General features: G+C 61.2%; 57 protein-coding genes (1 of these 57 only partly in view). 28 read left to right on the forward strand and 29 right to left on the reverse strand.

What is annotated here, in order from left to right; all coding sequences use genetic code 11:
• The 4 genes from ARC39_RS23745 to ARC39_RS23760 all read right to left on the reverse strand — a co-directional run.
• Positions 1-405: ABC transporter ATP-binding protein (locus ARC39_RS23745; protein WP_149866536.1), on the reverse strand; the 405-nt coding region annotated here is incomplete at its 3' end.
• Positions 402-1,190: an ABC transporter permease gene (locus ARC39_RS23750; protein ID WP_068118889.1), complete on the reverse strand. Its 789-nt coding sequence runs from the start codon at positions 1,188-1,190 to the stop codon at positions 402-404. The genes ARC39_RS23750 and ARC39_RS23745, both read right to left, overlap by 4 nt.
• Positions 1,191-1,194: 4 nt before the next feature.
• Entirely contained in the window at positions 1,195-2,022 is an 828-nt protein-coding gene (locus tag ARC39_RS23755) for an ABC transporter permease (protein ID WP_068118893.1), read from the reverse strand.
• Between the two features lie 66 nt (positions 2,023-2,088).
• Entirely contained in the window at positions 2,089-3,105 is a 1,017-nt protein-coding gene (locus ARC39_RS23760; protein WP_068118895.1) for an ABC transporter substrate-binding protein, read from the reverse strand.
• A gap of 203 nt (positions 3,106-3,308) precedes the next feature.
• Here ARC39_RS23760 and ARC39_RS26530 point away from each other — a divergent pair, with 203 nt between their 5' ends.
• The 4 genes from ARC39_RS26530 (at position 3,309) to ARC39_RS23775 (ending at position 6,472) form a co-directional block, all read left to right on the forward strand.
• Positions 3,309-3,548, forward strand: coding sequence for a DUF1403 family protein (locus ARC39_RS26530; protein WP_149866537.1), 240 nt, complete (start codon positions 3,309-3,311; stop codon positions 3,546-3,548).
• A 64-nt stretch (positions 3,549-3,612) separates the two neighbouring features.
• The gene (locus ARC39_RS23765) at positions 3,613-3,855 is read left to right on the forward strand and encodes a type II toxin-antitoxin system Phd/YefM family antitoxin (protein WP_068118898.1); all 243 of its coding nucleotides are present in this window, start codon (positions 3,613-3,615) and stop codon (positions 3,853-3,855) included.
• A complete protein-coding gene (locus tag ARC39_RS23770; protein ID WP_068118901.1) occupies positions 3,852-4,259 on the forward strand; it encodes a type II toxin-antitoxin system VapC family toxin in 408 nt (135 codons plus the stop codon). Before ARC39_RS23765 ends, ARC39_RS23770 begins: the two co-directional genes overlap by 4 nt.
• A 773-nt stretch (positions 4,260-5,032) precedes the next feature.
• Complete coding sequence (locus ARC39_RS23775) at positions 5,033-6,472, forward strand: DUF8728 domain-containing protein (RefSeq protein ID WP_149866538.1); 1,440 nt, start codon at positions 5,033-5,035, stop codon at positions 6,470-6,472.
• Positions 6,473-6,539: 67 nt separating this feature from the next.
• On the opposite strand, the gene ARC39_RS23780 is transcribed toward ARC39_RS23775, so the two are convergent.
• The gene (locus ARC39_RS23780) at positions 6,540-7,574 is read right to left on the reverse strand and encodes an aldo/keto reductase (protein WP_068118906.1); all 1,035 of its coding nucleotides are present in this window, start codon (positions 7,572-7,574) and stop codon (positions 6,540-6,542) included.
• Between the two features lie 169 nt (positions 7,575-7,743).
• On the opposite strand from ARC39_RS23780, the gene ARC39_RS23785 reads away from it, so the two are divergent.
• Positions 7,744-8,649, forward strand: a complete 906-nt coding sequence (locus tag ARC39_RS23785; RefSeq protein WP_068118909.1) for an AraC family transcriptional regulator — start codon at positions 7,744-7,746, stop codon at positions 8,647-8,649.
• A gap of 7 nt (positions 8,650-8,656) precedes the next feature.
• Here ARC39_RS23785 and nadC read toward each other — a convergent pair whose 3' ends face one another.
• From nadC to ARC39_RS23810, 5 genes are all read right to left on the reverse strand, one after another.
• Positions 8,657-9,520, reverse strand: a complete 864-nt coding sequence (nadC, locus tag ARC39_RS23790) for a carboxylating nicotinate-nucleotide diphosphorylase (RefSeq protein ID WP_068118912.1) — start codon at positions 9,518-9,520, stop codon at positions 8,657-8,659.
• A 1-nt stretch (position 9,521) separates the two neighbouring features.
• The gene (locus tag ARC39_RS23795; RefSeq protein ID WP_068118914.1) at positions 9,522-11,066 is read right to left on the reverse strand and encodes an L-aspartate oxidase; all 1,545 of its coding nucleotides are present in this window, start codon (positions 11,064-11,066) and stop codon (positions 9,522-9,524) included.
• A complete protein-coding gene (gene nadA / locus ARC39_RS23800; protein WP_068118916.1) occupies positions 11,066-12,034 on the reverse strand; it encodes a quinolinate synthase NadA in 969 nt (322 codons plus the stop codon). The genes ARC39_RS23795 and nadA overlap by 1 nt, the downstream gene beginning before the upstream one ends.
• 66 nt (positions 12,035-12,100) lie before the next feature.
• Positions 12,101-12,976, reverse strand: a complete 876-nt coding sequence (locus tag ARC39_RS23805; RefSeq protein ID WP_068118921.1) for an NUDIX hydrolase — start codon at positions 12,974-12,976, stop codon at positions 12,101-12,103.
• A gap of 90 nt (positions 12,977-13,066) precedes the next feature.
• A complete protein-coding gene (locus ARC39_RS23810) occupies positions 13,067-13,975 on the reverse strand; it encodes a LysR family transcriptional regulator (protein WP_068118924.1) in 909 nt (302 codons plus the stop codon).
• Between the two features lie 116 nt (positions 13,976-14,091).
• On the opposite strand from ARC39_RS23810, the gene ARC39_RS23815 reads away from it, so the two are divergent.
• From ARC39_RS23815 to hemP, 3 genes are all read left to right on the forward strand, one after another.
• Positions 14,092-15,291, forward strand: a complete 1,200-nt coding sequence (locus ARC39_RS23815) for an acyl-CoA dehydrogenase (protein ID WP_236545375.1) — start codon at positions 14,092-14,094, stop codon at positions 15,289-15,291.
• A 9-nt stretch (positions 15,292-15,300) separates the two neighbouring features.
• Complete coding sequence (locus ARC39_RS23820; protein WP_201455800.1) at positions 15,301-16,470, forward strand: CaiB/BaiF CoA transferase family protein; 1,170 nt, start codon at positions 15,301-15,303, stop codon at positions 16,468-16,470.
• Between the two features lie 480 nt (positions 16,471-16,950).
• Complete coding sequence (gene hemP / locus ARC39_RS23825; RefSeq protein ID WP_068118933.1) at positions 16,951-17,142, forward strand: hemin uptake protein HemP; 192 nt, start codon at positions 16,951-16,953, stop codon at positions 17,140-17,142.
• 47 nt (positions 17,143-17,189) lie between these two features.
• Here the strand turns inward: hemP and ARC39_RS23830 are convergent, their stop codons facing one another.
• From ARC39_RS23830 to ARC39_RS23845, 4 genes are read right to left on the reverse strand one after another with little or no spacing between them, the layout of a single operon-like run.
• On the reverse strand, positions 17,190-17,957 hold the full coding sequence (locus ARC39_RS23830; RefSeq protein ID WP_068118934.1) for an iron ABC transporter ATP-binding protein: 768 nt from the start codon (positions 17,955-17,957) through the stop codon (positions 17,190-17,192).
• Entirely contained in the window at positions 17,954-18,898 is a 945-nt protein-coding gene (locus ARC39_RS23835) for an iron chelate uptake ABC transporter family permease subunit (protein WP_068118936.1), read from the reverse strand. Before ARC39_RS23835 ends, ARC39_RS23830 begins: the two co-directional genes overlap by 4 nt.
• Positions 18,891-19,856 carry an ABC transporter permease gene (locus ARC39_RS23840; protein WP_068118937.1) on the reverse strand — a complete coding sequence of 322 codons (966 nt, stop codon included), beginning with the start codon at positions 19,854-19,856 and terminating at the stop codon, positions 18,891-18,893. The genes ARC39_RS23835 and ARC39_RS23840 overlap by 8 nt, the downstream gene beginning before the upstream one ends.
• A gap of 52 nt (positions 19,857-19,908) precedes the next feature.
• The gene (locus ARC39_RS23845) at positions 19,909-20,817 is read right to left on the reverse strand and encodes a siderophore ABC transporter substrate-binding protein (protein ID WP_068118940.1); all 909 of its coding nucleotides are present in this window, start codon (positions 20,815-20,817) and stop codon (positions 19,909-19,911) included.
• A gap of 135 nt (positions 20,818-20,952) precedes the next feature.
• Here ARC39_RS23845 and ARC39_RS23850 point away from each other — a divergent pair, with 135 nt between their 5' ends.
• The gene (locus ARC39_RS23850; RefSeq protein ID WP_068118941.1) at positions 20,953-21,255 is read left to right on the forward strand and encodes a DUF2218 domain-containing protein; all 303 of its coding nucleotides are present in this window, start codon (positions 20,953-20,955) and stop codon (positions 21,253-21,255) included.
• Positions 21,256-21,798: 543 nt separating this feature from the next.
• Positions 21,799-22,437 carry a cysteine hydrolase family protein gene (locus ARC39_RS23855; RefSeq protein ID WP_068118943.1) on the forward strand — a complete coding sequence of 213 codons (639 nt, stop codon included), beginning with the start codon at positions 21,799-21,801 and terminating at the stop codon, positions 22,435-22,437.
• 234 nt (positions 22,438-22,671) lie between these two features.
• On the opposite strand, the gene ARC39_RS23860 is transcribed toward ARC39_RS23855, so the two are convergent.
• Positions 22,672-24,174, reverse strand: a complete 1,503-nt coding sequence (locus ARC39_RS23860; protein ID WP_068118945.1) for a UxaA family hydrolase — start codon at positions 24,172-24,174, stop codon at positions 22,672-22,674.
• Positions 24,175-24,262: 88 nt separating this feature from the next.
• On the reverse strand, positions 24,263-24,985 hold the full coding sequence (locus ARC39_RS23865; protein WP_068118948.1) for a FadR/GntR family transcriptional regulator: 723 nt from the start codon (positions 24,983-24,985) through the stop codon (positions 24,263-24,265).
• A 178-nt stretch (positions 24,986-25,163) separates the two neighbouring features.
• Here ARC39_RS23865 and argE point away from each other — a divergent pair, with 178 nt between their 5' ends.
• The 4 genes from argE (at position 25,164) to ARC39_RS23885 (ending at position 30,796) form a co-directional block, all read left to right on the forward strand.
• Positions 25,164-26,276 (forward strand): acetylornithine deacetylase, encoded by a 1,113-nt coding sequence (gene argE, locus ARC39_RS23870; RefSeq protein ID WP_068118950.1) that lies wholly within the window; start codon positions 25,164-25,166, stop codon positions 26,274-26,276.
• A gap of 371 nt (positions 26,277-26,647) precedes the next feature.
• A complete protein-coding gene (locus tag ARC39_RS23875; RefSeq protein ID WP_068118951.1) occupies positions 26,648-27,712 on the forward strand; it encodes a calcium-binding protein in 1,065 nt (354 codons plus the stop codon).
• An 11-nt stretch (positions 27,713-27,723) separates the two neighbouring features.
• On the forward strand, positions 27,724-29,736 hold the full coding sequence (locus ARC39_RS23880) for a TonB-dependent receptor domain-containing protein (RefSeq protein ID WP_068118955.1): 2,013 nt from the start codon (positions 27,724-27,726) through the stop codon (positions 29,734-29,736).
• 28 nt (positions 29,737-29,764) lie between these two features.
• Complete coding sequence (locus tag ARC39_RS23885) at positions 29,765-30,796, forward strand: calcium-binding protein (protein WP_068118956.1); 1,032 nt, start codon at positions 29,765-29,767, stop codon at positions 30,794-30,796.
• Here the strand turns inward: ARC39_RS23885 and ARC39_RS23890 are convergent.
• From ARC39_RS23890 to ARC39_RS23905, 4 genes are all read right to left on the reverse strand, one after another.
• Entirely contained in the window at positions 30,793-31,029 is a 237-nt protein-coding gene (locus ARC39_RS23890) for an adenosylcobinamide amidohydrolase (protein WP_078059453.1), read from the reverse strand. The genes ARC39_RS23885 and ARC39_RS23890 overlap by 4 nt on opposite strands.
• A gap of 48 nt (positions 31,030-31,077) precedes the next feature.
• Positions 31,078-31,464: a hypothetical protein gene (locus ARC39_RS23895; RefSeq protein WP_149866539.1), complete on the reverse strand. Its 387-nt coding sequence runs from the start codon at positions 31,462-31,464 to the stop codon at positions 31,078-31,080.
• A gap of 83 nt (positions 31,465-31,547) precedes the next feature.
• Positions 31,548-31,808: a hypothetical protein gene (locus tag ARC39_RS23900; RefSeq protein WP_068118965.1), complete on the reverse strand. Its 261-nt coding sequence runs from the start codon at positions 31,806-31,808 to the stop codon at positions 31,548-31,550.
• A gap of 186 nt (positions 31,809-31,994) precedes the next feature.
• Positions 31,995-32,507, reverse strand: a complete 513-nt coding sequence (locus tag ARC39_RS23905) for a hypothetical protein (RefSeq protein ID WP_068118967.1) — start codon at positions 32,505-32,507, stop codon at positions 31,995-31,997.
• 338 nt (positions 32,508-32,845) lie between these two features.
• Here ARC39_RS23905 and ARC39_RS26050 point away from each other — a divergent pair, with 338 nt between their 5' ends.
• The 5 genes from ARC39_RS26050 to ARC39_RS23925 all read left to right on the forward strand — a co-directional run bounded on the left by ARC39_RS26050 (position 32,846) and on the right by ARC39_RS23925 (position 36,261).
• Entirely contained in the window at positions 32,846-33,016 is a 171-nt protein-coding gene (locus ARC39_RS26050; RefSeq protein ID WP_201455801.1) for a hypothetical protein, read from the forward strand.
• A gap of 517 nt (positions 33,017-33,533) precedes the next feature.
• Entirely contained in the window at positions 33,534-34,598 is a 1,065-nt protein-coding gene (locus tag ARC39_RS23910) for a MotA/TolQ/ExbB proton channel family protein (RefSeq protein ID WP_236545380.1), read from the forward strand.
• A 6-nt stretch (positions 34,599-34,604) separates the two neighbouring features.
• Positions 34,605-34,982 (forward strand): ExbD/TolR family protein, encoded by a 378-nt coding sequence (locus ARC39_RS23915; RefSeq protein WP_068118971.1) that lies wholly within the window; start codon positions 34,605-34,607, stop codon positions 34,980-34,982.
• Entirely contained in the window at positions 34,979-35,359 is a 381-nt protein-coding gene (locus ARC39_RS23920) for an ExbD/TolR family protein (protein WP_068118974.1), read from the forward strand. Before ARC39_RS23915 ends, ARC39_RS23920 begins: the two co-directional genes overlap by 4 nt.
• Positions 35,356-36,261, forward strand: coding sequence for an energy transducer TonB (locus ARC39_RS23925; protein WP_068118980.1), 906 nt, complete (start codon positions 35,356-35,358; stop codon positions 36,259-36,261). Before ARC39_RS23920 ends, ARC39_RS23925 begins: the two co-directional genes overlap by 4 nt.
• Before the next feature lie 214 nt (positions 36,262-36,475).
• Here the strand turns inward: ARC39_RS23925 and ARC39_RS23930 are convergent, their stop codons facing one another.
• On the reverse strand, positions 36,476-38,440 hold the full coding sequence (locus ARC39_RS23930) for a TonB-dependent receptor domain-containing protein (protein ID WP_068118982.1): 1,965 nt from the start codon (positions 38,438-38,440) through the stop codon (positions 36,476-36,478).
• A 174-nt stretch (positions 38,441-38,614) separates the two neighbouring features.
• Between ARC39_RS23930 and ARC39_RS23935 the strand changes: the two genes are divergently transcribed.
• The 6 genes from ARC39_RS23935 (at position 38,615) to ARC39_RS23960 (ending at position 44,332) form a co-directional block, all read left to right on the forward strand.
• The gene (locus ARC39_RS23935) at positions 38,615-39,568 is read left to right on the forward strand and encodes a helix-turn-helix transcriptional regulator (RefSeq protein ID WP_161471008.1); all 954 of its coding nucleotides are present in this window, start codon (positions 38,615-38,617) and stop codon (positions 39,566-39,568) included.
• Positions 39,569-39,766: 198 nt separating this feature from the next.
• Complete coding sequence (locus tag ARC39_RS23940) at positions 39,767-41,254, forward strand: alkaline phosphatase (RefSeq protein ID WP_068118986.1); 1,488 nt, start codon at positions 39,767-39,769, stop codon at positions 41,252-41,254.
• Positions 41,255-41,380: 126 nt separating this feature from the next.
• The gene (locus ARC39_RS23945) at positions 41,381-41,809 is read left to right on the forward strand and encodes a hypothetical protein (protein ID WP_068118989.1); all 429 of its coding nucleotides are present in this window, start codon (positions 41,381-41,383) and stop codon (positions 41,807-41,809) included.
• A gap of 9 nt (positions 41,810-41,818) precedes the next feature.
• Positions 41,819-42,523 (forward strand): ABC transporter ATP-binding protein, encoded by a 705-nt coding sequence (locus ARC39_RS23950; protein WP_236545382.1) that lies wholly within the window; start codon positions 41,819-41,821, stop codon positions 42,521-42,523.
• Positions 42,516-43,829, forward strand: a complete 1,314-nt coding sequence (locus ARC39_RS23955) for an FtsX-like permease family protein (RefSeq protein WP_068118990.1) — start codon at positions 42,516-42,518, stop codon at positions 43,827-43,829. The genes ARC39_RS23950 and ARC39_RS23955 overlap by 8 nt, the downstream gene beginning before the upstream one ends.
• Before the next feature lie 20 nt (positions 43,830-43,849).
• Positions 43,850-44,332 carry a copper chaperone PCu(A)C gene (locus tag ARC39_RS23960; protein ID WP_068118992.1) on the forward strand — a complete coding sequence of 161 codons (483 nt, stop codon included), beginning with the start codon at positions 43,850-43,852 and terminating at the stop codon, positions 44,330-44,332.
• A gap of 51 nt (positions 44,333-44,383) precedes the next feature.
• On the opposite strand, the gene betA is transcribed toward ARC39_RS23960, so the two are convergent.
• Genes betA through betI form a run of 3 tightly spaced genes read right to left on the reverse strand, consistent with a single transcriptional unit; the run spans position 44,384 to position 48,180 of the window.
• The gene (betA, locus tag ARC39_RS23965) at positions 44,384-46,030 is read right to left on the reverse strand and encodes a choline dehydrogenase (RefSeq protein WP_068118995.1); all 1,647 of its coding nucleotides are present in this window, start codon (positions 46,028-46,030) and stop codon (positions 44,384-44,386) included.
• A 9-nt stretch (positions 46,031-46,039) separates the two neighbouring features.
• Complete coding sequence (betB, locus tag ARC39_RS23970; protein WP_068118999.1) at positions 46,040-47,491, reverse strand: betaine-aldehyde dehydrogenase; 1,452 nt, start codon at positions 47,489-47,491, stop codon at positions 46,040-46,042.
• Positions 47,492-47,538: 47 nt separating this feature from the next.
• Positions 47,539-48,180, reverse strand: a complete 642-nt coding sequence (gene betI / locus ARC39_RS23975; RefSeq protein ID WP_078059455.1) for a transcriptional regulator BetI — start codon at positions 48,178-48,180, stop codon at positions 47,539-47,541.
• Between the two features lie 80 nt (positions 48,181-48,260).
• On the opposite strand from betI, the gene choX reads away from it, so the two are divergent.
• The 3 genes from choX (at position 48,261) to choV (ending at position 51,165) form a co-directional block, all read left to right on the forward strand.
• Entirely contained in the window at positions 48,261-49,184 is a 924-nt protein-coding gene (gene choX, locus ARC39_RS23980; protein ID WP_068119002.1) for a choline ABC transporter substrate-binding protein, read from the forward strand.
• A gap of 128 nt (positions 49,185-49,312) precedes the next feature.
• The gene (gene choW / locus ARC39_RS23985; protein WP_068119005.1) at positions 49,313-50,146 is read left to right on the forward strand and encodes a choline ABC transporter permease subunit; all 834 of its coding nucleotides are present in this window, start codon (positions 49,313-49,315) and stop codon (positions 50,144-50,146) included.
• Positions 50,143-51,165 carry a choline ABC transporter ATP-binding protein gene (gene choV / locus ARC39_RS23990; protein ID WP_068119007.1) on the forward strand — a complete coding sequence of 341 codons (1,023 nt, stop codon included), beginning with the start codon at positions 50,143-50,145 and terminating at the stop codon, positions 51,163-51,165. The genes choW and choV overlap by 4 nt, the downstream gene beginning before the upstream one ends.
• Here the strand turns inward: choV and ARC39_RS23995 are convergent.
• From ARC39_RS23995 to ARC39_RS24015, 5 genes are all read right to left on the reverse strand, one after another.
• Positions 51,122-51,787 carry an ABC transporter ATP-binding protein gene (locus ARC39_RS23995; protein WP_068119009.1) on the reverse strand — a complete coding sequence of 222 codons (666 nt, stop codon included), beginning with the start codon at positions 51,785-51,787 and terminating at the stop codon, positions 51,122-51,124. The genes choV and ARC39_RS23995 overlap by 44 nt on opposite strands.
• Positions 51,784-52,539, reverse strand: a complete 756-nt coding sequence (locus ARC39_RS24000; RefSeq protein WP_068119012.1) for an ABC transporter permease — start codon at positions 52,537-52,539, stop codon at positions 51,784-51,786. Before ARC39_RS24000 ends, ARC39_RS23995 begins: the two co-directional genes overlap by 4 nt.
• 4 nt (positions 52,540-52,543) lie before the next feature.
• Positions 52,544-53,551, reverse strand: a complete 1,008-nt coding sequence (locus ARC39_RS24005) for an ABC transporter substrate-binding protein (RefSeq protein ID WP_068119014.1) — start codon at positions 53,549-53,551, stop codon at positions 52,544-52,546.
• Between the two features lie 98 nt (positions 53,552-53,649).
• Positions 53,650-55,506 (reverse strand): [FeFe] hydrogenase, group A, encoded by a 1,857-nt coding sequence (locus ARC39_RS24010; protein WP_068119016.1) that lies wholly within the window; start codon positions 55,504-55,506, stop codon positions 53,650-53,652.
• A gap of 3 nt (positions 55,507-55,509) precedes the next feature.
• Positions 55,510-56,214 carry the 3' end of an FAD-dependent oxidoreductase gene (locus ARC39_RS24015; protein WP_068119019.1) on the reverse strand. Its footprint extends 1,293 nt past the window's final position, so only the last 705 of its 1,998 coding nucleotides appear in the window; its start codon lies beyond the right edge, outside the window — the gene reads right to left on this strand; its stop codon occupies positions 55,510-55,512.

Consider the following 56,214-nt stretch of genomic DNA (forward strand, 5'->3'; position numbering starts at 1 on the left):
GAGGTTTGCCGGATGCCGCTCCGCCAGTTCCGACAGCCCGACGCGGTCGATCACCGCATCCGTACGCGTGCGGCGTTCCTTTGTCGGAAGGCCGCGTTGTTTCAGACCGAATGCCACGTTGTCCCTCACCGTCAGATGCGGGAACAGCGCGTAGGTCTGGAACACCAGCCCGATGTTTCGGGTGTGGGCGGGCAGGCGGGTCAGGTCCCGCTCTCCGAGGTGGATGCTGCCGGCGGTAGGTTCCAGAAACCCGGCCACCAGGCGGAGCGTGGTGGTCTTGCCACAGCCCGATGCGCCCAGCAGCGAGACCAGTTCGCCTTCGTTCACATGCAGCGAGAGATCTTCCAGCACCTTGGTGGTGCCGTAATGGGCGGTGACCCGGTCGAGAGTGAGTGAAACGGTCATTTGGTCAGGAAGGTCAGGCCGAGCGTACGCTCCACCACGGCCATGACGGCAACGGTCACGCCCATGAGCAGGACCGAGACCGAGGCGATGGTCGGGTCGAAGAACTGCTCCATATGGGCCAGAAGCTGGATCGGCAGGGTGGAGACGCCGGGGCCGGTGAGGAAGATCGACACCGAGACGTCGTTGAGCGAGGTGATGAAGGCGAGGATGAAGCCGGCGATGATACCGGCGCGGATGTTCGGCAGAACCACGGTGAAGAAGGCGCGCCAGCGTGGGCAACCGAGCGAGACGGCGGCCTCCTCGATGGAAAAGTCGAAGGAATTGAGCGAAGCGCCGACGACGCGCACGCAATACGGCAGCACCAGCAGCGCGTGGCCGATCAGTAGTGATAGCGTGATCGGCAAGCCAAGACCGGTGGCAAGCGATTTCATCAGGGAGAAGCCGAGCACGATTTCGGGGATCAGGATCGGCAGCACATAGACGTTGCCGAGGAACTTCGGCAGGTCGACCCGATGCCGCGCCAGTGCGTAGGCCGCCGGAATGCCGATCAGCATCGACAGCGCTGTGCCGCCCACCGCAAGCGAGAAGCTGGTGACCATGGTGCGTTTGAAAGCGCTAATATCGAAGATGTTCTGATACCAGTGCAGAGTCAGCCCGCGCGGAGGGAAGGTGAGAAATGAAGAGTCAGATAGCGAAGCACCGATGATGATCACCAGCGGCCCGAGCAGAAAGAAGAAAACCACCGAAGCAAATGCAACAAGCAGCGGGTGCGTGCGTCCGTGCATTGCGTTACCCCGCCACCGGGTTGAGCCGCCGCGCGATGCGCGTCATCACCAGTACGGTCGAGAGCGTCACGACCACCATGACAGCGGCGATGGTCGAGGCGCCGACCCAGTCGAAAGTGACCATGGCGCGCTGGTAGAGGAAGGTGCCCATCATCATCTGACGTTCCCCGCCCAAGAGCTGCGGCGTCGCGTAGGAGGTAAAGGAGCCGGTGAAAACCAGCACAGCGCCGACGATCAGGCCGGGCACTGCCATTGGCAGGATGACCTGCCGGAATGTTGCGGCGGGCGTGGCGCCGAGGCTGGCAGCGGCCTCGGTCAGATCCTGCGGGATGCCTTCCAGCACCCCCACCAGCGTCAGAACCATCAGCGGCACGAAGAGATAGACCATGGCGACGATCACCGCACCCTCGGTGTAGAGCATCGAGAGCGGCTCCGCGATGAGACCGCTCCAGAGCAGGAAATCGTTCAGGATGCCGTTCTTGCCCAGGATCACCAGCCAGGCGAAGCTGCGCACGACAACGCCGGTCAGCAGCGGAAACACCGCTGCGATGATCAGAAGGCTCTTTGCCCGCGCCGGTGCGCGGGCGACCACCCACGCGGTGATGAAACCGAGGAAGACGGAAATCACCGTGGTAATCACCGCGACCTCCATGGTTCGCCAGAGCACGGTCATCCGGAAGCGCGAGTTGAAGAAGGCTGCGTATTGCGAGAACGGACCCTTCGGGTCGCCGAAGGTCGTCGCCAATGTCGAAAGCACCGGCAGACCGAGGAACAGTAGCACCAGCAGAAGTGCCGGGGCAGACAACGCCCAGGCACGCAGGCGGGGAGACATGTGTGGCTCCTTGATGTCGTCAGCGGATCGACGCGGGCGAACAACGTCCGCCCGCCGCCGACGGAATCACATGCCGAAGATTTCGTTCCAGCGGTCGATCCAGTCGGTCTTGGCCGCGTTCAACTTGGCGTAGTCCATCATATTGAGAGCGTCGATTGCTTCCTGTCCATATGTCCAGAGCGCGGCCTGTTCCGGCGTCAGTTCGACCATCATGTTGATCGGCGCGTCGACACCCTGTTCAGCTTCCTTTTGCTGGACCTCCTTCGAGAGCACGAAGTCGATGAACTGATACGCGAGTTCTGGATTCTCTGCTCCGACGGGGATGTTGAGTGTGTTGAGCACAGCGATGTCGCCGTCCTCCAACTCCGCCCAGGTCATCGTAGGAACGGCATCCTTGAGTGACCGTAGGGTGAAATCCTGGGTCATGGTCGCCGAGATCTCCCCGGTGGAAACAAGGTTCACCATTTCCGAGCCGGTGTTGTAGTTCTTCACTACGTTCGGCTCGATGGTTTCGATGGCAGCGAAGGTCGCATCTGCATCCTCGTAGGCGTCCACGCCCGCGTGCTTGCCGGCTTGCACCACGAACATCGGGCCGGCCGTGGTGGTTATGTTGGGCAGCGAGAGCATCCCCTTGAGATCCTCGCGCCAGAGATCATTCCAGGAGGTGATGGGCGCGACCTTCGCGCTGTCGTAGACGATGCCGATCCGGCCTACCGTATAGGCCGGTCCATATCCCCCCTGGGGGTCGCGGGCGACCTCGTAGATCTCGTCGATATTGCTAAGCTTGGAGCGGTCGATCTCCTGAAAGATCCCGCTCTCGATACCGATCTGGCTATAGGCGTCGGTGAGGAAGATAACGTCGACACCTTTTCCGCCGCGTGCTGTCAGCTTGCCGAGACGGTCGGCGTTGTTGCCGGTTTCGAACACGACATCGCAGCCACAGATCTCTTTGAACGGCTCGATGATATTCGCGTTGAGCTTATCGCCGTTGTAGCCCCACCAGGAGACCGTGAGCGTTTCGGCGCCGGCCGCGGCAGCCGAGGCGAGAAGGGCGAGGGTGGAAACCGTCAGGGGTGTTTTCATGTCGCTGACCTTGCTGGTGGGTTGGAGCCGAGCCGGACCTGTCCGCCTCATCACATGGACCCAATAAGCCCGTAGGATGTGGGGGCAAGTCAAGCTGTTCGTCGTTTCCACTTTAGTATTGCTAAAAGCCAGATTGGTCAAAAACTATGCAGGAATAGACATTCTGTGCCGAATGATCGCCGTTTGGATAGCGGGTGGCCTTGATGGAGGGATCTGCTTTTTTGGTGTGGCGGAGCGCTTGGGGCCCCCAAGTTGCGGGCCGCTGGGCAAATGCGGCTTGCGACCGGTTCCTCTGCGTCGATGCGATGCCTCCCTCGGTTGCGCGCAAAGTTCTCATGTCCGATCGCGCGCCCTGGCGGCTGTGCGCCCGCTTGCTGCAACTAGGGGCCATTCGGGAACAGACAGGGAGACGACATTGTGGCTCTGTGGCCAGTGAAGCTTGAATCCTCGAGAATAAAAATCTATCTAGACAGGTAGCTAGACAGGTAGCTAGACAGGAAATTCGACATGATCCCGTTGCAAGATGCCAAGAACAGGTTCAGCGCCGTGGTGGATGCCGCCCTTGCGGGGCGACCACAGGAGGTTTCGCGTCGTGGGAAACCTGCGGTCGTCGTGGTCTCTGCCGAAGAATACTACCGGCTGGTCGCGGAAGCCCGCGCGAACCGAGGGAGTTTTCTTGACCATCTCGCGGCGTTTCCCGGCGGAGTTGTGCCGCGTGCGAAGGCTGCACCGAGGGACGTCGATTTGTGATCTACATACTCGACACCAACGTTATCTCCGCCGTGCGACGGGATGGTCGGGCTCCGAATGTTGTGGCTTGGCTGTCAGATCGTCCGGAATCGGAGCTGTTTCTGAGCGCGATCACCTTGGGAGAGATTGAACGGGGCATACGCCTTCAAGAGCGCAAAAAAAACCCCGGTTTCGCGACAGATCTCGGACGCTGGCTGGAGCGAACGGTGACGGTGTTTCACGACAGGATTCTGGATTTCACGGCGGAGGATGCGTTGGTCTGGGGCGCTCTTTCGGCCCGGATCGGACACGCTGGGGCCGATCTTATGATCGCCGCGCAGGCGCTCGCCCGGGACGCAACCGTGGTCACCGGGAACGGTTCGGATTTCGAACCGACGGGTGCCCGGATCGTCGATCCGTTTTGAGCGGCTTCGACCTGAATCAGGAGGATCTGCCACCAGATTTGCGTTAGCGCGATTGGATGTGACGGATCGAGACGATACTCTTTGCCAGCGCTGCGCCGGTGAAATGCGAAGGCCTCGCCCGAGTTGTTGGTGCGGTCTCAGTCAATCTGCTGATCGCGGATTCGGCGGCGGAGCATGCCGACCGTTCCTTCGAAGTGACCGCAGTCGTCGGGGGGTACATCCTTCGGACCCGACCGAACTTTGGGCGGCGATCCGGGAAGCCAGGGAACTCAGCGGACAAGCATCGACCTTTCGGGAATTCGATCTCGCGGTGCTTGCGGCCGCTGCGCATCACCAACCTGTTATGCGGGACGCGCGGAGGAAAACCTCCGGACAGGAAATCAACCGCGCATTCATCGGACGGTTTCATGCGCGCGCCACCCATGCGGTCAGCCCATCAAGCCTCCGACCAAGCGGGATTGTGATAGATACCGCTTTCACATTGGTCACGCCACAAATGTAGTCACTTCGATCCCGACACGACGCTGCGCAAGAGTGCCGCGCAGACACCAGATCCATCGATGAAGAACTGTATCGCCCTGAGAGACAAACAGCCCTGGGGATCAGAATTTGGCCATGATCGGATCGTATACCCGACATCAAGTGGGTTTAGGTCCAGGCGGATAAGTCGGGTCGCGGGAATTGCCGGAAAGGGGCGCGTGTCATCAATGTTTTCGAACCATGTATCCGGAAACAACCCTTGGATGGGCGGGACGGCCGGTCACAAGCGGCGTATGGCTTTTCTGGAAGCGAGTGTCCTGCTAGGGATTCTCGGCGGTCTTTGTGCGCTCTATCTGCTGGCTCTGGGAGGCCCGAAATTCCGTTTGGACGATGCCTATATCGTTCTCAACAACGCCCAGGCGCTTCGGGCGCCAGATACCAGTTTCCCTGAGACGCCAGCCCTTCATGGCTCTACTAGCCTACTCCATACGTTGGCGGCGGCGCTGGTGGCTCCGGTTTTCGGCATGGAACTCGGGCTGATGGTCCTGGCATGGGGTGCGATTGGCCTTAATGGGCTCGGCATACTTCAATTGACCCGCCAGGCGGAGTTGCCTCGCTATATAGGCGTCGCCGTTGTCGCCTGTGCGCTGACAACCGGTGATCTGGTCCAAGTCTATCTCAATGGTCTTGAAACCGGGCTCGCGATGGCGGTTCTCACCTGGCTCATCGTGTTGCACCGTGGTGGCGGACGCGCCCTGCCGTTTCTGGCGGCGGCTGCGCCGTTCGTGCGTCCAGAACTCGCGCTTCTTTCCGCGTTGGTCCTCGCCGGTTGGTGCTTGAGGGGCGAACGCCACGCCGAAGCCCCGCCACTGCTGCGCGCTGGTCTGGCGTTCTCGAGCGTTTTCATAGGCTTGCTTCTACTTCAATACTGGGCTTCCGGAAGCCTGCTTCCAACGACGGGGGATGCCAAGAAGTACTTCTTCATTACCAAGGAAACAGGTTTTTTCGAGAGTTCCGCCATTGGCGCGACGCAGGTGTTCCTGTTCTTCCTGCTGATGCTGCCCCAGTCACTGTTTCTGCTGGGGTTGGTGCGGCGGAGGTCACGTCTCTACGTTTTATTCGCTGCCGTGTTTCTCGGCTACTACATGGTCTTTCAGCCGCTCACGCTGCATCAGAATTTTTACCGGTACATGTATCTGTTGCTTCCTCTGTGTTTTCTCGGCGCAATCGAGCTGGCGTCGTCGAAGAACAAGGGAATACGCGCATTCTCGACAATGATGATCCTCGTCGTGCTTGTACTGAACGTGAAGGGCGCGGCCGTGAGCGTCCCCGCCGGCATGGAGACCGTCAGGGCCAAGTATGAAACGCTTTCCGACGCCGCGGACTGGATCGATCGGGTTCTCGAACCGTCGGAAACGGTCCTGATTCACGATGTGGGTTATGTTTCATTTGCGACCGACCAGCGCTTTTTCGACATTGTCGGATTGAAGACGCCGGCGGCAATCGAGATCAATCGCCAGTTCAGCTACCACGGCGGCGAGGAGGGACGCGGCCGCGCGCTTGCCGAAATGGCCGAATTGAGCGGGGCGCGAACCATCCTTGTCAGCGAGGGTTGGAACCGCGGGTTCCGGCTTGTGGATCATCTGGCGGCAGAGGGTTGGACACCAACACCCCATCCGGCCGGCAACCCAGCCGGGCTCGAGGCGTACATCCTGGCTCCTCCGGGAGGCTAGCCTATGGGAAGTGCCGCGCCGAAGAACGCGGCGCGGCACTCAATTGGGTGTAAGTCGGGTAATTGACCTAACGTTCCTGCATCAGATGGGCCCGGTACTCGCCCTGCCGCTCGATCATCCAACCCGGGTACTCCTCGGGCAGCTTCGTCACCGCATCGAGCGCGGTAAGATCTTCCTCGCTCAACTGGATCTCGGTTGCGCCGATATTGTCGGTAAGCTGATCCACACGTTTCGCGCCGACGATCACGCTGCTCACGACCCGCTGGTGCAGAAGCCAGGCAAGCGCCACCTGCGGCACTGTGCAGCCCTTTTCGGCGGCGATGTTGCGCATCACCTCGATGGCGTCATAGGCGCGGTCCTTGTCGATAGGCGGGAAGTCGAATGTCACCCGGCGCCCCTCGGCCGTCGTTCCCTCGCGGTCGTACTTGCCTGAAAGGAACCCACCCGCGAGCGGGCTCCAGACCATCAGCCCTACGCCCTCGGAAAGCAATGCCGGCACCACCTCGCGTTCAAGGTCGCGACCTGCCAAGGTGTAGTAGGCCTGCAGCGAAACGATGGGTGCCAGGTGCCGCGCCTGGGTGATCCCCACCGCCTTGACGATCTGCCACGCGGCCCAGTTTGACAGGCCGAGGTAGCGTACAAGACCCTGGCGGACGAGCGTGTCGAGTGCCTCCAGCGTCTCTTCGATCGGCGTCGCAGGATCGAAGCCGTGGATCTGGTACAGGTCGATATGGTCGAGTTGCAGCCGCTTCAAACTGGCCTTGGCCTGGTCGAGAATGTGCCCGCGCGAGCTTCCCCGTGCGTTGGGGCCTTCGCCCATCGGCCCATGGACCTTGGTGGCGATCACCACGTCCTCGCGCGGGACGCCGAGGTTCTTTAACGCGTGGCCGAGGATCTCCTCGCTCTTGCCGGTGGCGTAAATGTTGGCGGTGTCGATAAAGTTGATCCCGGCGTCGAGTGCCGTCTTGAGCAGGCCGTCTGCCTCCTCCTGTTGAAGCTTTCCAATATGGCCCCACATGTCGTCCGACCCGCCGAAGGTCATGGTGCCGAGGCAAAGCTCGGAAACGAAAAGGCCGCTGTGGCCGAGGCGACGATAGTGCATGGATGATATCCCTTGTCACGAATGGGCCGGACCAGTTGGCCGCGGCATGACTGCAATGTGGGCTCACAGGGGTCACCGCGCCACGCCAATCCTCGCGAATTCCTGCACGATTCTCTCAAACGCGGCGGGCGGCGCTATCATGCCGCGCGCATTCGGCTAGAGTGCGGTCATGGACGAAAGCAACCTCGACACGTTGAAGACCCGCGCGCTCAGCCTCTGGCGGGCCCATGGACGCGAAACGCCGCTTCCCGGGGTGTTTCTAGCTGCTGCAGATGCCCCATTCGGGCCAATACACGGGGTCTACGAGCCCTCGCTCTGCGCGGTCCTTCAAGGAGCCAAGATCAGCCGCGTGGGCGACCGCAGCTACTGCTACGACGCCGGAAAGTGCCTGATAACATCGCTCGATGTACCAGTGCGTGCCGAAATCATCGAAGCTTCGTCCGCGCGCCCTTATATCGCGCTCGTCGTCAACGTCGATCCCGCCGATGTCGCCGGACTACTGTTGGACCATGCGCAGACCGAAGTGGATAATGCGACGTCATCGACAGCGCTTGGCGTTCATCCGCTCCCGGCTGACCTGGTCGATCCGCTGGAACGACTGCTGGCGCTCGCCGACCGGCCGGGCGATATCCCCGTGCTGGCCCCGATGATCCGGCGGGAGATCGTCTGGCGCCTGCTCAACAGTCCGCAGGGGGCGATATTGCGTCAGACAGGGCTTGCCGACAGTCGCCTCGCCCGCATCGGTCGGTCGATCGCATGGGTCAGGGAACACTTCACCGATACGCTCAGCGTGCCGCATCTGGCCGCGTTGGCCGGAATGAGCCCGGCAACGTTCCATCGCCATTTCAAGGCGGCAACGGCGATGACGCCAGTCCAGTTTCAGAAAAGCCTGCGCTTGCAGGAGGCGCGGCGGCTTCTGTTGTCGGAAGGGTCTGACGTGGCCCAAATCGGCTTTGCAATCGGGTACGAGAGCCCGTCGCAGTTCAGCCGAGAGTATCGCCGTATGTTCGGCGCGCCGCCAGGCCGCGATGGCGCCGAAATCCGCCGGATGGTTGCCAGCGAAACCCACGCCTGAGCGGCGCTCAGGAAGGGTCGGCCGAAACGAAGTCCAACCCGATATCAAGCGTCGGTGCGCTGTGGGTCATCCAGCCCAGAGAGATCAGGTCGACCCCAGCCTCGGCAACCGTTCTGGCGTTGTCTGGGGTAATGCCGCCCGAGGCTTCCGTGATCGCGCGGCCGTCGACCATCTGCACCGCCGTGCGGAGCGTTGCCGGATCCATGTTGTCGAGCAGCACCGCATCGGCGCCGAGCTTGAGAACCTCGGCTAGCTGATCGAGTGTGTCGACCTCGATCTCGATCTTCACCATGTGCCCGACGTTTTCCCGCGCGCGGGTGAGTGCGGGCGCGATACCGCCGGCGATGGCGATATGGTTGTCCTTGATCAGCACCGCATCTGCCAGCGAGTAGCGATGGTTCATCCCGCCGCCCGCGCGAACAGCGTATTTCTCCAGGGCCCGCAGGCCGGGCGTGGTTTTTCGCGTGCAGACAATGGCCGCCCGCGTTCCTGTCACTGCGCGCACCAGACCGGCCGTCTCCGTGGCGATGCCGGAGAGATGCCCTAGAAAATTCAGTGCCGTACGCTCGGCGATGAGCAGGCTTCGGGAAGGGCCTTCGAAACTGGCTATTCGGGTTCTCGGTTCGACGACCGCGCCGTCGTCGACATGTCGGGTCACCACAATGGCCGGATCGACCAGCGCGCAAGCCAGTTCGGCGCAGTCGAGCCCGGCGATCACTCCGGCGCTGCGTACCTCGGCCGTTACGCAAGAGTGGTGTCCTGCAGGAATGACCGCCGCCGAGGTAATGTCACCGGCGAGGCCGAGGTCCTCCTCGAGCGCGTGACGTAGCACGGGCTCGATTACTGGGCGGGGCAGGGAGGCAATCTGCATATTACGCACTCCGCAACATGGGTTGAGCGAGAAGGGTATGCGCGGAGGCACGTATGTCATCCAGGCAAAGGCGGCGCCGTGTAGATCCCGACATCGCCACGGGAAAGTCGCTTCGGAAATGTGCACCGCGGGATTCCTCGCGCAGGGCCGCGAACACCGCAATGGAAAGCGCAACAATTGCCGGGTCCGCCGAAGGGTCGGAGCCTCTTGCAAGTGGCAACAATGCAGCCATCGCGGCACGGAGCCCCGTTCCATCCCTGGCGACACCGAGTGCCGCCGAGACAATTGGGCGGACGGTTTCCGGATCGGCCGCGGGAAGTGCGACCGGCGGAACCTTCGCAACACCTCCGGGCGAGTGCGTTGGCCGGCCAGAAATGTCCTTTGCTGCGCGGCGCGCCATGACCACCGCCTCGAGCAACGAGTTGCTGGCGAGTCGGTTGGCGCCATGCAAACCCGTGGATGCGCATTCACCCACCGCCCATAGCCCGTCCAGGCTACTGCGCGCCCGACTGTCCGTTGCAATTCCGCCCATGTGATAATGCGCAGCTGGCCGGACTGGTATCGGATGCGCCGCTGGGTCGATGTTTGCGGCGCGGCAAAGCTGGTGAATCTTGGGAAAACGCGACGCGAAACGCGCACCGAGCGCTTGGCTTGCGTCGAGGTAGACCTTGCCACCATCGGATGTGATGGTGTGGATCGCGCGGGCGACCACATCGCGCGGTGCGAGATCGGCGCCCGGCGTTCCTGCCATGACCCGTTGGCGTTTTTGGTCGACCAGAACCGCCCCCTCACCACGCACCGCCTCACTGATGAGCGCCAGCGGGCGGCGGGGGGTATCGAGCGCAGTGGGATGAAACTGCACGAATTCCATATCCGCCAGCGCAGCGCCGGCGCGGGCGGCCATTGCGATGCCCTGACCGAAATTCCCCACCGGGTTCGTCGTGGCATCGTATAGCCCGCCAATTCCGCCGGTCGCGAGAACAACACGCTCGGTGCGCAAAACTTCAACCTGTCGACCGCGTTGCAGTAACACACCCGCGATACGATCATCTTGCATGATCAATCGCCGAACCTCGACGCCGGTCAAAGAGGTAATCGACGGACAGGCGAACGCTGCCGTAACAAGTGCTGCTGTCATTGCCGCGCCAGAACCGTCGCCGTCGGAATGCAGGATGCGGCGGCGCGAATGCGCGGCCTCCCGCCCGAAGGCATATCCGCCGCATGCCGTGCGGTCGAAACGAACGCCGTATTGCTCCAACGCGGCGATTGCATGCGAGGATTCTGACAATATCGCTTCTGCTACGGTCGCATCGCAATGTCCGGCGCCCGCCATGAGCGTGTCCGAAAGGTGCAACGCCGCGCTGTCATCGCTACCGACGCTGGCCGCAATTCCGCCCTGCGCCCAAGCGCTGGAGCTTTCCCGGCCGAGACCATCGCGAGACACCAGCACGACAGGTTGGGGCGCCAATTCCAGCGCCGCCATCAACCCGGCGATCCCGGCACCGACGATGACGACGCGCCCGTGCAGGTCCAGAAGATCGGCCATCAAACCGCCAGCATCCGCTCCACCGCCCGGCGCGCATCCGCGGCGATTTCCGGATCGACCGTGACCTCGTGCCGGCCCTCTTCCAAAGCTGTGCGGATGTTCTTCAGGCTGATCCGCTTCATGTGCGGACACAGGTTGCAGGGGCGAACAAATTCCACCTTCGGGTGGTCGAGGGCCACATTGTCGCTCATCGAGCATTCCGTCAGCAGGCAGACCCGGCCCGGCTGCTCATCCCGCACGAAATCCGACATGACTGCCGTGGAGCCGGAGAAATCGGCCTCCGCCACCACCTCCGGCGGACATTCGGGGTGCGCGAGAACCGTTACCCCTGGCCACGCGCGGCGCATTTCGCGCACGTCCTCGGCGGTGAAAAGCTCGTGGACTTCGCAATGGCCATGCCAAGCGACGATCTCAACCTCCGTCTCCCGAGCCACATTGCGCGCGAGGTATTCGTCGGGAATCATCAGCACCTTCGGTACGCCGAGGGATTCCACCACTTTCACCGCATTGCCAGAGGTGCAGCAGATGTCAGAGGCCGCCTTTACTGCGGCGGAGGTGTTGACGTAGGTGATCACGGGTACGCCGGGGTGCGCTGCGCGCAATAGCGCGATGTCGGCGGGCGTGATTGAGTCGGCAAGCGAACAGCCCGCCCCGGTATGCGGAATCAGGACCGTCTTTTCCGGATTAAGCAGCTTCGCCGTCTCGGCCATGAAATGCACGCCCGCTAGCACAATCACGTCAGCATCGACCTTCACCGCTTCGCGCGCCAGCGCTAGGCTGTCGCCCACAATGTCGGCCACGCCGTGGAAGATCTCCGGCGTCTGGTAATTGTGAGCCAGGATCACCGCGTTCTTCTCGCGCTTGAGCGCAAGAATGGCTTCCACGTCCTCCTCGAACATCATCCAATCGGGTGGCGGGATGATCTGGCTGACCCGGCTATATAGTTCCGGAAGGCGGAAATCCGTCATGGCGACTCCTTTTATACTCCTTATGAGTACATTGAAGTCCGCATTTATTCTCGAATAGAGACTATGTCAATGGCGGGAAACGGGCAGACGCGTGCCCGAAAGCGTCTGCGCTTCGAGGATGGCAGGGCGGTAGCGAAAGAGCTTGGCTGGTCGCCCACTGGTGCCGCTCGACATTTCGCCTGTTTCTTCTATCAGTTCCTGATGGTCGATCTGCCGGCGAAAATTCGGCTTGTGGAGACGCAGGCCGGACAGGGCTTCGACCGTGCGCTGCAACTGAAGAAACGTGAAGCTCTCCGGCATCAGTTCGAACACCACGGGCGAGTACTTGATCTTTGCGCGGAGCCGCGTGATTCCGGTGGCAAGGATGCGCCGGTGATCGCCCGCCATCGGGCGCCCGAGTTCTGCGCCATCCAAAAGACCGGCTTCGTACATCAGCTCGTAGCGCTGCAGCACCAAGTCTTCGTTCCAGGCCTTTCCGTTCAATCCGAAGAGGAAGTCGATACGTTGCCGGTAGTGCGGATCGCCGCTTGCCCAACTGTCCAGCCGCTCGGTAATCGTCGTGACTTCGGCCGAATACGCATCGCGGCGGTCTTCCCATGGGAAGTACTCGTACCAGCTGTGCCAGGCGGGCCGGCCAGCGCCGGCGGCCGACTGTTCTCGCACCAATCCCAGATAGCCGATCGAAATGCGCCGCTTGTCGGCGGGCGCATCAGGGTCGCGATCCTTGTCTGCGAAGGTGTAGAGCTGCTCGAGGTATCCCACGGGGTGGCCGGTTTGGCTCTCTATCCAGTCACGCAAACCGCTCTGAAGGCTCCTGTGCTTCGACTCAAACGGGCCAGAGGGCAGCGCTTCGCCTCCGCGCAGGGTCATAACACGAGGTTCGTTGTCGGTCACGGCCACCAGAACGGCGATCAACTCTGCTTTTGCAAATCCGGCGGGCATCGGACACCTGTCTTGAATGTCATTCTCCGATAGCACGAAAGCGGCGCCGGACAAGGCGGCAGATGTCTTGACCAAGAGTGAACGCGGGTCTCATCGGAAGAACGCGCCACGCCTGTCCGTTGCCTGGCCGGCCAACCAGTCGCGAAACGCCAAAAGTGCCGCGTCGTCGTCCTTCTCGTCCGGCCATACCAGCCAATACGCGCCACGGACCGGCACCGCGGGGCGTAGGATCGGCGCAAGCCGCCCTTCGGCGATTTCGCTCCGGGCCAGGTAGTCCGGGAGGAGCGCGATTCCCAAGCCCGAGATCGCGGCCTGTATCATCATGGAAAACTGGTCCATCAGCATGCCGCCTCCAGCAATGGGTTCCACACCCTGGCCAAGAAACCAGTCGGCCCAGACATTTGGGCGCGACTCCAGGTGCAGCATGGGCATGCCATCCAGATCCTTCGGCTCTACCACCGGATGCGTGGCCAGGAATTCGGGAGATGCGCAGGCCGTCACATGCTCGTCGAAGAGTTTAAGGTGATTCACACGCGGCCAATCGCACTCACCGAAATAGATCGCTGCGTCGAGCGTCTCGCTAGCGAAATCAAAGCGCTGGATGCGGGTGGACATATTGATAGCGACACCCGGGTTGCAATGCAGAAACTGCCCCAATCGCGGCCCGAGCCAGCGGGTTGCGAAGGTCGGCAGTACGGCGAGCGAAAGCGTCCCGCCCTCCGGGTTGACGACGACTGTTGTGCTCGCGCGTTGGATCAAGTCGAGCGCGCGGGCGACGTCGCGCTGGTAGTTCACGGCTGTCGCATTGGGGATCAGCCGCCGGCGCTGACGTGTAAAAAGCTCCTTCCCGAGCTGCTCTTCCAGCGATTGGATCAAGCGGCTGACGGTGCTTTGGGTCAGGTTCAGCTCCTCGGCTGCCGAGGTGACCGACCCGTGCCGTACCACCGCATCGAAGGCAAGTAGGAGCTTGATCGAGGGGAGAAACCTTCTTGGCCGCATTATCATTCCATTTTTGAATGGATGCAGTGAGAAATACCGATTTATTCCGGCGGACTCCATGGATATTCAGGCAGGAACTGAATGCCACTCTATGTGCGCCCCCAATGGAGGAGCCCATGTCACCCAAGTCACACAAAGGTATCGCGTTCAACCCGGACGATCCGTTCCTACTTTCTGACCAACTCACCGAAGAAGAGCGGATGGTCAGCGATGCCGCGGCCGGTTTCGCCTCCGACCGCCTGTTACCGCGCGTCGAAGCTGCTTACATGGAGGAGCACACTGACCCGGATATCTTCCGTGAGATGGGCGAGGCCGGGTTGCTTGGTGTGACCATTCCGGAGGAATACGGCGGGGTAGGGGCCTCCTATGTCGCCTATGGTCTGGTGGCCCGCGAAGTGGAGCGGATCGACAGCGGATACCGGTCAATGATGTCGGTGCAGAGCTCTCTGGTCATGTTCCCGATCTACGCCTATGGCTCCGAGGCGCAGAAGCGGAAGTACCTGCCCAAGCTGGCCAGCGGCGCGTTCATTGGATGTTTCGGCCTGACCGAACCCGACGCGGGATCCGATCCGGCAGGCATGAAGACCCGCGCGGTGAAGACGGACGGCGGCTATCGTCTGATCGGCACGAAAATGTGGATCTCTAACAGCCCGATTGCCGATGTCTTCGTCGTCTGGGCGAAGTCGGAAGCCCATGGCGGCAAGGTCCGAGGCTTCATTCTGGAAAAGGGAATGAAGGGGCTAAGTGCACCGAAAATTGGTGGTAAACTGAGCTTGCGGGCCTCGATCACAGGCGAAATTGTCATGGACAATGTCGAGGTAGGCGAGGATGCGCTGCTGCCGGAGGCGCAGGGAATGGGCGGCCCGTTCGGCTGCTTGAACCGGGCACGCTACGGGATCGCCTGGGGTGTGATGGGCGCGGCGGAGGATTGCTTTTTCCGGGCGCGGCAGTACGGGCTCGACCGGCAGCAGTTCAACCGTCCTCTGGCCGCGACGCAACTCTATCAGAAGAAGCTCGCCGACATGCAGACAGAGATCGCGCTCGGCCTGCAGTCCTGCCTACGCGTCGGGCGGCTATTCGACGAAGGCCGGTTCGCACCCGAAATGATCTCACTGATCAAGCGCAACAATTGCGGCAAGGCACTGGAAATTGCCCGGAACGCGCGCGACATGCACGGCGGAAACGGGATTCAGATCGAGTACCATGTCATGCGTCACGCCCAGAATCTGGAGACGGTGAACACCTACGAGGGTACACATGATGTCCATGCGCTGATCCTCGGGCGCGCAATCACCGGTATTCCGGCCTTTGCCTGAGTCATGACAATGCCCGACGACGCACCGCTGCGCGGGCTCAAGGTGGTTGAGCTGGCCCGGATTCTCGCCGGCCCCTGGATCGGTCAGACACTGGCGGATCTGGGCGCCGAAGTGATCAAGGTCGAATCGCCCGAAGGCGACGATACGCGCCGCTGGGGACCTCCTTTCATCGAACGCAGACGGCCCGATGGCGAGACCGAAACGGTTGCGGCCTACTTTCAAGCCGCCAACCGTGGCAAGACCTCCGTGACATGCGACTTCGCCGATCCCGAAGACCTCGCTCGGTTGAAAGAGCTCATCGACGATGCCGATTTGCTGTTGGAAAACTACAAGGTCGGGGGATTGCGCAAATACGGGCTAGACTACTTATCCGTGTCTGAACGCAATCCGCGGCTGGTCTACGCCTCCATCACGGGCTTTGGCCAATTTGGGCCGCGCGCCGCGCAGCCCGGCTATGATTTCCTGATCCAGGGGATGTGCGGAATCATGGACTTGACCGGTGAGCCAAACGGCGAGCCCCAAAAAATCGGCGTCGCCTGGATCGACATTTTCACCGGCCTGTACGGCACGATCGCAGTGCAAGCAGCCCTCGCCGAGCGTGCGACGTCAGGCAGGGGGCAGCACATCGACCTTTCGTTATTGGATTGCGGCGTAGCGGTCCTGGCAAATCAGGCGACAAACTACCTACTTGGTGGTGTGGTGCCGACGCGTCTCGGAAATGCACATCCAAATATCGTGCCCTATCAGGTCTTTCCCGCCGCTGACGGACACCTGATCATCGCCTGCGGAAACGACAGGCAATTCGGGGCGCTGTGCGACGTACTCTCCCTCGACGGGATTTCGAGCAACGAGGCCTTTGCGACCAATCCGGCGCGAGTAGCCAACCGTGCGAAACTAGCGGAAGTCATCGCCGAGCGCACGGAGAAGTGGCACAAGGCAGACCTCATCGCGGCGTTCGCCGACGCCGGGGTACCTGCTGGCTCCATAAACAACGTGGCCGAGGCTCTGGCCGATCCGCAGGTCGCGGCCCGCAACATAGTGATCGAACCCGAAGGCATCACCGGTTTGCGTACCCCTATCCGTTTTTCACGCAGCGCACTCGATGTGGAGCGATCGGCACCAATGCTGGGAACAGGCGCTTGGCGGTTTGGATACGGCGGGGCCAAGGAGAAGGCATAGGTAAGACCGCCGGGACGGCAACCGGCGCACGCTCACAATAACGTTCCAGTGCGTGCCGACTCCAACGGTACCCCGAGTGCCTCTTGTGTGGTTAAGACAGACGCTCCCCGGCTAGTGGCGAAACCTCCACATTTTGCGTTCAACGCCGAGGTACCCAAAAACAAAATTAACATAACGTCGATTATGCGCAGCTCAGGTCGCATTCGTGCATGTGCGAAGCGCGACCTGCCTGCCTTGCACTAATGGCACCGTTCTCGGCGTTGAAGCTCGCCTATTCACCAACATTAGGGCGTCGATGATCTCGCCCCTGCTTACATTTCCAGGGTTTCTTTGTGGACCGGCGCGATGCGCTCTTGCGATACACGACTAAATTTGTAAGTTAAGTGGCAGTTTCTCGGTACAGACCGGATCTTGTTCCCGTCCCACCTGGCGATGCGCAATGGCATGACAGACCCATCTGATCCGCATAGACCAAATGCGATGCCTGCCCCCAACGCGGGTTCGGCCACCTGTGTTGAACAAGCGATCGCGATCACACCAGTTTCGGCCGGACTGCCCGTGTTCGATGCCGCAACGCTATGCGGTGATGATGGCACCGCGCACATCGTACTGGACGAAAAAGTCTATACCTTGCGGATCACGAAGGCAGGCAAGCTCATTCTGACGAAATAGCAAGCCGCGTTTCTCGGACCGGCAAAATCACCATCGCGCAGGGCCACCTACAAATGATGCATGATCAACGGTCGCCCCTCTACCTGCTCAACCCGGATTTCCATGCCGAACAGCGCCGAGAGCGTTGCCGGCGTCAGAATATCCTTTGGCGAGCCTGATGCGGAAACCTGTCCGTCTTTCAGCGCCACGATATGATCCGCCCAACCGGCGGCGTAGTTGATCTCGTGGACAACCATCACGACGCTGCGCGGCCGGTCCAGCGAAGGCCTTGTCTGAGCATGAACCCGTGCCATCAATGCACGGGCGTGGAACATGTCGAGATTATTGAGCGGCTCGTCGAGCAACAGCCAATCCGTACCCTGTGCAAACCCCATGGCGACGAAGGCGCGCTGTTGCTGTCCGCCCGACAACTCGTCGAGGAAGCGGTGGCGCAGATCCTCCAGACCGAAATCCGAAATAGCTTCGGCGACGGCCGCCGCGTCCTGCGGTCCGGGGCGACCGCGGTGGTGTGGCCAGCGGCCGAAGCCGACCAGATCCTGCACTCGCAAACGGCTGGCAATGCCGACTTGCTGGGCGACGATTGCGAGCCGAAGCGCAAGATCCCGGGAGGGGGTGCGCGACACGTCCTCCCCATCCACAACGATGGCACCCTGCTCCAGCGGTAAGAGGCGGGCAACGAGATTCAGGAGAGTTGATTTTCCCGCGCCGTTGGGACCGATCAGAGCGGTAATCCCGGAACGAGGAATGTCGCAAGTGACATCGTGCAAGATCGGTGTCCCGTTGATCCTGTGACTGACATTCCGGATTTCGATCATCGAATGCGCCCCTTGAGAACGAGAAAGAGGAAGAACGTCCCGCCAAAGAACTCAATGATAACCGCCAGTGTCGACTGCAGGTGCAGAACGCGCTCGAAGAGCCATTGCCCGGCAACGAGCACGGTCGCCGCAATCATCGCTGACGCAGGCAGCAATACCGCGTGTCGATGACTCCGCATGAGTGCATGCGCCAGTGCTGCAACCAGAAGGCCGAGAAACGTAATCGGCCCCACAAGTGCCGTTGAGACCGAGACAAGCGCAGCCGTTACCGCAAGAAGCGCAATCACGAGCCGGTCATAGGCAAGCCCCAGTCCGATGGCAGTGCTGCGTCCGAGTGCGACCACGTCGAGAGTGCCAGCAAGACGCGCCAACACTGCGAGCGCTGCAAGTGTCACGGCACCTGCGAAGAAAAGCTGTGCGGGATCCACACTACCGAAGCTGGCAAACATCGCGCCCTGGACGACGGAGTATTCGGATGGATCGATTACGCGTTGGAGAAATCCCGTGAGCGAGCGAAAGAAGACGCCAAAGATCACTCCGACGAGGATCATGCGGTGCATGTCGTGTTTTCCCCGCCCCAGGAGCAGCGAAAACAGCGCCATCGCTGCGGCCATCATGACAACCGTTTCCAAAAGGAACTTCGCCGGGCCAGCCAAGCTCAAGTAGCCGAATCCGCCAAGCAAGAAGACGAGCCCCGTTTGCATAAGAAGAAACAACGCGTCGAACCCCATAATGGCCGGCGTCAGGATCCGGTTTCCGGTCACGGTCTGGAAAACCACCGTGCTGATCCCGACGGCCGCACCGACGCACAGCAGAGCGGCGAGTTTTATTGATCGGAGTTCAAGGATAAAGCCCACTCTGCCCTTCAAGCCCCAAACCAGAAACAGAGCGCACGCAAGAACGAGAAGGCAGGCAAGGAGAACCAGACGACGATCAGGCATTGCGCGCTCCGTTCGCCGGCTTGCCCAGCAACAGCCAAAGAAAAATCGCAGCACCAACCGCGCCAAAAATGGTGCCCGCCGGGATCTCGTATGGATACCGAACAACCCTGCCAAGGATGTCGGAGGCAAGCACCATGCCGGCGCCCATCCCGGCCACGACAGGCAGGCTGGCGCGCAGGTTGTCGCCCATGATCCGGGCCACGATATTGGGCACCACGAGCCCGACGAAGGGCACCATACCAACGGTCACAACAACCAGCGCCGTGACCATGGAGACAGTTACGAGCCCGAGCGCCATCACCTGGCCGTAGTTGAGCCCGAGGCCGACGGAGGTGGACCGACCGAGCCCAACGATGGTGAATTGATCTGCCGCAACATAGGCAACCACGGCCATGGCGCCGGCGAGCCAAAGAAGCTCGTAGCGACCCGCAAGGATGCCGGAAAACTCGCCGCTCATCCACACGCCGAGATACTGCATCAGATCCGCCTGATAGGCGACGAACGTGGTGCCTGCGCCGATGATTCCGCTATAGATCAACCCGACCAGCGGGACGAGCAGTGGTTGTTCGGGCGGAAGCCGCTTGATGAGCACAAGAAATCCGCCCATGCCCAGCAAAGCGGTGAGCGCGGCCACGAGCATCTTGCCAACGATCGGCATGGCCGGAGCCGCTAGGGTGACGAGCAAAAGGCCCAGCATCGCGGCCTCCGTTGTGCCGGTTGTCCCGGGCTCGACGAAACGGTTGCGCACCAGAAGCTGCATGATCACGCCGGCAACTGCCATTGCCGCTCCGGTGAGCAAGGCAGCAAAGGTGCGGGGCAGCCGGCTGACAAGAAGCAACCGTAGTGCCTCCGGATCGCTCGCGATATCGCGCAGATCAAACGGCGCCGCACCGATGAGCACGGAGACCAGCGCAAGTACCGTCAGCGTTACGATCGTGAGAAAGTAGGAGGGTCGCATCGAGCCGTTGCCGAGCCAGGGCCGCGTTGGCGGCCCCAGCGGCGACAAACTGTCAACCGCCGAAAGCGGCGATCAGTTCATCGAGTGTTCCCGATACCGCCTGAATGCCGCCGCCCGCGACGTAGATCCTGCCGGCGTCGACAAAAACCACGTGACCGTTCTTCCAAGCCTGCGTCTCGCGCACGAGTTCGTTGTCGAGGGTTTCGGCCGCGCTTTCCCCCTCGGCGCCGATCGCCGCTCCGCGGTCGATGACGATTAGCCAATCAGGGTTCACTTCGGCAATGAATTCGAACGAGATCGCTTCGCCGTGGGTTTGAGCGTCAACGCCTTCCTTGGCTTCGGGCAGCGCAAGTTCGTTGTGAATCCAACCGAAACGCGATCCGGCCCCATAGGCGGAGATCTTCGGCCCGTTGGTGAGAATGATGAGCGCGTTCCCCTTCCCTTCGATGGCGGCGCGTGCGGTCGCGAGTTTCTGCTCGAAGTCGGCCTTTAGCTCTGCGGCCTTTTCTTCGAGATCCATCAGCTTACCGTAGGCGTCCAGCCGCGAGAGCGCCTGAGAGATGTGATCGTCACCCCAAATCGTCATGTCCACAGTCGGCGCAATGCGGGCGAGCGCATCCACCTGGCTGGAGGAACGCCCTCCGGCGACGATCAGATCCGGCTCGAGGTTCGCCAGCGCCTCGAAATCGGGCTCGAACAGCGTCCCGATCGGTGTTGCGCTCTTCGCGACGTCGTCGAGATAGGCCACGTAGTAAGGCTGCGGAATACCGACAATCGGAACGCCAAGTGCGGATAGCGTGTCAATGGCCGCGATGTCGAAAACTGCAATCCTCGCGGGTGTAGCCGGAACGCTCTCAGGCCCTTTTGCGGTATCGATCGTTAGCTCGGCGGCGTGCGACGCTGTAACAAACACAGCGCCAGCGACCAGGGCCTTGGCGGCCCATCGGACGGATTTGAGCATTGGGAAGCTCCAGATATGCGTGGTCAGGTGGCGCGACACTGGCATCTGGCTTGCATCCCGCTTCGTTCAAGACTTCTATTCTCTTGAGTGACAGCGGTCCAGATCGTATTCTGATAAAAAAGTTCAGGAAAAAGCATGTATGAACTCACCGGGTCGTTCAGGACCGCGAACGCCAGCAAGTACCTTCAGCAGCTTTGCAAGCATTTCGCGCACAAGGTGGAGGTCTGCTACGAGCCGGAGTGGGGATGCGTGTGCTTCCCGTTCGGCCGAGTCGAGATGAAGGCAGACGATGATTGCCTGTCAGTCTCCTGCAAACCGGAAACCGCGGAACAGGCGGATCGCGTACGCGGTGTGATCGACAGCCATCTTGAGCGATTTGCCTTTCGCGAAGCATTCACATCAATGGATTGGACAAAAACCGAACTGACGGCCGAGTGAAACTAGGTCTCCGGACCGATGTTTGTGTTGGTGCTCGGTAGGCGAAATGGGTCGGTTCCGGACAGATCGCTTGCATTCAAAATGTCAGTTCCTACGCGGCGCAACATGCGGTGATATCCACGTCTGCGACATGACCAAGACTGAGCTCTCCATCGACGCTCCGAAGACATGCCTTCCAACCAGGCGCGATCCTGCGCAGGCAACCACAAAGATCCTCGGACCCCTCGGTGGCACCGCGAAGGTACCTGGACCTCATCGAGCGCAGGATAAGTACACAGATGCAGCACGTCCGAGTGAGTGCCACCACGCTCCGGCAGCCGGGTCGGCACGAGCGCGCGCGATTCTTGGACCTACGGATTCGACGGTGTTTCGATTATCCGCGCGGCGCAAACGGCGGGCCGTGTTGTTGGTACATTCCGTAAGGACAGTTCTGGGTGATGTGCCACACCTCTGGCATGTCAGATTCGTGAACCGCCAGAGTACTCACACGGTCAAAACCGCCGGTGGCATCTTTCTCGCGCGCGTAATTCAGGAGGGTACCGAGTGACATTGACCCGAAACGTTCCACTCACGCCGGCACAGAGCGCCCTTCTCTTTATAGATGTGCAGAATTATTGCGCCCATCGCGACGGCGGAGAACTCAAGGACGTAGAACCGAGCGTAGTCGAGGAACGCTACGGCTGGTACTTCGACATGTTGGACACACGCGTGATTCCAAACATGCAACGGCTTCAATCAAGGTGCCGGACCGCAGGAATCGAAGTCATGTACACGACGATCGAAAGCCTGACGCTCGATGGACGAGACCGCTCGCTTGACTACAAGATCACCGGATTCAACGTACCCAAGGGCTCCTGGAACGGAAAGGTGATCGATCAAATCGCGCCGGAAGGAGATGAAATCGTCTTGCCGAAGTCCTCGTCTTCCGTCTTCGTCTCGACCCATATCGACTACGTCCTACGCAATCTCGGTGTCAAACAATTGGTGCTCTCGGGTCTGTTGACGGACCAATGCGTTGAAAGCGCGATCCGGGACGCTTGTGACCTCGGATACCTTGTCACGCAAGTTACCGATGCCTGTCTCACCTATTCGCAGGTGCGCCATGACAATTCACTCAGCGCCATCAAGGGCTATTGCCGGCAAGTGACCACGGCCGAGTTGATCGCAGAACTCAGTGCCTGACCGCCCATCGGTTTCGTTGCGCCGTCTGGGCGCGATGGGGGCGTCAGAATCTCGTGCGCGCCCTCTACTCAGACGCCCTCGCCCCCCTTTGTGAAGCCATCGTCCTTTCGGCGGCTAGTACCGCTCTGCTTTGGTCTCCGGTGGGACGTATTCCGCCGGCTCTACTTCAATCCAGCCGGGCGTAAGACAGCGGAAGTGCATGCTCGCCATATCCGGACCAAGCAATACCTGGGGTTACATCACGGCGCCGATCTGCCAGGGAACGAATTCATAGTTCCCAACGCCCATGGCCTCTGACTTGGTTTGTTCGCCGGATGCCACGCGCAGGATTGCATCATAGATCTCGCGTCCAACCTCTTCGATACTCGCGTGTTCGGACAGGACCCGACCGGCATTGATATCCATGTCCTCGGTTTGCCGTAGGTAGGTCTCCGTATTGGATGAGACCTTGATCGTGGGAGCCGGCTTGGAGCCGTACGCGGAACCGCGTCCGGTCGTGAACACCACAACATTGCATCCTCCCGCGATTTGGCCGGTAATCGAGGCGGGATCATAGCCAGGGCTATCCATGAACACGAAACCAGGCTCCCTTACAGGTTCCGCGTATTTGTAGACAGCGTTGAGCGGCGTGGTGCCACCCTTCGCAGCTGCGCCCAATGACTTTTCGAGGATAGTTGTCAGGCCACCCTTCTTGTTCCCCGGGCTTGGGTTGTTGTTCATCGAGCCCTTATTGCGGAAGGTGTAGTCCTGCCACCAAGTGACAAGCCCAATCAGTTTCTCACCCACCTCGCGGCTGGCGGCGCGGGCAGTCAGCAGATGCTCAGCCCCATATATCTCCGGCGTCTCGGCCAACACGCCAGTTGCGCCCTGAGATGCGAGCAAATCACAGGCATACCCGAGCGCGGGATTCGCGGTCATCCCCGACCAGGCGTCCGATCCGCCGCACTGCAGGGCGACCTTCAGGCCGCTCGCCGGACAAGGTTCTCGGCTGACGTCATTGACCAGCGGGAGCATTTCCTCAACCAGCTGGATACCGTGTTCGATCGTGGTGCGCAGACCGCCCATTTCCTGAATGTTCATGTGTTTGAACAACGCGCCAGTCTTCAACCCGTGGGCTTCAACCAGCCAATCGATCTGGTTGATCTCACAGCCTAGTCCCGCCATGACAACGCCGCCCACATTCGGGCTGCGGGCATAGCCCCACATGACACGCTGGAGCGTTTCGAACCCCTCGCCAGAGCTTGCCATCCCGCAGCCGGTGCCGTGGCTGAAGGCGACCACACCATCGACATTCGGATAGTCGGCGAGGCGCTCGGGCGTGAAGTGATCCGCGATCATGTGGCAGGCGGTGGCAGAGCAGTTCACCGAGCTGAGGATGGCGATGAAATTGCGGGTACCAAACTGGCCGTCTTCTCGGCGGTAGCCCATGAATGTGTCATGCCGCGCGGCAGGTACTGCCGGATGAAGATTGGTTGCGAACTCATACGCCGACCCAACATCCCTGAACTCGAGGTTATGAACGTGTACATGGCTGCCGGCGGCGATATCGTCCATGGCATAGCCGATCACCTGTGCATACTTGCGTACCGGCGTTCCCTTGGGGATGTCGGTGGTCGCGATCTTGTGGCCACGGGGTATGGGCGCTCGGGTGACGGCACCTTCGACCTCGGTACCGGATTCGAGGGCCTTGACGGCGGTAACGACATTGTCGGCTTGCGAAAGTCGGATGGTCTGCATTCAGCGCCTCATTCGTGGGATTGAACCTGCGAGATGCGGGAGGTTGTCGATGCCGCCCCGAGCGCGTCGGTTGGCAGGTGAACTTGGATCATGAAGGGAAAGCCTCTTCCAGGGAGGCCATAACGCCTTCGAGGTGTTTGCGCATCTCCTCGCGCGCCGCCTCTGCGTCCTGCCGACTGATGGCATCGAGGATGCGCATGTGTTCGTAGACGCCACGCGTGCGGGCCTTGTCGATGCGAACATGCTTCTGCAGTTCGGGCCAAAGCTGACCAGTTTCCCGCATTTTCCACATGTGGCCGACCAGGCTCTCGAGTATCTGGTTGCCACAGGCGGACGCGACAAGCAGGTGAAACTGCCGGTCACCGTTCTGGCTGTGGAAGCCGTCCTCGTGCTCCTTGAGCATTTCGATGATTGTGGCTTCCAGCGCGTCATGCAGCGAGTCCGGCCGACGTTGCGCGGCGAGGAACGCGACCTGTGGCTCAATTGCGAGACGTGCTTCGAGTTGCTCGAAGGGGCCACATTCCTCTTCGAAACCAACGCTGGGCAGCGCGCGATGTACCGCCGTGCCGACGAAAGCCCCGGCATTCTTCCGCACGGTTACGGCGCCCATGACCTCCAGCGCCACAAGAGCCTCTCGCAGTGTTGGCCGGCTCACGCCTAACTCCGCGACCAGTTCTGCCTCACTCGGCAGCTTCGTGCCCGGTTCGAGGCCACGCTCTGCAATCAAAGCACAGATCCGCTCGGCAACATCCGCAAAGAGGCGCTGCGTCACCCCGTGATTGGCAAGGATAGCTGATGGTTGTCGGTCCATTCCTCCGCACTAGGCCCGTATTGACTGACAGTCAAGCGAAAACATCGCGTAATTCCTCCGGAATCCGCATATTTTGTCAGGCAATAATTCCACAGAACACACCAATCGGCCCAGGTGCGCGGCATCTCGAAAGGGGATAGACAGGGAAAGTGATGCCATTTCCGAGAGATCCCGTACCATGCGCCCCGAGACTCTGCTTTCCGACCTGGTCGCCTTTCCCACCGTCGCGGGACGCCCAAACGGAGCGTTGATCGACTATGTTCAGACCTACTTGAGCGACCACGGGCTGGCCTCGACGGTGGTCGAAGGCGAAGCAGACCGCTTCAACTTGTTCGCCACAATCGGCCCTGTGGACCGGTCTGGATACATCCTCTCGGGTCATGTGGATGTGGTGCCGGCCGAAGAGCCGGAATGGCAGGGTGACCCCTTCGCCTTGCGGCATGTGCAAGATCGACTGATCGGCCGCGGCGCGGTGGACATGAAAGGCTTCGTCGCCGCAATCCTGTCGTCTGTGCCAGACCTGATGCAATTACCTCTCTCTCGTCCGATCCACATCGCGTTGTCCTATGACGAGGAGGCCGGGTGTCGCGGCGTGCCGTACCTCATCGAAGAGCTTCCCACGCTATGCGCGCCGCCGCTTGGGTGTATCGTCGGCGAGCCATCGGGCATGGTACCGGTGCTGCGCCACAAGGGTAAGGCAACGGTGAAACTCACCGCGCGCGGCAGACCCGGTCATTCCTCGCGTCCGGACCTTGGGCGAAACGCGATCCATGATCTGCTCCCCGCGTTGTTGGCAACAGCCGCCCTGCCCGACCAGCTTCAGATGTCCGGACGGCGCCATAACGCATTCGAACCGCCGCACTCCACCGTTCAGATCGGCACCATACATGGCGGGCAGGCCGTGAACATCATTCCCGACCACGTTGAAGCGCTGATCGAGGCGCGGGCCGTGCCGGGCGACGACCCGATGGACCTTCTGGCACCGGTTCTAACGACCGCTCAGGACAATGGGGCCATCGCGGCGGAGGTCGTCGCATCCTATCCAGCGCTCGACCTGGATGAGAAAGCGCCCTTGGTTTCACTGCTCTCAAGTCTGACCGGAACCACACCGCTGGCTGCCGTCAGTTTCGGCACTGAGGCGGGTCTGTTCCAGGCGGCAGGGATCCCGTCGATCATCTGCGGACCAGGGGACATATCGCGCGCCCACAAACCCGAAGAGTACATCGCCGTGAGTGAACTGCGGGCCGCGCGCGAACTGGCAATCGCCCTTGGTCACGCAATGACCGAGTGACGGTGCCAAGGCCAGTGCGCAGGGCGTCGGCGCCATCCGCCCCGAAGCGGCGTGCCGCCGTCCGACAAAGCCGCAGTGAGAGGGGACGCCCTGATAGCCTTCGCGGAAAAGCACCGCGCCCGCACCGCGGCGGTGTCAAACGCCGAGGGCTTGTCCATTCGGGCAAACAACACTCTGTCGCGATCGCATTGACATGTCCGGACGGGATAGCTACCCAGAGCGACTAGAAGGAAGCGAGCACTCGTTTCGGGAATTGCGATCCACTCTGCAGATTCCGAAACGTCCCATGCCAGTCACCTTGAGAGCGGCCCCGGCGGGCTGCATTTCAAACGGGCGACCACACCGCCCCTGGCAATGGAACGTTCTGAACGATGGCAAAACCGATGCTGACCATCGACGCATCTGCGCTCGATACCTTCAACTCCAAAACATTCGTGGCCGAAGTCTTCGATGGGTTCGATGACGCGGATACGACCTACTACGGTGGCACGCCGGACTCGGCCTATGGCGGCACATACTACGTAAACGGTAGCCAGGTGCTGAACCGTTACAGTGCGGATACCACGGAGACCGACTACGTTACCGTTCTGGACGGGACAGAAATCGCCTATGACTTCATTCACCACGGGGCCTCTTTCGGCCATGGGATTTCAGGCGAAGTGGACTCGCTCGTTTTCGGAATGTGGGTCGAAGGAACCACCACTGCCGAAGAGGGCACAGGCGCGGCAGGCCGCGTTGACGGGCTCGACACGTTGCTGACAATTGACGGGCTGGGCCTTTCGGCGGATCCGGGCGCCGGGAACGATCTCGAAACAAACGCCGTTTATGCGCTGTACAAGGCCGTCCAGACCTTCGATGCCGACGCGATCATGGAATTGATCTCAGGTTACAGTATCAAACTTCTGGGGTCCGCAGGCGACGACGTGCTGAAGGGTTTCGACTTGGACGACGTTCTGAATGGCGGTGCGGGCGACGACGTGCTGCGCGCCGGAAAGGGCGCGGACGCACTGCGCGGCGGTGAGGGTGCTGACTCGCTCTACGGCGCCCGGGGCGACGACTTCCTTGGCGGCGGCGAGGGGAACGACACGCTTGTCGGCGGCAAGGGAGACGACACGATCCGCGGCGGCAAGGGTGCTGACGAACTGCGTGGCGGCGGCGGGGATGACAAGATCATTGGCGGCGCTGGAAAGGACATTCTCGTCGGTGGTGACGGCGCCGATGTGTTCTTCTTTCAGCCGGGCTCCGGCGTAGATACCATCCGCGACTTCGGCGTCGCCATGGACCGCATAGACCTCTCTGCCCTCGACGTTGCCTCGTTCGACGATGTCTCGACCAAAGACGTGGCGGCCGGTGTGCGGCTCACCGCAGACGGTGTCTCGATCCTTCTCAACGGTGTTGGTGAGAGCGATTTGAGCGCGGAATTGTTCCTGTTCTGAGGATACCTCGGATGCGGATGTACTCGCTACTCCGTACGCGCTGCGGGATCTCCCTTGGTCTCACGGCGATCGTTCTGGGCCATGGCCTTCCGGCCTTGGCCCAGGAGACCGACGGCGCGGCCGAGAGCGGTTTCGCTTTGGGAGAGATTACCGTGAACGCCGAACCGGAAGTTGCACCTGTCGCAACCCATCCCGGACCCAATCAGACCCGCCTGGGATCGGACATACTGGAAAGCGAGTTCTCCGGCGCGTCATTGAGCACAGTTCTAAACTCGATCGCGGGCGTCTCTACCGAAACACAGGCGGGAAACCCGGCGGTTGCCGTGAGTATCCGCGGATTGCAAAACGACGGCAGGGTCGCCGTGACAATCGATGGCGCGCCGCAAAACTTCGCGAAAAGCGGTCACGCAGCCAATAGTGCCTTCTTCGCCGATCCCGAGATGCTGCGATCGGTCGACGTTGTACGTGGACCGGCGGGAACGAACGCCGCGGCAGGTGCCATCGGTGGCACGCTGGCATTGCGCACCATCGACGCGGAGGACCTTCTCGACCACGGCGAGACCCAAGGCGGTGAAGCAAGACTGCGGTTTGGCACACTTCTGGAACGTCCGACCATGCACGCGGCATGGGCAACGCGAATCGGCGAAAACGACGATCTTGTTTTTGCAGCGACGACCGTCGAGGAATCCGACTACACCGCGCCCGACGACACCGATGTACTTGCGCATGAGGAAACCCTCTCGCTACTCGTGAAGTACGCCCACAGATTTGGCGGCGGCCAGAAACTGACGTTCGGGGTGAAAAGCCTCGGATCGGACTATGAAACAGGCTACGAGAGTACCCCGCGCCGAAATCGGCTCGATAGCCTGTCGTCCACACTGGAGTTCACAGGAAGCGCCGGGGCTTGGCACACGTTGGACGCGACGCTGTCACACACCGACACCCGAATCGCTCAACGACAGATTGACAGCGATGGCCACACCATCGGACCTCGGCGCTGGTACGAAACCGAGACAACTGGCCTGAGAGCCACAGCGGCACGCGACGCGTTTCTTGGGAGTATCGAACACCGCCTGACGTTCGTGCTCGACGGGTATCAGGACGTCGTAACCGTCGATGATCCTGCGGCAGCCGGCGGCAGTCTGACCGCACCTGGCACGCGCAAGCTTTGGTCGGTCCTTGCCGAGGATGCGATCCAGCTTTCGGACCGGACAGAAGCCGTGCTCGGCCTTCGCTTCGACACCTACAATCTGACCAGCGACGAAGGCGAGATCGACGGTCAACAAGTCTCGCCTTCTCTCATCCTGCGCCACACCCGGGGACCGCTGACATTCCACGCTATCCTCGCCCAGGCCTTCCGCCCACCGACGCTGTCTGAAGCACTGGTCAACGGCGAACACCCCGAACCGGCCAACTTCGACATTCGACCAAACCCAAACCTCGTACCGGAACATGCAACGACTTTCGAACTCGGCGCCACCATGGACATGTTCGATGTGGTCCGCCCGTCCGACAGGCTCACCGGCCGCATCGCGGTGTTCCGCAACGAGGTCGACGACTACATTGCGATCGAAGAGGTCGTGATCTCGCTGTTCAATCGCTACTACCAGTACCAGAACGTCGACCACGTTCGGCTCGAAGGGGTCGAACTGGAACTCGGATACGAACTTGAGCAAGTCTTCGCGCGCCTGAACGGGCAGATCACTGACAGCGTCAACATCGACACCGGTGAACCCGTGAGTGGCGTCGCACCGGACCGCTATGTTCTCACGGCTGGATGGCGGAACCCGGACCGAACACTGGAAATCGGCGGCCGCTACACAAAAGTCGCCGAGCGATACGACGACCTGTTCTCGAGCGAGGCGTGGCATACGGTCGATCTGTTCCTCAACCGGAGCCTGTGGTCCGGCGGCACGCTGAACATCGCGCTGAACAACATCACCAACGAAACCTACACGGCCTACCTATCGACCCAGCCGGCGCCAGGCTTCAACGCCCAGGCATCGCTGATCTGGGAGTTCTGACTGCGGGGCCCCGCAAGGAGAATTGAAAATGCTGACCATCAGATTGACGGCCGATGCCGAAACCGGCGAAGGCGTCGAATTCAACGCGGATTACGATGCCTTTTTCGAGGGCTTCGAGCCCTATGCCTATCCGCTCTTTCTCCCTGAAGAGGGCGAAACCACGCAGATCGTTCATCTGGAAACACCAGAGACCGGCGAAGAGGCGGAATCGCGCGCTGTTCTCGTGGAAGGACAGGACTTCGACTACACATTCTCCAACCACTCGGTCAGCGGCACCATCGAAACCGTCCGGCTTGTCCGACTTGGCGATGCCTATGACACGGAAACCGAGGATCTGGTCTATGACGAGGACGGTTTGGTTTCCGACGCTACGCCAATCATCACCATCTCTGGGCTCGGCATCTACAACGAGGCCGGGGTGAAGGGCGATGTTCACGAGATTATCAAGGGTTTCATGGGTGGCGGACACGACGGAACATCAATCGCTCCCGATGCGTTTTCGGCGCATCTGTTCGCCGAGGGACACAAGCTGCTCGGCTCTTCCGGCGACGATGTGTACGTCGGCACGAAATACGCCGATGTGGTCAAGGGCGCCGGGGGGAGCGACGAACTCAAAGGCGCCAAGGGCAACGACAAGATCTACGGTGGCGACGGGCGCGACGCGGTGTTTGGACAAGCGGGCGCAGACGCGCTGTTCGGCGGTGCGGGCCGGGATAAGCTTGTCGGTGGCACCGGGACCGACAAGCTAACCGGCGGCAAGGGTACTGACACTTTCGTCTTTCGCTCGGTGGCGGAGGCCAACAAGGACAAGATCACCGATTTCTCCGCCGGTGATCGGATAAACCTGCGCGGGATCGATGCCGATTCCGGCGCCAAAGGCAACCAGGCCTTCGATTTCATTAGCACGGATGATTTCAGCGGATCCGCGGGAGAATTGCGGGTTGTGGAACAGGGCGACCGGCTCGTGCTCAAGGGCGACGTCGACGGGAACGGCCGATTGGATTTTCGACTCGTGCTGCTTGATGCGGAAACAGTGGACGCCGGCGACTTCCTGCTCTAGCCGCTCGCCGCGCACGGAGGCACCTGCCGATCGCTCCCGTCGGTCGCACCGGCTGCGACGGCGTCGTAGACCACACGGCCAAGCGCCTCGCCGATTTCGGTGTGCAGTCCGGCAAAGGCCGCCTGCCCCGGCGGGGCTGCAATCGCAATGCAATCGGATCCGGTACCAGTCGCCAACCCCCCCAACACGTCGAAAGCTCTCGGTCGCACGCGTCGAACGACGCTTTTGGTCATCGCGCAAAACGCGACCCGAAACGGAGAGACGCGGCGGTTGAGCCCCGATTAGAGCCTGTCCGGACGGCGCATCATAGCCTCAAGCTTCGACATCGCATCGAGGAATGGCGCCGTCTCATTGCCCTCGCAGATAAGCATGGCATGGACATGTGCCGCACTCGTCCACCCATTCCGCAACGCTCGTAATGTTCCGATGAACTGACGTTCGCAATCACTGACCTTGAGTGAGCATCCAGGGCATCGTGGGTTGAAATAGACGAACGTTGAACGACGCGCACAGCGCAACGCCTGCACGCCCCGCAAAAGCGCAACGCTGATCGCGGCATCTTCCCGCCCTGGAAAACCCGTCTCGGCCAATCGAAACGCCATCAGCCAATCCTGGCTTTCGGGATGTGCGAAACTCTGGAAGAAGTGCCGGGCAATTCGCAGAACCATGAGATCCTCCGCGCCATACGCGAGGTCTTGAACCGTGACTGCTTTTGGTACCGCGAGATCGGGCGAATGTGCATGCGGATTATTCATTGGGGGCGCCATGTGCTTTCCCCGCGCATCCTGGGAAACGCGATAATATCGGGATCGCGCCGAATCCGGGCCGGGGATGCAAGCTGGCGCTCGACCAACCGGTCTGGTCGAATGCCGAGCGATACGACTTTCGCACCCAGCGACCGGATCTCACCTGCTGCGATCAAGACATCGAAAGGCTCCGGACCCGCCTCGGTTGGCGCGTCATCGGCAAATTGCGGGCCGCCGGTGCGGCTCGTCGTCGGTATGTCCTGCATTGCCCTCTCCAGTCCGAGTCGCGTTCGCACGGTCGGGGATTTCAATTCCCAACTCTGGTCGCGATATGTTCATGAGATCAGGCTGGGGCAGCGCGCTCCTGGCGGCCCATATATCCGACTAAATTACTTATGTCTGCAAGGGGCAATCGGTCCTACGCGAGGAAATGGGCCTTGGGCCGTCATCCTTCAGATCCGAAGCGGATCGCGAGACTCACCTGCGCTCCATCCATTGCCACCCGGAAAAGCAAGGAGGGCGCAGACTTCGGACATGGCATCGAGGAACTCACGCGTGTCATTGCCCTCGCACAACAGCATCGCATTGACATGCGCACCACTGGGTCGCGCGGCGCGTTGCTCCATGAGAACAGAGAGGAACTGACGCTCGTGCTCGGTGATCTTCTGAGCACAGATAGGGCAATCCGGGCTGGCGAAGTTAAAACCGGAAGTCCGAGCGCGACCCATTGCCTGCACGGCATTCAGGACTGCAACGCCAACTCTCTCCGGTTGGCGCCCGGTAAACGTTCGCTCAGCCAGTGGAAACGCTCCCAGCCAACTGTGCGAATGCGGGGCGGAAAAGCTCCGGAAGAACAAGCGTGCAATCTGCAGAACTGCCTGGTCGTCCGCGGTGCAACCGGTTTCGTCAATCGTTCCGACTCGACCCGGAATCTCATGGGTGCAGTTGGCTGGCGTGTCGCTCATGATACTCTCCGTCACTCGGCAGAGTATCCGACTAAATCCATCATCTTTTCAACTCTCATTTATGGGCTCGTGGCGGAAATAGGTGTGAAACGCCTAAGACCGTATGCGAACCGGCCAATGTCGAATTCCGATAGATTTCGTTGGCTCCGAACCGACAGAAATACTCGGTGATTCTCACTTGAGAAAATCACTCAACTACCTGTTTTTGCTATATTTTTCCTTGCATCCGCGCGATGCGGGAACTATATCGAAAACACAAGATGATTCACCGGCACCTAGCCCAGCCAGCCTTTGCAAGCCACGCCAGGAACCCGGATCAACCCGAAAAGGAAGACGCCATGACCGATGCTTGCAAAGCCTGCGCATTTTTTGAAACCACAGAGGCGAAGGCTGCCGATGCCGGTCTCTGCCACTTCAATCCGCCCGCCCCGACCTCGGACAAGGAATCCCGTTGGCCGGCCGTGAGCGCAGACGACTGGTGCGCCCGTTTCGAAGCCCAGGCGAAGTAAAACCCCAGGCACTCGAACAGCCAACCAGGAGAGAGCGGCGTCTTGCGCCGCTCTTTTCGTTTCTCGTAGCGGATCGTCAAACTGCCGGCCGCGATTTCAATCTGCGATGGCAGTCGGTCCATATCTTTGGGCGCCGAACCACTACACGTTCAACTTCGACAACTTTAGCCACACGCATTGATGTGACGACCGAAATTGGTTCTGAAGTGACGTAGTCTCGTAGCGCAATTTCATGCCGTGATACTGCGGCTCCATATCCGGAATAGTCGTACAAGACTCCGACATCATCCAGGTGTCACCGACTCCGCAATTGTCACGCCTACGCGCCTCTATTGCCAGGTAACCGCGTCTATGGATCTGGATTCCCGCGGTTTTGCAGCTGTGGCAAAGCACTCGCTTGCGCCACGGAGCGCCGGGGCTCTGGCGGCAACGGATTTTACTTGATAAAAATACTGAGGTATGGGCGTAGCTGTTCGGGATCGCCCCGACATTGAACGCAGGCACGATGGAGACATAGGTGGCAGACGAACAACTTGAGCTGGCGCCGGCGCCTGTTACTGAAGTGCCGAGCCTCCCCGGTGCGGGAACGACAGAGCTCACAGGCGACGCACCCATGGGGAGTGCGGACGGTGTCGCCCTCCCCGGCGTCGATGAACCGACGGCCATTGGGGCGGCCCAGACGAACCCCGATGCGGCTGATCCGGGCGTCACGGCTTCCCCACGGATCGATGCCAGCACTTCGGATACGGCGACGCCGGCAGACACGCCGCTCGCCGAGGATGGAACAATCCTCCCCGATCCTGCGATCGACGCGGCGCCGACTTCGGCCGTAGACTCCGCGGCCGTACCGGAGATTTCCGATCCGCTACCGAGTGCAAAGGATCTTCTCTCGGCCGCGTCGGACCCTGAACTTCTGCTGGATCATGCAACCGCTTTGTCTGGGCCTGCCGTCAAGTTTCTTCAGGACGGTGGCCCGACGATCTGGGCGATTGCCGCGCTTTCGATTGTTACCGTTGCGCTGATCCTGTGGAAAGTATGGCGACTTGCGCTGATCGGCGCCTGGTCGCGCGGGAAAGCCCGGCAAGCCGTCGAAGCTTTCGAGGCCGGGAACGCCGTCGGAGCCAAGGCAGTCGTCGCCGGTCGGCGTGGCCTGCGGTCCAAATGCATTCATGCCGCGCTCCACGCGCGCGAGGTCTTTTCAGAATCCGCAGCTCGGGAAGATGCGACGCGCTTTGCAAAACGCGAGCTTGCGCAGGCCAGCACTGGGCTCCGCCCACTTGAATTGATTGCCACGATCGCGCCGTTGCTGGGTCTGCTCGGCACCGTTCTCGGCATGATCGCGGCATTTCAGGCCTTGCAGGAAGCCGGCGCGAAAGCTGACCCGGCAACGCTTGCTGGCGGTATCTGGGAAGCGTTGCTGACGACCGCAGCCGGTATGGCTGTCGCCATCCCCGCGTCTGCGGCGCTCGCCTGGTTCGAGGGCTTGATTGACAGAATGGCCGCCGATGTAGAGGACGGCGTGACCCGGATTTTCGTGACCGATCACCAGCGCCCGAAACCTGCGGCCATGGCAGCCGAGTGACCGACGATGGAGAGCCTGCGCCCCATTCGCGCCCGCCGGAGACCGTCGTTAACCCCGATGGTCGACGTCGTGTTCCTGTTGCTGGTGTTTTTCATGCTGGCATCGCGTTTCGGCACTGACCGGTCGCTTCCACTGCCGCTGGCCGGTGCAGGGGAAGGATATTCCGGGCCACCTCGACTACTTGAAGTCGCGCCGGATGCGCTGTTTCTCAACGGCGTTCCGACCGCAGTCGAAGACATGCCCGGCCGGCTGGAGTCGCTTACCGAAACAAGGGCGGACACGATCATCCTGCAAGGCCGGGACGGGACAACGCTGCAACGGGTCGTCGACGTCACGCAGATCCTGAACGCGGCAGGATTCGCGACACTGGTGTTGATCGAATGAACCTGCGCCCCCCCCGCCCCCGCCAAAGCCGCGAAAGTATCGTGCCGATGATCAACGTGGTCTTTCTGTTGCTGATCTTCTTCCTGATGACGGCACAGATCGCGCCTCCCGATCCTTTTGAGGTGACACTGCCGTTAGCGCAGGAGGCCGCCGATCCCACGTCCGAGAGCCGGCTCTACATCAGCCGAGAGGGGCAGACAGGATACAACGGCCTCACGGGAGCGCCCGCGATGGAGTTGCTCATTGAGATCCGCGACAAGCGCGACCCGCTGCAGCTCCGCGCCGACGCGGAGCTGGAGGCCTCGCGCCTGGCACAATTGCTGCGTGAACTCGCGCAGGCCGGATTCCAAAGGGTAGAAGTAATGGTGGGCGGATGATCCGGCGGCATATGGAGTTCTGGGTTTTTCTAACCCTTGCCGTCGCGCTGCATTTGGCGTTTTTTCTCCAGATGCCGTCCCGAGGGGCGCAGGCCAGTGGTGCCGGAGGCGAAGAATTCGTCACCATTCTGGCGGCGACCGAACAGGTGGAGACCATGGTCGCTGAGTGGAAGCGGCCACCGGATGTACAGACGCCCGAGGTCCGCCAGGCTCTAGCGCCGGCGCCAATTCAATTCGAACCGCCAACAGCGCCGGTGGAACTCGTTGCGCTGCCGGAACTGCATCGCCCAGAGGATATGGCACCCCCTGAGCCGGACGATATCGTAACCGTGCGAGAACCGCCGCCACCACCCCCTCCGGAGCCTGAACCGGAGCTTGAGCCAGAACCCGAGGAAGCCACGGAACAGGCGCCCGCATCAGGCCCCATGCCGAAGCGCCGGGAAACGCCGCCAAAAGAGAAGCCGAAACCGGAGGCGCCTTCGAAAGCCGCCCAACCCGCACAGAAAGCACAGACCGCGTCCACCGGCCACGCCGGGCAGAAAGCCGCCGGAACGGGCAGCGGCACCCAGGCAGGCGACGGCAATCAGAGCGTTTCAACCGGTGTATCGAAGGAGAAGGCGGCCACGCTCCAGCAGGTGTGGGGCGCCAAGATCCGTAGCCGTATCGAACGCGCCAAGCGTTTCCCATCAGGTCGACGCGAAAGCGCGCGGGTCGGAGTCTCTCTCACCGTCGGTGCCGATGGGCGATTGCTTGGTGTCTCCGTCTACCGAAGTTCCGGGATTCCCACCTACGACGCCGCGGCCGTCCAGTCCGTGCGCCGCGTCGGACGCTTTCCAAAGGCGCCAAAGGGCCTCGCGAACAAATCGTACAATTTCTCCGTCACTCTCACATTCAACCCGTAACCAGACGCTATGGGCCCGGACACGGGAAAACGCGCCCGCTGGTCAACCGAAGACGCCGCCCGCGGCTGCAATGAATGAACGACACAAGGAAAAGGGCTGCACGGGAGGGATTCCGTGCAGCCCTGAGGGAATGCCCTTTGGCCGAGGTTCTACGGGCGACCTAAAGTGCAATTGGTCAACCGGCCGCAACGCAGACGTGACGGCCGGTCAAGGGTCAGAACGTAATCCGTGCAGTTAGGGCAACGGTGCGGCCCGGTTCCGTCAACGGGTAGACCCGATAGTAGCCGACGCCGTCCGACGTACGGCGGGAGTACGTCTGGTCAAAGAGGTTGCGGACATCGAGGCGGACGGAAAGGTTGTCCATCTGTTGCGGGCGGTATTCCGCAAACAGGTTGACCACCTCGTATCCCGGTAGGCTGTCCTGCACCACAGTTCCGGTTTCGTCTTCGAGACGGACATCATCGTTATCAAGCGCGGTTTCGGCCGTGCCACCAACCCGGAACACGTCATTGACGTCCCACGCACCTTCCAGACCAATCAGGTGCCCAACAGGACGACCAAGGTAATACGCCGTTGTTGCGATGGCCTCTTCGTCGGCTTGTACATCCGCATAGGTGTAGTTGAGACGCAGATAACCCTGCGCGCCCAAGTAGGCAAAAGAGGCGTCTACACCGCTTGTCTCAATATCGTAGGACGCACCACGGCTTTCACCAGGCGAGGGAAGCACGGCGTTGAGATCGTCGATATATGTCTCGAAGTAGGCTGCGCGAGCCTCCCAGGGACCGTTGTGGAACCGTAAGCCGATCCGGCCACTGTTCGACCGTGACGGCTCCAGCCCGTCGTAGGTCCAGTCGTGGGTCAGGTTCATGATCGCCGCTTCGCCCAGCTCGTATCCGCCCCAAGTCGTCGCCAATCCGGCGTTCAGGGTGAGCATGTCGGTAAGGACGAAGTCGATGGTACCGTTCGCGCTCAGCCCGCTGCCATCAAACTCGCTTCCGTCCACACCTTCGAACTCCTGGAAATCCGCACGTGCACCGTAGGAGACTGAGATCCTGTCGCTGAGATCCTGTCGCGCCTGCGCAAAGACGCCCACATTCCGCAGGGTTTCCTCGCCCGAGGATATGTCGCTGGAACCGTCGGCCTTGTCACTGAAGAAGTCGAGACCCGCGGTAACCGTGCCATTGCCGATGTCGAACTCGTTCTTGGCAGTTCCGCTGAAGCTGCTGTTGGTGCCCTCCGCGCCGACAGCGTCGGTTTCCTGCTCGTTGTAGGTAAGCTGTAGGGTCGGCGCCAACCATCCCTCGGGTTGTTCGTCGGTGTATGTCAACGTGTACGATGTGCGCCGAGATAACGCATCGACGAAAACGCTGTCGGCTCCCACGACGCCTGCGAAATCCGGGCGAATGAAACAGCCGATCGGGTTGCACTGTGCGACACGCTCGCCACTGTCCTCGGTCTGCGACGCGGAAAACTCCAGCCTACCACCGCCGTCCATATTGAGGGCGAACTTCCCGAGGTAGTCGGTCAGGTCTGCCTGCGTCCCCGGAACGACGTTTCCGTCTCCATCTTCATAGTCTTCGCTCATATGGCGCGTGCCCGCCAGCAGGTACTCGAACCCGCCGCTCATCCCGTAGAGCGCCAAGGTACCGCGCAAATCGTCTACGTTGTTAGACCCGCCGAACGACAGGAAACCGCCGAAGGTGTCGCCCGGTTCGAGCAAGTCCCGGGCGTCTTTCGTCTCGTAGGCGATCGACCCGCCAAGGCCCCCCGGACCAGCATCCGCGGGTGCCAGACCGGCACTGATCTCGACCCGCTTCAGAAGCGCGGGGTCCATCAGCACATTGCCGGTGTGGTGGAATGCCGACTTGTTCTGGCGTGCACCATCGATGGTGACCGAAAGTAGGCTCTCCTCGATCCCTTGAACGAAGACCTTCTGGCCAATTGCGGCGCCACCGCTTGCCGTAATCTGGGTCTTGCCGTCGAATACTTCGGCCATCGTCGAGGCGTTCCGGTCCTCGATTTCTTCGGGCGTGATTTCCGAGTTGCCAAGCAGGCTTTGGGCACTCGTTGCTTCGATCCGGATTTCTCCGATGTCAAAGGCCCCTTCCGGCTCCTGAGCCCAAGCCGCGCTGGATGCCAAAGCAGAGACACCCAACAGCAACGCACTTCGAATCTGCATCTGGTGATTCCCGTCTAATTGTTGACTGTTTTTCAAGGTTAATTAGGATAGGTCGCACGCGCCTCGCCAGACGGAGCCCTTTGTCCAAGCGCCAGATGCCTTTGCCATCGGGTCAGGACAGCGTCCTTGCAAGCCACTGGTGCAATCATGCAACAGGATTGCGGGACGGTTTCGGTGAGCGGCACTTTCATTTCGGAGCAGCAACATGGGGAGACCGACGGGACTGGCCCGCAGTACCTGCATGGTTCCTATTCGCTGAAGATCGTCCGGGACGGCCTGTCACTGCACACGCTCAACGCAACCGCCCGCAGGTCGTTCGAGATCAATTCCGTGCGATACCCCGGCGTGATCCTCCATTGCTTCCTTGAGGGACGCACAGATGCAACGCTATCTGGTAAGCCCATGAACCTCGGACGGCGACCCGGCGCGCCGGTTCGCATGGTTCTGACGTCGGTCGTAGAACCCGAACCTTTCTGGCGTCGGTCCGTAGCAGGCGAGTATGTGCGCAAGGTCAACCTAATCCTGTCGCACGAATGGCTCGAAACGAACGGTCTGTCCCTGCCAAAACCACCGCTCAATGAATCCATGCGCCGCCGATACGAGTGGGATGTCCCCTCCAGAGAGGTTCAGCTCCTTGAACGCTTGATCACGCTGTCACATCCGAAGTCCTCGCTCGAGAAGCTTGAGGCCGAGGCAACCATTCTCACGTTGGTTTGTTCATCGTTCGGCGCAATACAGGACAACGACAACACGACAGCTGCGCCGGCGCTGAGTGCTTATGACCGACGAAAGCTGGACCGGATGGAGCAGTATATCCACGGTGCCTCAGGCGCGCTTCCGTCCCTGTCGGACATCGCGGGTTCGGGTGGTGTGAGCCTGTCGACCATGAGGCGTTTGTTTCACGCAGCGCACGGCTGTACGGTACAGGAGTATGTGCGAAACGTACGCTTGTCGCGGGCTCGGCAAGCACTTGAGCGCAATGCCGTTTCTGTGTCGGAAGCGGCTCGCATAGCCGGCTACGGATCCCCGGAGAACTTCGCCACCGCGTTTCGCCGAGCCACCGGTTTTACTCCGTCCGAAGTGCGCCGGCATATGCAGGGAGGACTTCAGGTCGGCCCGAAGATCTGACGACGTCGCCACTCCCCAGTGCATCGTTGGCCTACCCACAGACAGCACGTCGACAGATCGGCAGTCGACGGAGTTCAGACGCGGAAAACGTGATATGTAATATCATAACTAATTGAGATTTATGACTTTCGCACCCGCGGTCACGCCACTGTCACACAAGCGCGATAGCCCCGACACAGCTTCCAACGGGGACATGTTATGAAGACCATCACAACTCTTTCGTTGCTCGGCGCGTTCGCCAGCACCACCGCCATGGCACAGGATTTGCCGCAGGCCGACAACACATGGTTCATTGCCGCTCAGGAAACCATCGCAGCGCGCGTGAATGTGCAGCCCAATACGAGCAAGGCCAAAAACGTGATCTTGCTGATCGCTGACGGAAACGGCGTGGGTACCAATTACATCACTCGCCTGTTCGCCGGTCAGGCCGCTGGCAACTACGGCGACGAGCACCTGCTGCCGCAGGACACCTTCCCGCACGTTGCCCTGTCGAAGACATACAACACCAACGCCCAGACGCCGGATTCCGCCGGCACCGGCACCGCCTTCCACACGGGCGTGAAGACCAAGCAGGGCGTGCTCGGCGTTGATGAAACCCTCGCTCGTGGTGATTGTGCCGGTGTCGATGCAGCGACCGTGGCAAATGCCTCGGAGATCTTTTCGGCCCTCGGAAAGCAGGTCGGCATCATCTCTTCCGCCCGCCTGACGCACGCCACCCCGGCGTCGGCCTACGCGCATTCCGCCGACCGGAACTTCGAATCCAATGATGGTTTGTCAGAGGGCTGCGAACAGAAGGACATCGCTGCACAGTTGGTCGACGCAATGGCTGCGGGAACTGTCGACTACGCCTTCGGCGGTGGCCGTCGTCACTTCATCCCGAGCGACCTGGAGGACGAGCAAGGCAAAACCGGTAAGCGCACCGACGGCACAAACCTGATAGAAGCCGCTGCCGAGGCCGGTATCCAATATGCATGGGACGTCGATACTCTCGCTGGCGCGGATCTCTCCAAACCGGTGCTTGGCCTCTTCACATCCTCGCACATGAGCTACGAAGCGGATCGTCCCGCAAGCGAACCGTCGCTCTCCGATCTTACCGAGACCGCGATCAAGGCTCTTGAGGGTTCCGAGAACGGTTACTTCCTGACTATCGAGTCGGGCCGGGTCGACCATGCCAGCCATGCCACCAACGCTTATCGCACCGTTACCGACGGCGTCGAGTTCGCCGAGGCGATTGCAATTGCCGACGCGCTGACCAACGACGAGGACACGCTGATCATCGTCTCCGCGGACCACGAGCACGCCGTCGCGATGGCTGGCTACTCCGGACGCGGCGCCCCGATCCTCGGACTGTCGATGAAAGTCGACGGCGCTGGCGAGAAGTACCTCGAGGAGCCAAACCTGGCGCAGGATGGCAAGCCTTACACGACCGTTTCGTTTCTCAATGGTGCATCCTCGGTGATGAAGGAAGACGCCCAGTGGAACGGCACACGGAATGCCGAACTGACCCAGGAGATGGCGATGGATATGGACTACACCCAAGAGGTGCTCGTCCCGCTCAGCTCCGAGACCCACTCGGGTGAGGATGTTGCAATCTACGCCAAGGGTCCCTGGGCGCACCTGATCGGCGGCACGATGGAGCAAAACGTGATCTTCCACGTCATGCACCACGCCGCGACTGCCGAGTAATCGTCCGCTGCGACAACGTGACGGGGCCCTGGCATTGGCAGGGCCCCGTTCCGTTACGTGCGTGTCATCGTTTGCAGTTTTCCATGTCGAGTATCCTCGACACAGAAATTCCCGGAGGCCATCCGCATGAATCGCCGCCAGTTTCTCGCCACGTCAGCCGCCGTAACGACGACGCCTTGTTGGTCGTCCGCTGCCGAAGGGGATCTGTTGAAGATGCGGGACATTTACAACAAGGGCCTCGGTTTCTCACCTCTTGCGACGTCGCTCGACGGTGGACAGATCCGAGTCGAAGGCTTCATGGCCCCACCACTCAAGGCGGACTCGCTCTTCTTCGTTCTGACGAAAATGCCAATGGCTGTCTGTCCGTTCTGCGAACCCGGTGGAGAATGGCCGGAAGACATTCTGGCCGTCTACACAAGGCGCAAGTACGAAGTCGTCTCCTTCAGCCGAAAAATCTTGGTTCAAGGTACGCTGCGACTGAGTGAACACATCGACCCCGGGACCGGTTTCTTCAGCAAGGTCCGGCTGGAAAACTCGACCTTCCGGCGCGCGTGAGACCTTACCGTGAAAGACGAAAGGAAAATCGCCGGGTCGCTCGCACTACGTGTTGCAGAGCTTCGCGTGTCTGCGCCCAACGGTCTTCTGCTCCTGTCGGTGGAAGCGCTGACAGTCTCGCCCGGGGAGACAGTTGTCATCAAGGGGCCGTCCGGCGCCGGTAAATCCACGTTACTCTATGCCTTGGCGGGTCTACTGCCAGCGACTGGCGACATCTGCTGGGGCGACACAAACATAGTCCACCTGAACGATCGGGCGCGAACAGCCTTCCGACGGCGCCACATGGGCTTTGTCTTTCAGGACCATCTTCTGTTCGAGGAACTGTCCGCTGAAGGCAATGCTGCGCTTGCGGCCGCCTACGCCCCGAAGGCAGAGCGTGTCACTCTGAAGACGTCCGCCAACGAGCACCTTACGCAGCTGGGTCTTGGTGGCCACGCAACGCGCGGAATCGCGAGCTTTTCGGGCGGCGAGCGACAACGCGTCGCCGTTGCCCGCGCGCTGGCAGGAAATCCGGCAATCGTACTGGCCGATGAACCCACCGCCAGCCTCGACCGTCCCGCCGCCGACCGGCTCATCGAAGACCTTGTACTGCTTGCCGAAGCCAGCGGACGCACGCTCATCGCCGTGACCCACGATACCCACTTTCACGCTCGCGCCAGCCGCGTTCTGAATGTGCTGGATGGCGTTCTTCAGCCGGAGGCACCCCATGGCTGATCTCTGGGTTTCCCTCCCTAACGGGATGCAAGACCTTGCGCTTTTCTTCGCCCTGCTCGCGCCCGCACTGGTGACCGGTTTGCTGACGTTGCGCGGCTTCGCGCCCTGGGGGCTACTTCGGGGAATGCTCCGCCGACATTTCTGGGTCTCGATCACCTTCATAGTCCTGATCGCAACATCGGTCGCCATCGGGACCGGGCTGATCGCACAAGAACGGGGCCTGCGACGTGGCACCGCGCAGGCAGCAGACAAGTTCGACCTAATTGTCGCGGCTCCGGGTAGCGAAATCACGGCCATGCTCGCGGCGGTCTACCTGCAACCCTCAGACATCCCTCTGCTCGACGGCGAAACCTATCAGCGGATCGCGGAACAAGAGCATGTCTCCCTCGCCGCACCGATTGCCTTCGGCGATAGCTGGAACGCCTCGCCCGTTGTCGGCACGACACCACAATTCGTGGCACATCTAAGTGGCACACTGGCGGAAGGCGAGGTTTTCACCACCGTGGACGAAGCGGTGGCTGGTGCCAACGTACCACTCGCAATTGGCGATACGTTCACGCCCTCGCACGGTCATGGCGACGCCACCGACGACGGCGCACATGCAGGATACCACTACATCATCACGGGGCGCATGGAACCCACTGGCAGCCCATGGGACAGGGCAATTCTGGTACCGGTCGAGGGCGTTTGGCTGATCCATGGTATGCCCAACGGGCACGATGATGGCTGGAGTGGCGACCCCGGTCCGCCCTTTGACCCAGCTTATTTCCCCGGAACGCCCGCCATACTTGTGCGGGCGGAACAACTCTGGGCCAATTACGCCCTGCAGTCGGCTTTCACCACCTCTGAAACCATGGCCTTCTTTCCGGGCGCGGTACTCGCGCGCCTGCACTCCCTGCTGGGCGACGTCCGCGATGTGATGTCAATGCTCGCTGCAATCACCCAAGTTGTCGTGGCCGCCGGCGTTCTCACCGGACTCGTCATCCTTATGCGCCTGCTCGCGCGGCGCCTGGCATTGCTGCGCGCACTTGGCGCGCCCCGCCGCTTCGTGTTCGCGCTTGTCTGGAGCTTTGCCGCCACGCTCCTGGGCACAGGCACGGCCATTGGCCTCGCGCTCGGTATGGCAGCAGCGACGGTCATTTCCCGTATCGTGTCCGAACGCACCGACATCCTTATTCGCGCGCAACTTGGCTGGCCCGAATTGCACCTCGTCGCGGCCTTTTTCTCGATCACGGTTCTTCTCGCCCTGGTGCCGGCGCTGCTCGCGTTGCGACGGGCGCCCGTGGCCGATCTTCGATCAACTTGAAAACTCCCGGAGACCACCCAATGCGCTTCGCCCTTGCCATCTTCCTCGCGCTCGCACCGCATTTTGCCATAGCCGACGGTCATGACGAGCATTCCGATCACCTCTCGGTCATGGAGGGATTGCGCGCCCTGCACGCCTGGACCCGCGCCACCGATCAGGAAACAGCTCTGGTTTTCGTTGAGTTGGAGAACATTGGCGATCACCCGATCACACTGGAAGGCGGTATGAGCGACATTGCGGAGAAAACCGAGCTGGTCGGATTCCAGTTGAAGGGCGGCGAAGGTGTCTACAGTGCGATCCCTATGGTTCCCATCGCACCCGGCAGCGAACTGGTGCTGAAACCCGAAGCGCTGGCGCTGAGAATGAGCGGGTTGGAGCATGCGCTCGCCAAGGGCGACACATTCGAAGCGGAACTGCGGTTCGACACCGGCCACTTGAAGGTCCACGTCGCCGTCGAAGCCGCGAATGCTCACCAACATAGCCACGCCGGACACAACCACTGACGCGAGACCGGACGGAGGCGGGGCCGCGGGCAGCCCCCCTGCCCCACCCTGTTACCTTTGCGCAATCCGCCAGTTCGGATGCATCCAGGGCTGCGCATTCGACGGAGGTAGCATTTTCCCGAGGATGTGATCTGCCGCCTTCTCGCCCACCATGATCGACGGGCCGTTGAGGTTACCGTTTGTCACCTGCGGGAAAATGGAGCTATCGGCAAGTCGCAGGCCCTCGACCCCGATCACCCGAACCTGCGGGTCGACCACCGCCATCGGATCGTCAGCCCGCCCCATCCTGCAGGTCCCGCAGGGGTGATACGCGCTCTCCACATGCTCCCGGATGAAATCATCCAGCTCGTCGTCGCTCTGCACCGCCGCGCCTGGCTGGATCTCGTGCTTGAGGAAGGGCTTGAATGCCTCCTGCGCGAATATCTCGCGGGTCAAGCGGATGCACGTCCGGAAGTCCTGCCAATCCTTCTCGCAGGACATGTAGTTGAAGAGGATCTTCGGAGCGTCCTCCGGATCTGGCGACGCGAGTGTCACCTCCCCCCGGCTCGGCGAACGCATCGGCCCCACGTGGGCCTGGAATCCGTGACCCTCCGCCGCCGCCTGACCGTCATAGCGCACGGCCATGGGCAGGAAATGGTATTGGATATCCGGGTAATCCACCCCAGCAGCCGAGCGGATGAAGGCCGCGCTCTCGAACTGGTTTGACGTGCCGAGCCCGGTTTTGGTGAAAAGCCACTGTGCCCCGATGACTGCCTTGGATACCAGGTTCCAGTGTTTGTAGAGCGTGATAGGCTGGCTGGATGCCATTTGCAGGTAGAGTTCCAGGTGATCCTGCAGGTTCTTGCCGACGCCGGGGCGGTTGACCTTCGCCTCAATTCCAAACGGCGCCAGTTCTTCTGCCGGTCCGACCCCTGATTGCAACAAGATCTTCGGTGAGTTGATGGAGCCGGCAGCGAGTACGATCTCGCGCCGCGCAACGATCCGCTTGCCGCCCTTGAGCAAAACCGCCGTCGCGCGGCCCTCTTCGATCTCGATTTTCTCGACCAGACCGCGCACAAGGTCACAGTTTTCCATCGCGAGCGCGGGCCGCATGTAGGCATTCGCGGCGGACCAGCGCCGACCCCTCCAGACGGTCTGCTCCATCGGCCCGAAACCTTCCTGTTTCTCGCCGTTGTAGTCGTCGGTAAGCTCGTACCCGGCCTGACGCCCCGCCTCTACGAATGCAGAATAGAGCGGGTTGGCGCGCGGGCCGCGAGTGACATGCAGCGGTCCGTCTATTCCGCGCCAGGTCGGATCGCCCCCGTGGCCGCTGTCATGCCAGGATTCCATGCGTTTGAAGTACGGAAGCACGTCGGCATAGCTCCATCCGTCCGCGCCCATCTCGGACCAGATATCGAAATCGCGCGCATGGCCGCGTACATAGACCATCCCGTTGGTCGAAGAGGAGCCGCCAATCACCTTGCCTCGCGGCGTGGCCAGACGCCGCCCGCCGAGATGCGGCTCCGGCTCGGTGACATAGCCCCAGTCGTAAAGCCCCATGTTCATTGGGTAGGAAAGCGCCGCTGGCATCTGGATGAAAGGACCAACATCGGTGCCGCCATGTTCCACCACCAAGACCGACGCGCCGGCCTCGGCGAGGCGAAACGCCGTGGCACATCCCGCGCTTCCGGCGCCGACGATGACAAAATCCGCTTCCATGGCAGGTTCCTAGAACGGGGCCTCTACCGGCGTCATGCCGACGTAGACGGACTTGAGTTGCGAGTAATGGTCGATGGCGGCATGGGCATTCTCCCGGCCCACACCACTGGCCTTCACACCGCCGAACGGCATTTCGATCGGCGTCAGATTGTAAGTGTTGATCCAGCAGGTGCCGGCCTCGAAGGCGGCGACGACGCGATGCGCGCGAGCCAGATCACGGGTGAAGACACCGGCGGCGAGGCCGAACTCCGTGGCGTTCGCGCGAGCCAGTGCCTCCTCCTCGGTCTCGAAAGCCAGGACAGACATGACCGGGCCGAAGATCTCCTCGCGCGCGATGGTCATCTCGTCAGTGACTTCGGCGAATACGGTCGGCTCCAGGAAGAGACCACCGAGCGCATGCGCCCCGCCCCCGGTGACGAGCCGCGCGCCCTCCTCGACACCCTTTGCGATATAGGCCAACGCGATGTCCCGTTGCGCCTCAGAGACCATCGGTCCGAAATTGGTCGCCTCGTCCAGCGGATCGCCGATTGTCGCAGCCTCGGTACGGGCCTTCAACCGGTCGAGGAAGGACGGCAGGATACCCTTCTGTACGAAAACGCGAGTGCCGTTGGAACAAACCTGACCGGAGGAATAGAAATTGCCGTTGATCGCGGCGCTGACCGCATCCTCGAGATTCGCGTCGTCGAAGACGATCAGCGGCGACTTTCCACCAAGTTCCATCGTGACGTTTTTCATTCCTGCGGCGGCGGCGGCGTAGACCTTGCGCCCAGTCGGCACGGACCCGGTGAGCGAGACCTTGGCAACCCGCGGATCGGCCACAAGCGCGGCGCCGACCTCGCCGAAACCCTGAACAACGTTGAAGACGCCCGCGGGCAACCCGGCCTCGGTCAGGATCTCCGCCAGTTTGAGCGCCCCGAGCGGTGTGACCTCGGAGGGTTTGAAGACCATCGTGTTGCCGCAGGCGAGCGCCGGCGCCGCCTTCCAGCAGGCGATCTGGGTCGGGTAGTTCCAAGCTCCGATTCCAACGCAGAGCCCGAGCGGTTCGCGGATCGTATAGGCAAAATCGGCGCCGAGAGGGATATGTTCGCCGGTCAACCCCGCTGCGATGGCACCGAAATACTCCAGGCAATCAGCGCCTGAAGCAGCATCCGCGACGAGCGTTTCCTGCAAGGGCTTTCCAGTGTCCATGGTCTCGAGGATCGAGAGGTCCCGGTTACGGTCGCGCATGATCTCGGCAGCACGGCGAAGTATGCGGCCACGCTCGCTGCCCGTCATTGCCGCCCAGCCTGCACGGGCGGTTTCAGCGGCCGACAACGCCTGCTCGACGACCGCGGGGGTGGCGGCGTGCAATCGTGCGATTTCGGCGCCGGTCGCCGGATAGAACGAAACGAGCGGAGCGCCTGCGGTATCTTCGGTTGGGCGCCCGCCTATGTAGTGGCTGGCTGTCGGCTGCGTATCCATTGCCTGTGCCGGTCCTTTCCTGTCATGCGCCGGGGTCGACCTGAAACTCACTTCCATTGCGGGCACGGCCCTCCCCGGTCACTCACACTCATCGTTTTTGTCTGGCCAAGTTTTTGTCTGGCCAAATTCATCTCGAGGTACTCGAGGGCGATCTCCTCGGGGCGATCCGGCTTCTCACCATCTCCGCGCAAGACCCAGCGGATATAAGCTCCGTCAATGATCGACGCGATGCCCTCCGCAATCACCGATGCCCGCTCCGGAGCAAGCTGGCGCAGTTCGTGTAGAAGATTCGAGCGTAGCCGGTGATGGTAGATGCGCAGAAGCCGCGCCACCTCGTCGGATTTTTGGGCGTAGACATAAAAATTCAGCCAGGCACCAACGGTCTCGGGATGCATGTTCAACTCCGAAAAACTGGTCCGAACGATGATCTCCAACCTCTCGCGCGCGTCGGTCCTCCCGGCGAGGTTTTCCCGGACCTCTGCCCCAAACGCCATAAGGATATGGCGCATCGCCGCAACGAACATCTTGTTTTTGCTTCCGAAATAGTGATGCGCGAGCGCGCTGGACATGCCGGCGCGCCGGGCGATCTGACTGACCGTCACGTCCATGGTTCCTGACTCGCCGATCTCCGTGATCACCGCCTCGATCAGCGCAGTTGTCCGGACCGGCTGCATACCCAGTTTCGGCATTTCGTCTCTCGACAGTTGTCAAACGTGACTCAACACGTTTTTAATTGACTCATCAATCAAAAACACAGGGAAGGTTCCTCATGCTCCGTACTGCCGCACTTGCCCTGGTCCTCGCGGCCAGCCAGGCGACCGCCCAAGCCCAATGCGACAGCGTCACGTTTTCGGACGTGGGCTGGACCGACATCACAGCGACCACGGCCGCGACGACCTTCGTACTGGAGGCGCTCGGCTACGAGACCGATATCAAGGTCCTCTCGGTCCCGGTGACCTACACCTCGATGGCTGAAGGTGACATCGACATTTTCCTGGGCAACTGGATGCCAACGATGGAGGGTGATATCGCCCCCTACCGCGATGCGGGCACGGTCGACACCGTGCGCGAGAACCTGACCGGCGCGAAGTACACGCTTGCCGTAAACAAGGCCGCAACCGACCTCGGAATCAAGGACTTCGCCGACATCGCGAAATTCGAGCAAGAGCTCGACGGCGAGATCTACGGCATCGAGCCCGGCAACGACGGCAACCGCCTGATCCAATCGATGATTGACGGCGACGCATTCGGACTGAGCGGGTTCAAGGTCAAGGAAAGCTCCGAACAGGGTATGCTGGCGCAGGTCGCCCGGGCCACAAAGAAGGGTGATCCGATCGTCTTTCTCGGCTGGGAACCGCATCCGATGAACGCGAACTTCGAAATGGGTTACCTCACCGGCGGCGACGATTTCTTCGGCCCGGACCTTGGCGGCGCCACGGTCTACACCAACACCCGCGCGGGTTACGTGTCGGAATGCTCGAACGTCGGAAAGCTGCTTGAAAACCTCGTCTTCTCACTGGCGATGGAGAACGAGATCATGGGCGCGATCCTGGATGGTGGAGAAGAGCCAACCGATGCCGCGTCCGCCTGGCTCGCCGCCAATCCGGATGCATGGATGGGTTGGCTCGACGGTGTGACCACCAAGGATGGCGGCGATGCATCTGCCGCTGTTAAGGCCGCTCTGGGAATGTAACCGCCCACGTCGAGCGACGTACGGCGCAAAAGGCATCGGGGATCTGGACAACGCCCCGATGCCTGTGTGCAACTGCGTGGGACAGCGCGCGTAAAACGGCGTAGCCAACGCGCTCTTCTGGAGGTTCGATGGATTTTTTGACGGACACCAAGATCCCGGTCGGGTCCGCCGCCGAAGCGGTATTCGACTGGCTTCAGGATCACGGTGAGTGGTTCTTTGACACGTTGTCAGACGTCCTCGAAGCGCTGATCAATTCAATCCTCTGGACGCTCCAGACGCCACATCCGCTCGCGGTTCTAGCCGTTTTCGTCGCCTTGACCTGGCTTCTCCAACGCAGTTGGAAGATCTGCCTGTTCGTGGCGCTCGGCTTCCTCTTCATTCTGAACCAGGGGTACTGGGAGGAAACGACGGAGAGCCTGACGCTCGTGCTTTCGGCCTGCGTGGTCTGCATGACCCTTGGTGTTCCCATCGGCGTTGCCGCAGCCCATCGGCCAAAACTCTACATGGCGATGCGGCCGGTACTGGATCTCATGCAGACGCTGCCGACATTCGTGTACCTGATCCCCGCCATCGTCTTCTTTGGCATCGGCATGGTACCGGGATTGATCGCAACCGTGGTGTTCGTGTTGCCCGCGCCAATCCGGCTAACGTGGCTCGGTGTCTCATCCACACCCAAACCCCTTTTGGAAGCCGCACGCGCCTTTGGCGCCACGCCGACGCAGGTTCTGACCAAGGTCGAGCTTCCCTATGCGTTCCCACAGATAATGGCCGGACTGAACCAGACAATCATGCTATCTCTCTCGATGGTTGTGATTGCCGCGCTGGTCGGCGCCGATGGACTCGGCGTACCGGTGGTTCGGGCACTCAATCAGGTGAACACCGCGCTAGGTTTCGAATCCGGCTTCGTGATCGTCGTCGTCGCGATCATGCTGGACCGCATTCTGAGGATCGACCGCAAATGACCATCGCAGTCAGCTTCGACAATGTATCCATTGTCTTTGGTAACCACCCCGAAACGGCCCTCCCGCTGATGGATGCCGGCCAAACTCGCCAGGAAATTCAGGCCGAGACCAAGCAGGTGCTCGGCGTCCACGATTGCAATGTCGAGGTGAACGAGGGCGAGATTCTCGTCCTCATGGGCTTGTCCGGCTCTGGAAAATCCACGCTTTTGCGCGCCGTTAACGGTCTCAATCCGGTCGTGCGCGGGGAAGTCCGTATCAACGATGGCGACGAAATGGTCAGCGTGACCCACGCAAACCCTGCCGATTTGCGCCGGCTGCGCCAGACACGGGTCGCCATGGTGTTCCAGCAATTCGGCCTGCTGCCCTGGCGCTCGGTGCGGGAGAATGTGGGCCTCGGGCTGGAACTGGCTGGTATGCCCGTCGAGGAGCGCAACGGCAAGGTGGAGGCACAACTTGCCCTTGTCGGGCTTTCCGACTGGGCAGACAGCAAGGTTTCCGCGCTTTCGGGCGGGATGCAACAGCGCGTCGGCCTTGCTCGTGCGTTTGCGACCGAGGCGCCAATCCTGCTCATGGACGAACCTTTTTCTGCCCTCGACCCTCTCATCCGCAACCACTTGCAAGACGAGTTGATCGAGCTTCAGCACAAACTCAAACGCACCATCATCTTCGTAAGCCATGATCTCGACGAAGCCTTCAAGCTCGGTGACAGGATCGCAATCATGGAGGGGGGGCGGATCGTGCAATGCGGCTCGCCCAAGGAGATTTTCGCCAACCCCGCGAACCAATACGTGCAAGATTTTGTCAATCACATGAATCCGCTTGGCGTGTTGACGGCTTCGGATGCCATGCAGCCACCCGCCGGCCCCTACCCCGTCACTGTCGCCCCAACAACACCGATAAACGAACTGATGACACGTCTGGCAGAAACCGGTGGCCCGATTGGCGTGATGGAGGATGGCGTCGCCATCGGCGAGGTCACGAAGGATTCGGTTTTGAAGGGGCTTGTTCGGGCGTTCTGAGCTGACCAGCGGGTGCAGCCGTAAGGGTCATAACCTGCTCAGCAACAATGTGTGCCTCGCCCGCGTCATGGGTCACGATCAATGCCGCGGCACCGCGCCCGGAAAGATCATATTTCACGAGCGCATGCATCCGTTTGGCGAGCTCTGCGTCGAGCGCCCGAAATGACTCGTCGAGCAGCAAGAGATCGGGTTTTGTTACCATTGCCCGGGCCAACGCAACCCGTTGGCGCATTCCCCCAGACAGCTGGCGCGGAAACTTCTGCTGATCGGCGCGTGTCAAGCCTACCGCGCTGAGCATTCGAGCGGCCCGCTCCCTGCGCTCCACAGCTGAAATCCGGTCGGCTTTCAACGCGAAGGCGACATTTGTCAAAGCGGTCCGCCACGGCAGAAGTGTCGGATCCTGAAACACGATGGCGCTACGCCGTGCGTGGCTCCGGATTTTGCCGGACGTAGGCGCCAGAAGACCTGCCGCCAGCGCCAACACCGTGCTTTTTCCGCAACCCGACGGTCCCATGAGTGCCGTGATCCCACCTGCGGGGATGGTAAAATCGACACCTGCCAAAACTGGCACATCGCCATAGGCGAAATGAACATCCTCGAATGCGACCGCGTAGCCGTTCATCGGCCGGCGCCCGTGCCATCGCCTCGCCAAACCGCCATCCGGCGCCTGACACGTTGCAGAACGCCATGGTCGATCAGCATCAGGACGCTGACGATGACCACGACCCAGCTCATTGTCTCTGCGGTGTCCACCCGCGCACGCGCCCCGGCTATGCCGTCACCTATCCCACCTGCGCCGGACAGCAGTTCCGCCATCACACTTACTTTCCAGGACATCGCAAATGCGGATGCCAGCGCCGGAATGAGGTGACTGACCATATGTGGTCCATAGACATCAAGCATTGTCGCCAAAGGCGGCGCGCGATAAGCGCGGGCCATGCGGGCGAGATCTCCATCAAGGCTGAGCGCGCCCTCCGTTGCTGCGGCGAAGACGATCGGGCCGGTCGCGACGGCCACGGTGAAGACCACGGCCCAGACTCCACCGAACCAAAGGAGCGCCAATACGACCCAGGCGATTGCCGGAACGCCAAGCAAGATGATCGCAACCGGCTGCAACGTGAATCGTACCGACGCATGCAACCCCGCGAGCGTGCCGGCCACCGTTCCGAATAGCGCCGCGATCAGCCAGCCCGAAAACGCGTGTGCGGCCGTCGCGAACACCGCTGGTGCAAGCTCTCCAGAACGAGCCAGCAGCAACAACGTGGCGGCCGTCGCGTCCAGCCCAGGCAGCACAAGGTCACCATAGGCGCGGTGCCCAGCCTCCCACAGACCAAGCAGGACTAGGACACCGACAGCACCATAGAGCCACCGCATGTTCTCAACCCCAATAGAACGCCGGATGCGGCAGGCCGCCACCGACGATGCCCGGGTCGAGGCTCATCAAGTGTTTGAAATATATATCGATATCCGCCCGCGCCTCCCGTGCGGAGACAACGTCCAGATGTATATTGGGTACGGATTTCGCAATGACCGGAGCCGGCAACGGTAGCGTGAGACTGGCGAGCGCCCCGGCCATGTCGGGGTTCTCCAACACCCATGTCCCCGCTTCGACGCAGGCCGCATGAACCGCCGCAACGACATCGGCATGCGCATCGAGAAACGCAGCGTTGGCCGCCAACCCGACCTGCGGGATACGCGCTCCGCGCCCGGTGTGTTGGCCATAGGTCTCTGTAACGTCGATGGCCCGCTTGATCGGCAAACCGGCCTTCGCGGCTCGCGCCAATGCCGCTGTTGCCGCAGGTTCGTGCAGCACGGCCACGTCGCCGCGCCCATTGAGGTAAAGCGGTACGGCTTCGCCGGGAGAGCCCACGTAGTCCAGTTGCAGATCGTTGTCCGGATCGAGCCCCGACCATGTCAACACGAGGCGGAACAATAGGTCAGGTGCCTCGTTCTTGTTGGAGAGCAGTACGTGCCGTCCGGCAAGGTCCTCGATCCTGGTGATGCTCTCGTCCCGGGCCATGACGTAGAGCACCCCCCAGGAAACGACATTGATCATTGTCGTGCCTGCCCCGCGATTGAAGAAATTGGCCGCGGCGTAGGTTGATGTCGCAAAGAGCTGAAACTCGCCCGAGGCAATACCTGCGCGCATCTGGTCGGTGCTCTTCCAGCTGTCTAGCACAACTCCCGGTGAAACCTCGTCCAACATGCCGGACGCCACCGCCCGGGCAAGAACAACCGACGGCGTCGCGGGAATGCCCCAGAGCGTCAGTCCCTCCGCAGGCTCGGCGCGCGGCGTGTCGCGGCCAGGCGGAACAACCCCAATAACGCCTGCGCACGCCAGCCCCCGCAAGAGCCGGCGACGACTGACCGTATTCGCGTGTCCCATTCAGGTTCCTCTTCTAGGCCCGAGCCAAACGGTGGCGACAATGTCCCCGGGCCGCTGCACGTTCCGCATTGCCGGACACCACTTGCCGCCCGCGCCGATCAATAGAGCGTCCGGCTCATGGTGATATCCTCCCAGATCTCCTTGACGGTAAGCTGCATCTCCCGTCGCCGATCCTCGTAGTGCGTGTGCAACAGGTGATGCGCATTTTCCGAGTTCGGCGCACCGAGGAAATCCCTGTAGAGCGCCTTGACCTGAGCGTTGTTGTGGGACTGGCGTACCTTTGCCTCCCGGTCGACGTTATAGATCGTCTCCCGCCGCTTCATCGCGAGTGGCAGGTAGGCCTTCTTGGATCGCAGCGACCCGCCGCCATCGACGCATCCGCCCGGACAGGCCATGACCTCGATGAAGTCGAAGTCGGCCTCGCCAGCGCGCACCTTCTCCACAAGGGCGCGGGTATCGCCGAGCCCATGAACCATGGCGACCTTCACCTCGCCGACCGGTCCGCCGAGGTCGATCGTGGCTTCTCGCACAGCCTCGAAACCCCGGAGCTGCGTCAGCTCGATCCTCTCAATTTCCTTGCCATTGACGGCGGCATAGATCGTGCGAACGGCGGCTTCCATCACGCCGCCGGTTGTGCCGAATATGGCGCCTGCTCCGGAATACTCGCTCATGTAGGGGTCGTCGAACACCGAAGGCTCAAGATCTTTCAGGTCGATTCCTTCCCGCCGGAGCAGCCGCGCAAACTCACGTGTGGTCAGCACCAGATCGGTTTCAGGAACACCGTTTTGAGCGAGTTGCGGTCGCACCGCCTCATCCTTCTTGGCGACGCACGGCATCACCGAAATCACGCGGACACGTTCCGGTGGAATACCCAGCTTCTCCGGCAGATAGGATTTGGCGACAGTCGACAGCACCTGTTGCGGCGACTTGGTCGAAGAGAGAAACGGCAGAATATCGGGATAGTGGATCTCCGCGAAATTGATCCAGGCAGGGCAGCAGGAGGTGAAGGTTGGGCGCCGTCCTTCCTTCAGCCGGGCCAGAAGCTCTGTCCCCTCTTCCATGATCACGACATCGGCGGCGAAGTTGGTATCAAGCACAACGTCGATACCGATCTTTCGCGCTGCGGCGATGATCTGACCCTCCACGTTGCTGCCCGCCGGCATCCCGAACTCTTCTCCAAAGGCCACCCGAACGGCCGGAGCAAACTGCATCACCGTCGTGATCTTCGGGTCGCAAATGTAATCGACGGCGCGGTCTACCTCGTCTCGCTCGCCGAGCGCACCGGTGGGGCAGACAAGCACGCACTGACCGCAAGAAACGCAGAGCGATTTATCGTAATCGGTCGCATTTCGTAGCGCTACCGCTCGATTAACGCCGGTTCCCTCCATCACCAGCGCATCAACTTCCTGATGATAGCGGCAAACGGCGACGCAGCGCTGGCAACGCACACACCGCTGCATGTCGCGTATCATCGCCGGAGAGCTGTCGTCGTAGTCCCGCGTCTGCGTCTTTACACGGTCGAAGAACCTGTTCTCGGTCAGTCCTACAAACTGCGCCAGGTCCTGTAACTCGCAATTGCCGTGGCGAACGCATGTGGCGCAATCTTGCAGGTGATCGGCCATCAGGAGTTCCACCTGGAGCCGCTGCATATCGCGCGCACGTTTGGAGCGGGTCATGACCACCATCCCCTCGCGTACCGGCGTCGTGCAGGCGCTCACGGCATGGACCCCCTCCCTGCCGGATTGCTCGATTTCCACGATACAGACACGGCAAGTGCCCGGTGTATGGTCAATGTCGTCCAGTTCGCACAGCGTCGGAATGAAGATGTCGTGCCGTCGCGCACAGGCCAGGATCGTTTCGTTCGGCAAAGCCGTGCATTGCCGCCCGTTCACGGTCAGGGATATCGTCGCTTCTCGGGCATTGTCCCCGGCGGGGTGACGTGTGTCGGTGTCCATGGTTCACGTCGCTCCTTCGGGAATGGAGTGCGCGGTGATCACGGTGTAGAGGCGGAAACACCGCATGCAACGCTGCGCCTCGGCATAGGCCTGCTTGTCGCAGATCGTCTGCTCGACTTCGCCGAACATGTGCTTTCGCAGTTCCGGGTCGAGTTCGGGATTGTGAACGCGATATGCGTTCCGCACCGGCGTCTCGACCACATCGCTGGCAAGTATACGGTTGTCGGATAGCAGTTGGCGCATCCGCGAGCGTTTGAAGAAACGCAATGTACCGAGTTGGACCCAATCGTCTATCGATCGCGCCGCCTTGAGCCCCGCAGCCATCGCGTAGATCAACGTAGAAGGGCCGGTCACACAGTCCCCACCCGCGAAAACGCCAGGCCGTGATGTAGCCAGCCCCTTATCCGCCTCAACACAACGCCACTTGTCCAGCGTTATCCCGTCGTCCTCTACCAAGGCCCCGTCCTCGACCTGCTGACCGATAGCGGCGATAAAAACATTGCAGGGCAGCGTGAAGGCGCTGCCTGGGATGGGGCGAACCTTGCGCCGTCCGCTCTCGTCAGGCTCGGTCTGCTCCATACAGATCAGTTCGACCCCGACAACCCTACCGTTTTCCGTCATCAGGCGGGTCGGGTTCGTAAGCGTGTGAAATGCGATATCCTCCACGCCGGCAGCCAGAACTTCCTCTTGGTCCGCCGGCATGTCTCC

Source organism: Tropicimonas marinistellae (assembly GCF_001509585.1).
In the GTDB taxonomy this organism is placed as follows: Bacteria; Pseudomonadota; Alphaproteobacteria; order Rhodobacterales; family Rhodobacteraceae; genus Tropicimonas; species Tropicimonas marinistellae.

Excerpts from the sequence above, each read along its gene's own strand:
- ARC39_RS23750 (WP_068118889.1), bottom strand. The coding sequence starts at position 1,190 with ATGCACGGACGCACGCACCCGCTGCTTGTTGCATTTGCTTCGGTGGTT.
- ARC39_RS23755 (WP_068118893.1), bottom strand. The coding sequence starts at position 2,022 with ATGTCTCCCCGCCTGCGTGCCTGGGCGTTGTCTGCCCCGGCACTTCTG.
- ARC39_RS23760 (WP_068118895.1), bottom strand. The coding sequence starts at position 3,105 with ATGAAAACACCCCTGACGGTTTCCACCCTCGCCCTTCTCGCCTCGGCT.
- ARC39_RS26530 (WP_149866537.1), top strand. The coding sequence starts at position 3,309 with ATGGAGGGATCTGCTTTTTTGGTGTGGCGGAGCGCTTGGGGCCCCCAA.
- ARC39_RS23765 (WP_068118898.1), top strand. The coding sequence starts at position 3,613 with ATGATCCCGTTGCAAGATGCCAAGAACAGGTTCAGCGCCGTGGTGGAT.
- ARC39_RS23775 (WP_149866538.1), top strand. The coding sequence starts at position 5,033 with ATGGCTTTTCTGGAAGCGAGTGTCCTGCTAGGGATTCTCGGCGGTCTT.
- ARC39_RS23780 (WP_068118906.1), bottom strand. The coding sequence starts at position 7,574 with ATGCACTATCGTCGCCTCGGCCACAGCGGCCTTTTCGTTTCCGAGCTT.
- ARC39_RS23785 (WP_068118909.1), top strand. The coding sequence starts at position 7,744 with ATGGACGAAAGCAACCTCGACACGTTGAAGACCCGCGCGCTCAGCCTC.
- nadC (WP_068118912.1), bottom strand. The coding sequence starts at position 9,520 with ATGCAGATTGCCTCCCTGCCCCGCCCAGTAATCGAGCCCGTGCTACGT.
- ARC39_RS23795 (WP_068118914.1), bottom strand. The coding sequence starts at position 11,066 with ATGGCCGATCTTCTGGACCTGCACGGGCGCGTCGTCATCGTCGGTGCC.
- nadA (WP_068118916.1), bottom strand. The coding sequence starts at position 12,034 with ATGACGGATTTCCGCCTTCCGGAACTATATAGCCGGGTCAGCCAGATC.
- ARC39_RS23805 (WP_068118921.1), bottom strand. The coding sequence starts at position 12,976 with ATGCCCGCCGGATTTGCAAAAGCAGAGTTGATCGCCGTTCTGGTGGCC.
- ARC39_RS23810 (WP_068118924.1), bottom strand. The coding sequence starts at position 13,975 with ATGCGGCCAAGAAGGTTTCTCCCCTCGATCAAGCTCCTACTTGCCTTC.
- ARC39_RS23815 (WP_236545375.1), top strand. The coding sequence starts at position 14,092 with ATGTCACCCAAGTCACACAAAGGTATCGCGTTCAACCCGGACGATCCG.
- ARC39_RS23820 (WP_201455800.1), top strand. The coding sequence starts at position 15,301 with ATGCCCGACGACGCACCGCTGCGCGGGCTCAAGGTGGTTGAGCTGGCC.
- hemP (WP_068118933.1), top strand. The coding sequence starts at position 16,951 with ATGCCTGCCCCCAACGCGGGTTCGGCCACCTGTGTTGAACAAGCGATC.
- ARC39_RS23830 (WP_068118934.1), bottom strand. The coding sequence starts at position 17,957 with ATGATCGAAATCCGGAATGTCAGTCACAGGATCAACGGGACACCGATC.
- ARC39_RS23835 (WP_068118936.1), bottom strand. The coding sequence starts at position 18,898 with ATGCCTGATCGTCGTCTGGTTCTCCTTGCCTGCCTTCTCGTTCTTGCG.
- ARC39_RS23840 (WP_068118937.1), bottom strand. The coding sequence starts at position 19,856 with ATGCGACCCTCCTACTTTCTCACGATCGTAACGCTGACGGTACTTGCG.
- ARC39_RS23845 (WP_068118940.1), bottom strand. The coding sequence starts at position 20,817 with ATGCTCAAATCCGTCCGATGGGCCGCCAAGGCCCTGGTCGCTGGCGCT.
- ARC39_RS23850 (WP_068118941.1), top strand. The coding sequence starts at position 20,953 with ATGTATGAACTCACCGGGTCGTTCAGGACCGCGAACGCCAGCAAGTAC.
- ARC39_RS23860 (WP_068118945.1), bottom strand. The coding sequence starts at position 24,174 with ATGCAGACCATCCGACTTTCGCAAGCCGACAATGTCGTTACCGCCGTC.
- ARC39_RS23865 (WP_068118948.1), bottom strand. The coding sequence starts at position 24,985 with ATGGACCGACAACCATCAGCTATCCTTGCCAATCACGGGGTGACGCAG.
- argE (WP_068118950.1), top strand. The coding sequence starts at position 25,164 with ATGCGCCCCGAGACTCTGCTTTCCGACCTGGTCGCCTTTCCCACCGTC.
- ARC39_RS23875 (WP_068118951.1), top strand. The coding sequence starts at position 26,648 with ATGGCAAAACCGATGCTGACCATCGACGCATCTGCGCTCGATACCTTC.
- ARC39_RS23880 (WP_068118955.1), top strand. The coding sequence starts at position 27,724 with ATGCGGATGTACTCGCTACTCCGTACGCGCTGCGGGATCTCCCTTGGT.
- ARC39_RS23885 (WP_068118956.1), top strand. The coding sequence starts at position 29,765 with ATGCTGACCATCAGATTGACGGCCGATGCCGAAACCGGCGAAGGCGTC.
- ARC39_RS23890 (WP_078059453.1), bottom strand. The coding sequence starts at position 31,029 with ATGACCAAAAGCGTCGTTCGACGCGTGCGACCGAGAGCTTTCGACGTG.
- ARC39_RS23895 (WP_149866539.1), bottom strand. The coding sequence starts at position 31,464 with ATGGTTCTGCGAATTGCCCGGCACTTCTTCCAGAGTTTCGCACATCCC.
- ARC39_RS23900 (WP_068118965.1), bottom strand. The coding sequence starts at position 31,808 with ATGCAGGACATACCGACGACGAGCCGCACCGGCGGCCCGCAATTTGCC.
- ARC39_RS23905 (WP_068118967.1), bottom strand. The coding sequence starts at position 32,507 with ATGAGCGACACGCCAGCCAACTGCACCCATGAGATTCCGGGTCGAGTC.
- ARC39_RS26050 (WP_201455801.1), top strand. The coding sequence starts at position 32,846 with ATGACCGATGCTTGCAAAGCCTGCGCATTTTTTGAAACCACAGAGGCG.
- ARC39_RS23915 (WP_068118971.1), top strand. The coding sequence starts at position 34,605 with ATGGAGAGCCTGCGCCCCATTCGCGCCCGCCGGAGACCGTCGTTAACC.
- ARC39_RS23920 (WP_068118974.1), top strand. The coding sequence starts at position 34,979 with ATGAACCTGCGCCCCCCCCGCCCCCGCCAAAGCCGCGAAAGTATCGTG.
- ARC39_RS23925 (WP_068118980.1), top strand. The coding sequence starts at position 35,356 with ATGATCCGGCGGCATATGGAGTTCTGGGTTTTTCTAACCCTTGCCGTC.
- ARC39_RS23930 (WP_068118982.1), bottom strand. The coding sequence starts at position 38,440 with ATGCAGATTCGAAGTGCGTTGCTGTTGGGTGTCTCTGCTTTGGCATCC.
- ARC39_RS23940 (WP_068118986.1), top strand. The coding sequence starts at position 39,767 with ATGAAGACCATCACAACTCTTTCGTTGCTCGGCGCGTTCGCCAGCACC.
- ARC39_RS23945 (WP_068118989.1), top strand. The coding sequence starts at position 41,381 with ATGAATCGCCGCCAGTTTCTCGCCACGTCAGCCGCCGTAACGACGACG.
- ARC39_RS23955 (WP_068118990.1), top strand. The coding sequence starts at position 42,516 with ATGGCTGATCTCTGGGTTTCCCTCCCTAACGGGATGCAAGACCTTGCG.
- ARC39_RS23960 (WP_068118992.1), top strand. The coding sequence starts at position 43,850 with ATGCGCTTCGCCCTTGCCATCTTCCTCGCGCTCGCACCGCATTTTGCC.
- betA (WP_068118995.1), bottom strand. The coding sequence starts at position 46,030 with ATGGAAGCGGATTTTGTCATCGTCGGCGCCGGAAGCGCGGGATGTGCC.
- betB (WP_068118999.1), bottom strand. The coding sequence starts at position 47,491 with ATGGATACGCAGCCGACAGCCAGCCACTACATAGGCGGGCGCCCAACC.
- betI (WP_078059455.1), bottom strand. The coding sequence starts at position 48,180 with ATGCCGAAACTGGGTATGCAGCCGGTCCGGACAACTGCGCTGATCGAG.
- choX (WP_068119002.1), top strand. The coding sequence starts at position 48,261 with ATGCTCCGTACTGCCGCACTTGCCCTGGTCCTCGCGGCCAGCCAGGCG.
- choW (WP_068119005.1), top strand. The coding sequence starts at position 49,313 with ATGGATTTTTTGACGGACACCAAGATCCCGGTCGGGTCCGCCGCCGAA.
- choV (WP_068119007.1), top strand. The coding sequence starts at position 50,143 with ATGACCATCGCAGTCAGCTTCGACAATGTATCCATTGTCTTTGGTAAC.
- ARC39_RS23995 (WP_068119009.1), bottom strand. The coding sequence starts at position 51,787 with ATGAACGGCTACGCGGTCGCATTCGAGGATGTTCATTTCGCCTATGGC.
- ARC39_RS24000 (WP_068119012.1), bottom strand. The coding sequence starts at position 52,539 with ATGCGGTGGCTCTATGGTGCTGTCGGTGTCCTAGTCCTGCTTGGTCTG.
- ARC39_RS24005 (WP_068119014.1), bottom strand. The coding sequence starts at position 53,551 with ATGGGACACGCGAATACGGTCAGTCGTCGCCGGCTCTTGCGGGGGCTG.
- ARC39_RS24010 (WP_068119016.1), bottom strand. The coding sequence starts at position 55,506 with ATGGACACCGACACACGTCACCCCGCCGGGGACAATGCCCGAGAAGCG.